The sequence below is a fragment of the bacterium genome (genome assembly GCA_013360195.1).
GTDB lineage: Bacteria > Electryoneota > RPQS01 > RPQS01 > RPQS01 > JABWCQ01.
Genome location: JABWCQ010000020.1, coordinates 1 through 44,906, shown reverse-complemented (window position 1 = coordinate 44,906; position 44,906 = coordinate 1). Strand labels below are relative to the sequence as shown.

General features: G+C 53.5%; 27 protein-coding genes, 1 tRNA gene and 1 other RNA gene. 12 read left to right on the top strand and 17 right to left on the bottom strand.

Going from position 1 to position 44,906, the window contains the following annotated elements; translation table 11 throughout:
- Window positions 1-98: 98 nt before the first annotated feature.
- From HUU59_12335 to HUU59_12275, 13 genes are all read right to left on the bottom strand, one after another.
- Window positions 99-1,532 carry a sigma-54-dependent Fis family transcriptional regulator gene (locus HUU59_12335; GenBank protein NUO20224.1) on the bottom strand — a complete coding sequence of 478 codons (1,434 nt, stop codon included), beginning with the start codon at window positions 1,530-1,532 and terminating at the stop codon, window positions 99-101.
- Window positions 1,533-1,861: 329 nt separating this feature from the next.
- Window positions 1,862-2,437 (bottom strand): YceI family protein, encoded by a 576-nt coding sequence (locus HUU59_12330; GenBank protein ID NUO20223.1) that lies wholly within the window; start codon window positions 2,435-2,437, stop codon window positions 1,862-1,864.
- A gap of 71 nt (window positions 2,438-2,508) precedes the next feature.
- The gene (locus HUU59_12325; GenBank protein NUO20222.1) at window positions 2,509-2,970 is read right to left on the bottom strand and encodes a MarR family transcriptional regulator; all 462 of its coding nucleotides are present in this window, start codon (window positions 2,968-2,970) and stop codon (window positions 2,509-2,511) included.
- A 190-nt stretch (window positions 2,971-3,160) separates the two neighbouring features.
- Window positions 3,161-4,237, bottom strand: a complete 1,077-nt coding sequence (locus HUU59_12320) for an alpha-hydroxy-acid oxidizing protein (protein ID NUO20221.1) — start codon at window positions 4,235-4,237, stop codon at window positions 3,161-3,163.
- Window positions 4,238-4,249: 12 nt separating this feature from the next.
- The gene (locus HUU59_12315) at window positions 4,250-5,608 is read right to left on the bottom strand and encodes an alpha-amylase (GenBank protein NUO20220.1); all 1,359 of its coding nucleotides are present in this window, start codon (window positions 5,606-5,608) and stop codon (window positions 4,250-4,252) included.
- A gap of 108 nt (window positions 5,609-5,716) precedes the next feature.
- Window positions 5,717-8,749: a hypothetical protein gene (locus HUU59_12310; GenBank protein NUO20219.1), complete on the bottom strand. Its 3,033-nt coding sequence runs from the start codon at window positions 8,747-8,749 to the stop codon at window positions 5,717-5,719.
- A gap of 117 nt (window positions 8,750-8,866) precedes the next feature.
- Window positions 8,867-10,468: a sodium/solute symporter gene (locus HUU59_12305; GenBank protein NUO20218.1), complete on the bottom strand. Its 1,602-nt coding sequence runs from the start codon at window positions 10,466-10,468 to the stop codon at window positions 8,867-8,869.
- Window positions 10,469-10,758: 290 nt separating this feature from the next.
- Entirely contained in the window at window positions 10,759-13,218 is a 2,460-nt protein-coding gene (locus HUU59_12300) for a DUF5110 domain-containing protein (GenBank protein NUO20217.1), read from the bottom strand.
- A 186-nt stretch (window positions 13,219-13,404) separates the two neighbouring features.
- Complete coding sequence (locus HUU59_12295) at window positions 13,405-15,276, bottom strand: hypothetical protein (protein NUO20216.1); 1,872 nt, start codon at window positions 15,274-15,276, stop codon at window positions 13,405-13,407.
- Between the two features lie 172 nt (window positions 15,277-15,448).
- The gene (locus HUU59_12290) at window positions 15,449-16,336 is read right to left on the bottom strand and encodes a PD40 domain-containing protein (protein NUO20215.1); all 888 of its coding nucleotides are present in this window, start codon (window positions 16,334-16,336) and stop codon (window positions 15,449-15,451) included.
- Between the two features lie 14 nt (window positions 16,337-16,350).
- Window positions 16,351-17,661 carry a S41 family peptidase gene (locus tag HUU59_12285; GenBank protein NUO20214.1) on the bottom strand — a complete coding sequence of 437 codons (1,311 nt, stop codon included), beginning with the start codon at window positions 17,659-17,661 and terminating at the stop codon, window positions 16,351-16,353.
- A gap of 153 nt (window positions 17,662-17,814) precedes the next feature.
- The gene (locus tag HUU59_12280) at window positions 17,815-20,748 is read right to left on the bottom strand and encodes a choice-of-anchor D domain-containing protein (GenBank protein NUO20213.1); all 2,934 of its coding nucleotides are present in this window, start codon (window positions 20,746-20,748) and stop codon (window positions 17,815-17,817) included.
- Between the two features lie 145 nt (window positions 20,749-20,893).
- Window positions 20,894-26,590: a hypothetical protein gene (locus HUU59_12275; GenBank protein ID NUO20212.1), complete on the bottom strand. Its 5,697-nt coding sequence runs from the start codon at window positions 26,588-26,590 to the stop codon at window positions 20,894-20,896.
- 371 nt (window positions 26,591-26,961) lie between these two features.
- Between HUU59_12275 and HUU59_12270 the strand changes: the two genes are divergently transcribed.
- Complete coding sequence (locus HUU59_12270; GenBank protein NUO20211.1) at window positions 26,962-30,408, top strand: S8 family serine peptidase; 3,447 nt, start codon at window positions 26,962-26,964, stop codon at window positions 30,406-30,408.
- Window positions 30,409-30,462: 54 nt separating this feature from the next.
- On the opposite strand, the gene HUU59_12265 is transcribed toward HUU59_12270, so the two are convergent.
- A tRNA-Gln gene (locus HUU59_12265) sits at window positions 30,463-30,537 on the bottom strand.
- A gap of 180 nt (window positions 30,538-30,717) precedes the next feature.
- Between HUU59_12265 and HUU59_12260 the strand changes: the two genes are divergently transcribed.
- From HUU59_12260 to HUU59_12220, 9 genes are all read left to right on the top strand, one after another.
- A complete protein-coding gene (locus HUU59_12260; protein NUO20210.1) occupies window positions 30,718-32,907 on the top strand; it encodes a hypothetical protein in 2,190 nt (729 codons plus the stop codon).
- 90 nt (window positions 32,908-32,997) lie between these two features.
- Window positions 32,998-34,788 carry an aminodeoxychorismate synthase component I gene (gene pabB, locus HUU59_12255; protein NUO20209.1) on the top strand — a complete coding sequence of 597 codons (1,791 nt, stop codon included), beginning with the start codon at window positions 32,998-33,000 and terminating at the stop codon, window positions 34,786-34,788.
- Window positions 34,785-36,158 carry a sodium:solute symporter family protein gene (locus HUU59_12250; protein ID NUO20208.1) on the top strand — a complete coding sequence of 458 codons (1,374 nt, stop codon included), beginning with the start codon at window positions 34,785-34,787 and terminating at the stop codon, window positions 36,156-36,158. Before pabB ends, HUU59_12250 begins: the two co-directional genes overlap by 4 nt.
- Before the next feature lie 43 nt (window positions 36,159-36,201).
- Window positions 36,202-37,947 carry a VCBS repeat-containing protein gene (locus HUU59_12245; protein NUO20207.1) on the top strand — a complete coding sequence of 582 codons (1,746 nt, stop codon included), beginning with the start codon at window positions 36,202-36,204 and terminating at the stop codon, window positions 37,945-37,947.
- Window positions 37,948-37,956: 9 nt separating this feature from the next.
- On the top strand, window positions 37,957-38,268 hold the full coding sequence (locus HUU59_12240; protein NUO20206.1) for a Dabb family protein: 312 nt from the start codon (window positions 37,957-37,959) through the stop codon (window positions 38,266-38,268).
- A gap of 86 nt (window positions 38,269-38,354) precedes the next feature.
- The gene (locus HUU59_12235; protein NUO20205.1) at window positions 38,355-38,735 is read left to right on the top strand and encodes a nuclear transport factor 2 family protein; all 381 of its coding nucleotides are present in this window, start codon (window positions 38,355-38,357) and stop codon (window positions 38,733-38,735) included.
- A 58-nt stretch (window positions 38,736-38,793) separates the two neighbouring features.
- The gene (locus HUU59_12230) at window positions 38,794-39,459 is read left to right on the top strand and encodes an NAD(P)H-binding protein (GenBank protein NUO20204.1); all 666 of its coding nucleotides are present in this window, start codon (window positions 38,794-38,796) and stop codon (window positions 39,457-39,459) included.
- A 60-nt stretch (window positions 39,460-39,519) separates the two neighbouring features.
- Window positions 39,520-39,879, top strand: a transfer-messenger RNA (tmRNA) gene (gene ssrA / locus HUU59_12225).
- Between the two features lie 103 nt (window positions 39,880-39,982).
- Window positions 39,983-41,053 (top strand): tyrosine-type recombinase/integrase, encoded by a 1,071-nt coding sequence (locus tag HUU59_12220; GenBank protein NUO20203.1) that lies wholly within the window; start codon window positions 39,983-39,985, stop codon window positions 41,051-41,053.
- Here HUU59_12220 and HUU59_12215 read toward each other — a convergent pair.
- From HUU59_12215 to HUU59_12205, 3 genes are all read right to left on the bottom strand, one after another.
- The gene (locus tag HUU59_12215; GenBank protein ID NUO20202.1) at window positions 41,001-41,240 is read right to left on the bottom strand and encodes a helix-turn-helix domain-containing protein; all 240 of its coding nucleotides are present in this window, start codon (window positions 41,238-41,240) and stop codon (window positions 41,001-41,003) included. The two genes, HUU59_12220 and HUU59_12215, sit on opposite strands and share 53 nt — an antisense overlap.
- Window positions 41,241-41,264: 24 nt before the next feature.
- Window positions 41,265-42,272, bottom strand: a complete 1,008-nt coding sequence (locus tag HUU59_12210) for a hypothetical protein (GenBank protein NUO20201.1) — start codon at window positions 42,270-42,272, stop codon at window positions 41,265-41,267.
- Between the two features lie 776 nt (window positions 42,273-43,048).
- Window positions 43,049-43,387, bottom strand: a complete 339-nt coding sequence (locus tag HUU59_12205) for a hypothetical protein (protein ID NUO20200.1) — start codon at window positions 43,385-43,387, stop codon at window positions 43,049-43,051.
- Between the two features lie 877 nt (window positions 43,388-44,264).
- On the opposite strand from HUU59_12205, the gene HUU59_12200 reads away from it, so the two are divergent.
- Window positions 44,265-44,477 carry a hypothetical protein gene (locus HUU59_12200; GenBank protein ID NUO20199.1) on the top strand — a complete coding sequence of 71 codons (213 nt, stop codon included), beginning with the start codon at window positions 44,265-44,267 and terminating at the stop codon, window positions 44,475-44,477.
- A gap of 122 nt (window positions 44,478-44,599) precedes the next feature.
- Window positions 44,600-44,906, top strand: a 307-nt coding sequence (locus HUU59_12195) for a type I-E CRISPR-associated protein Cse1/CasA (GenBank protein ID NUO20198.1), incomplete at its 3' end; no start/stop codon positions are given.

Here is a 44,906-nt window from a genome sequence, read left to right as displayed (position 1 = left end):
CTTCAATGCGGACACGCAAATATAAAACTGCGGCCAACGTTCACACGCCGACCGCAGCTCAATTTGCAACGGGAACTGCCTGACCAGCACCAAGCCCGCTAACCTTCTATCTCTTCCCGAATTCCATATTTCTTTAACCTGTACCGGAGGGTCTCCCGAGTCATCCTCAAGAATCTGGCGGCGGCCGACGCGTTGTTGTGACAGTGTCGCATCGCGATGCGAATCAACTGCTTCTCAACCTCCTCCATGTTGACACCGCTCTGCGGAACGTCAATCTGAAATCCGTCACCGGCATTCGACATCATCGAATCTATATCCGCTTCCGGCATCGAAGCTTTGCTCGGAGATGGCGTCTCCTGCATCGGCAATATCGCCAAATCCGCCGCCTGAATATACGGACCCGAACCTATCAGCACGGCACGCTCAACCGCATTTCGCAACTCGCGAATGTTCCCCGGCCAATTATAGCTGACCAACAACCGCTCAGCGTCCGGAGCAATCCCCTTAATGGATTTGCCAAACTCCCGGTTGAACCGCTCGACAAAATGCTGCGCGATATTCACCGTATCATGACCGCGTTCGCGCAGCGGCGGCAAATGAATCGAAAAAACCGCCAAACGATAATACAAGTCGCGGCGGAATTTCCCCTGTTCAATCTGCTCCATCAGGTTCGCGTTCGTCGCCGCAATCAAGCGGAACTTCATCTGCAATGGCTGTGTGCCCCCGACCCTGCGGAACGTGCGCTCTTCGATGACTTTTAACAGCTTTACCTGCAGATTGAGCGGCATCTCACCGATTTCATCTAAAAAGAAGGTTCCGCCGCTCGCCACTTCAAACAAGCCGCGCTTGCGCTGCTTCGCATCGGTGAAGGCACCCTTTTCGTAACCGAACAGCTCAGCTTCCAACAACTGTTCCGGCATCGCCGCGCAGTTAACCTCGACAAACGGCTTGTCCGCATTCGGGGAAGCCAAATGAATCGCGTGAGCAACGAGCTCCTTGCCCGTCCCCGATTCACCCGTCAGCAGGACCGTTGCAAAGGGCACCGCCGCGACCTTCCGGCCTGTATCCACAACCTGCTGCATCTGCTTGCAATTGCCGACCAGCCGCTCAAAACCGTACACCGCCTTCCGTTCGTCGGACACCCGCTCTATTTCCCGTTCCTTCGCCACGTTGGACAGAGCACGGTCCACCAGCAGCATCAGCTTCTCAAGATTGAGCGGCTTGCCAAGATAGTCAAAGGCCCCGTGCTTCAAAGCTTCGACCGCTTTTTCCGGCGTCGCCTGTCCGCTGATGATCAGCACCGGATGCTGTGGCGAAATTTCATGAATCTGTTGACACAGCTCAACACCGTCAACTCCGCCGGGAAGGCCAACATCGAGAATAGACAAGTCGGGCGCCATGGTGCGCATCTTTTCCAGACCCACCGTCGCGTCCCCGGCCTCGATCACTTCATAGTCTTTGATTTCCGCAACTTGCCTGATGATTTCGCGAATGTCGCGATCGTCATCTACAACCAATAAAGTAGCCTGCATAGCCCCACCGGGTTTGTTGTGTTGAACCAAGTAACAGCAATTCAAACAGCAACAATAGGGCCATTTCAACCAGCGAAAACGATTCCTGACCCCGGTATCTAATGCGGGTGCGCGATATCTCGATGAGGCACAGAACCTTGCCGTTGCAGCATTTGTGTTTGGCTTTAACAAAACTTAAACCTTCATACAGAACAGTGCCATCAGTTTCATTTGGCATGAACTCCTGACTTCCGCGCAGGAAGGCAAACAAACGACAACGGCGGCCAAAGGCCGCCGTTGTCTATCGTCAGTTAACTCGCCTGCGAAAAGCGATTCCGCAACTTGTACGGTCAGCTGGCCGGGCGAGTCAGCTCAAGTTCGAGCTGAATTTTCACATTGTCCGCAACCACAACTCCACCGGCATCCAGAGTCTTGTTCCAGCTCACACCGAAGTCATGACGATTGATGGTCGCTGAAGCTGTTCCTCCGACCGCCTTCACTCCCCAAGGTGTGGTAATCTCGGTGTTAAAGCCCTCAATATTGAAGGTCACTTCCTTGGTTACACCGCGAATCGTCAGGTCGCCCGTCAGAGTGGCGACGCCCGGCGCGGTCTGCTTGGCACTTTTGGAGACAAAGGTCATGGTCGGAAACTTTTCCACATCGAAGAAATCCGCGCTCTTCAGGTGGCCATCGCGCTTCTCGTCATCCGTGGTCACGGAGGCGACTTGAACGGTGAAGTTTGCCTTCAGAGTAGAAAGGTCCGCCGGGTCGAAGCTGGCAGTTCCGTCAAACTCAGTGAATTCGCCGTGGACAGTAGCCACCATCATATGCCTAACTGAGAAGTTGACCGAAGAGTGCGGCTTATCGAGGCTCCAATCGGCGGCGAAAAGTTGCGATCCGGAAATAATTACGGCCAAAGCCAGCATGCGAATTGTGTTCATTGAGAACTCTCCCTTTTTCATCGGTTTTTTGTATCTATCGTCTATGCATCAGATTTTTAACTGGCCGCTTCCTGCGCATGGTAGCCCACCTGCTTGAGGTATTCGGCCATTTTGTCAATCTCGAACGGGGACAGGACAACGAGAGCATCCGTTATCACCGGCACAATCTCGGGAAAGACTTTCTGAATGAACGCATCGCCGGCCTTTGTCAGGCGCACCCAGACGAAGCGGCGGTCTTCCTTGCTGCGCTCCCGTTCGATTAGCCCGCGCTTTTCAAGATTGTCGACAACGAGTGTGATGTTGCCGGAGCTCTTGAGCAGCTTTTGACCCAGTTCGTTTTGATGCAGTTCACCCAAATGCATCAGGGCTTCCAAGACTCCGAATTGGCTCCCGGTTAGATTGTGAGGTGAAAGAGCCTTGGTGACGCGGCTGGTGACCGAGTCGGCTGCCCGCATGAGCTTGATGTACGCATCCAGCGCACGTATTTCTGACGCATTTCCCTTGTGCTTAGTTCCCATATTTCCACCGATGTTAATTCGCTTAGTACTAAAATAATAAATTTTATCTAATTTGCAATATTAATACAAATATTTAAAAAAATAAAGGATAGACAAATCTATCCTTTTGATGCAAATTCTGGTGTGCCAGTTAGATTCAAATTCTCTTGAGAGGAATGCCTCTTGGTCGAAAAATTAGCTTAATGCTGAGTTATTGTGTGACAATGTCGCGGGAAATTTCCCGTAGAGACTTGCAACCGCACAGCGCCATCGCAATTTTCAGTTCAGTGTTCAATAAATTCAAGCACTTGGCTACTCCCTCCTGTCCTCCCACCGCCAATCCCCATATATAAGGACGGCCAATCATCACGGCAACTCCGCCCAGGGCAATTGCTTTTATAATGTCGGTTCCGCGCCGGATGCCGCCGTCAAAGAGAACGGGCAGACGGCGATCGACTTGCCGCACAATCCGCTCGAGAACGTCAATGGTCGCGGGGGCAGTGTCGAGATTCCGGCCGCCATGATTGCTGACAACAATCGCCTGCGCACCGGTGTGTACGGCATGCTCCGCATCGGCAGGATTCAGAATTCCCTTCAGCACAACAGGGAGCCGGGTGGATTTGCAAATCCATTCGATGTCGTTCCACGAGAGTTTCGGGTCACAGAGCGGATAGTAAATGCCGTCGAGGTCGGTGCCGTGCCCTGTGATTTGCAGCTCGGGCGGCAGACCTTCGAGCATGGCGCGAGTCAATCCTTCAGGAAGATGAAACCCTGCGCGGGTTTCGCGCACGCGGTTGCCGAGGACCGGAGTGTCCACGGTGACGACCAACGCCCGAACGCCTGCGGCTTCAACCCGCTCAATCAAGCTCTTCGTGTACCCGCGGTCGCGCTGCACATAGAGCTGGTACCAAAGTCTTGTGTCGGGGCAATCGCGGGCAATGACCTCAATTGAGGTGTTGGTCATGGTGCTGACGCAATACACCGTGTCGGATACCATTGCACCGCGCGCGGTTTCGCGTTCCCCGACGGGATGAAAGAGCTTATGGTAGGCAACGGGAGCGAGCAGCACCGGATGCGGCAGTGTGTCGCCGAACAACGGAACACGAATGTCGATGGCCGAGACGTCACGCAACACGGAGGGCATCAGCTTAAGTTTGTCAAAGGCGGATTCGTTCCATCCCAGAGTAATTTCATCGCCCGCCGCGCTGGCAAGATATTCCCATGCCATATGTGAAAGTTTTTGCCGGGCGAGTTGTTCGAAGTCGGAGATTTTCAGGATGTCATTCATGGTAAGCCGGACTTATTGCAGTTCGAAGACGCGAGCGACGCCGCTGGGAAGTGTGAAGCTTTCCGTGCCGTTCAACGTGACGGACTCGCCGGACAGAACATCCACATATGTGCCGGACAGTGACGCATCGTTCAGAGTGAAGTTAATCCCGGTTTGCGAGGTGTTTATCAGCACAAGCACGCGGTCTGTGCCGAACTCGCGCTTGTAACAGAAAGCGGATTGGTCGCCCGAAAAGGGAACCGGCACAAGGTCGCCGCCGAGAGTGCCGTTACGCAAGGCCTGATTGCGGTGTTTCAGCGCGATGAGCGCGCGATAGAAGTCGTCCCACTCGTTGTCCACCCAGTCAATGGAATCTTTTTCGAAAAAGAGCAATCTGCGATTGAATCCGGCTTCCTGACCATTGTATATCAGGGGCATTCCGGGAGCAGTCATGACCATCACCGCAAAGGGTTTGGCAGCATCGCGAAAGCGCTCGAACTCGGTGCCGTTCCAACTGTTCTCGTCGTGATTGCTGGTGAAATACATCGCGTAGGAATCGGCGGGATAGTTTTCCTTGTGACGATTGAAATAGGCAATCAACTCGTCGACGGTGCGCGTGCCGTTGGCGACGTCAATGGATTTGTGGAAGAGTTCCCAGCCGTAGCCCATATGAAAGGCGCTGTGATATTCGGCGGATTCGTGCTCCATCAGGAGGAAGACGGATTTCATGGGGAGAAGTTCGCGCGCGGCAGCTTCCCAAAAACTCAACGGGACCATGCCCGCGACGTCGCAGCGATAGCCGTCGATATCCGTTTCTTCAATCCAGAATTTCAACGACTCAATCATCCAGTCACGCAAGCCGTCGTGCGTGTAGTCGAGTTGAATGACGTCCGTCCAATCGGAAACGGGCGGCATGAAGTTGCCGGTGCTGTCGTGCGCATACCATTCGGGATGAGATTGTGTGAGCGGATTATCCCACGCCGTGTGATTGGCGACCCAATCAATGATGACTTTGAAGCCCATGTTGTGACATTGCTGCACGAGAGTTTTCCATTCGTCCATGGTGCCGAACTCGGGATTGACCTCACGATAGTCTTTGACGGAGTAGTAACTGCCGAGGGAACCTTTACGGTTTTCGACACCGATGGGATGAATCGGCATGAACCACAAGATGTTCACGCCCAGTTCGCGCAGACGCGGTAAGTGAGTTGCGAAGGCTGCGAAGGTTCCTTCGCGTGTGAATTGACGGACGTTGACTTCATAGATGACGCTGTTGCGCGACCAGTCGGGCGGCGTCATGTCGGGCGGAGCGACAAAGTTTTCATCGGACGACGCCTTGCAGGCGAAGAGCGTCATTAAGACGAAGAGCGAGATGGCGATGAGTTTGAGCATGGCGGGTTCAGGCATAAGAGAAATTGGAAAGAGGAAATTTGAAAGAGGAAAGAGGGAGCTCCCTTAGTCCTCCCAAAATTGCGGACAGATTTTGGGGGGAGACCGGAATCAGAACTGAATATCTATGTAATAGATGGCTTGCGAAAATGTTGGCGTGTCGGTGAAAGATGTGTTGGTTGTGGTGCCGATGAGGGTTGGAGTATCACCGATTGAGTTGGCGCGCCAGATGCGATAGCTTTGAGCCAGCGCGCTGCCCTGCCAGCGCAACGTCAGCGATGCTCCGTCGGGGACGATGGTTAAGTTGCGCGGCTTCAGATGCAGAACCTGATATTCGTTTGCTTCGATGCTGCCGTTGGATATTACGGCTGAGGGAATTTGCGCTTGCAGAGTGCCGGCGTTTGCAGTTTGATAACGTGCGAGGCAGACATAGAGCGAATCGGGCAGCGAACCGAACTCATCGACGATGTTGAGCGAACCTTCACAGATTCCAGACGAGGCGATGGAGGATGAACCGTTGACATCGAACCAGCCGCGCCAACCGTTGTCGGATTCGTTGCCGATGAAGGCACTCCAACTTGCAACAAGGCCCGCTTTGCTCCATGGTGCGGCTTGCAAAGCGCCGGGAGTTTGTGAAACAAAGATGAAGCGGTCGTTGCTCGTGCCCTGTGCGTTTTCGGTGGCGACGTAGAGATTTGTGCCGTCGTAATCGGCCCAGAGATGCATGTCACCATTCACGCCAAGCTCGATTGCGCCGGCATCCAGGACACCGTTCATTACAAAACCGGGAGTGCCCGCAGGAGTGACGGAGATGTGCCAATCGGCACCGCCATTGTTGTCCCAGTTGCCGGAGCCATCGGTGAAAACGAAATTCACACTCGTGGCATTTGAAGGGATTGAATAAGTATAGCGCCACATCAGGGAGTCGTTGTCAAAGGTCATCACCGGATCGGGATTCAGAACATTTTGCCAACCGGAATGACCGATGTGAATCTTGACGGGATTTGTGTTTTGCGGAAGCGGGCTTTGTGTCAGATCAAAATAAATCGTGACGGTTTGGCCGCCGAGTGGATTTTGCGGTGTCCAACTCACGCGATTGCCGCCACCGCCTCCACCCTGTCCTGTTCCGACATAGGTGTGATGAATGTCGGAGTTTTGAATGTTGCCTTCGCTGTCCCAACATTTTACATAGTAATCGAGCAGGACGCCGCCGCTGTCGGTGACTTCAGCGTCGGTGAGATGATAAATAAATTGCTCGGAGATGACTGTTGGCAATTCATCAAAGGAGACGTCGCCGTAGTTGTAGGGATTTCCGGCGGGAAACGTGCGGCGGGTCATGGCACGAACGCGCCAGGCAGAAACTTCGCTTCCACCGGCAAAGGTTTCATTTTGGAATGATGATAGCGGATTTGCACCATCATTGTCAAGGCGATAATAGAGTGAACAAGCGGCAATGCCGCTTATGTCGTGAGCGAAGGTCCAGACTCGGAAATCGCGCGGATTTTGAACCTGAGTGTAGCCGTGCAGCGGGCCGAAGCCGATGCTGCCGGGGTTGTGGGGCCATTGCTGCAATTGCCAGATTGTCGGCGGAGTGTTGTCTTGTGATGAACCGATAACTTGAGCAGCGTAGTTTACTGCTTCGTTACAGGCGACGACGGGTTTCTGTTCAAGATCGAGTGACGTACCGTAATACATGTAGCCCGAATTTAATGAGCCGAGCAGGAAGTGCCACGCGAGGTCGAGCATGGTCGGTGCATTAACACGCGGATTTTGAATGGCCGGAATGTGAGACGGGCCACTGACTTGCTCGGCGGTCAAGACATAATTTGTGGCGGCGGTGATGACGGCCCAGTTGTGCGCGTCAATAGCCCAGCCGTTGTCAATGTCAATTTGTCCGGACGAGGTGTGCGGAGGCCACATCCAATTGGGAAAGTCGGGGTCACCGAAATCACCGTCAGCGTTTATCCACGCGCCGTCTTCGACGTGCACGATGTCATTTGCGGCGGGAGCGTGGTCGGCGAGATATTCGGGAACGGTAGTTGGTTCGTATCCGCGCGCGACGGCTTGACTCGTGAATTGCGGCACGCTTTCCATGTAGTAGGAGTAGCCGCCGCCGAAAGCATTGTCGCCGTCGTGTCCCAATGTTATCAGCATCGGTTTGGCGGGATCGTTGTTCGGCGCGATGATGTCGATGTCGTTGGGATTGTAGAGCTGATAGCCATCTTGCCAACTCATGGACATCGCAACAGGAACAGCGATGATGGTATCGGCGATGCCGGTTTGCGGGTCTATGTAGATTGCGCGATGCGGCTGAAAGGCGAAGGGGACTGCATCGGTCGGAGAGCAGCCGCGCGAGATAGTTTGCGTGCGCCAGATGTTTTGCGCGGGGTTTACCTGGTCAGAGAGATTCGGCGGATTGCAGTTTTCGCCGCCGGTGCCGAGTGTCAGCGGAAAATTCGAGCAGGCGCGGGAGAGATGTGTTGACGAAATGAACGTCCACTGCAATCCGCACTCGCGCAGAACGGGAATGATGCGTTCGGAAAATGCAATTTCAGGCGGAAAGAAGCCGGTGGTTTGCGCGGGAGTGTTTCCCCAAATCGAACCATATACGCTTTGATAGATTTGAATGTCTTTTTTCAGCACTTCGCGGTCAATCAACGGCGCGAAGCTGTGGTGATAGGAGATAATCGTCAATTCCATGCGCGGGCGTCCGCCGGACGTTGTCCAATTGCGCGCGGTTTGGAAGTGCGAGTTCCATGACGATGAATAGCCGCCGTAGTTGGCCGCACCAAGCGAGGCAACGTTACGAATCAGGCCGCCGGAGAAGGTGACTTGCGCACCGGCATCCACGCCGCTCATTGTCGCGATGGAATTTTTGGGTCGGTCTTGATAGGCGGCAACTCTATCGGCGAGTGTGAAGATGGAGTGCACATCGTTTTCAGGATGCGGAGCGCCGCTATTGCGCTGCCAGATGCTTTCGAGTGCCGTTTCATAGCCCGCACCATAAGGTGATTGATCAGGCCAGTAGATGGGCTGCTCCATGTGCCACAGATAGGTGGTGTGAACGGGAGCAGCCAGCAGCGTGGACGCTGGACCCATTGCGCTGGCGCAGAAGCACAAAAGGATCGTGAATAGTTTATTCATCGTATTTCGAGTTTTTCAGTATGCGCTTGAAATGGGAGCCTACTCAAAAAGGTCCCTACGGGATGACAATGGAGAAGCCCCCCTTAATCCCCCCAGAGGACTGGGGGAAATCAGAGGTTAGAAGAAGAGTCCCCAGAGGACGAGGACGATTGCTATCAACAGAATGGACAGTTGAATGTTGCGTTTATGCGCGGCGGGATCGCCGATTTCCCGTGAACTGCGCGGCGTATGTTTGAAGGTCAGACCGTTTAGCGATGCGGCACTCGGTGCGGGTGTTGACAGGCTTACGGCGACCAGGACTAAAGAACAAATGATAAACAGGAATGTGGCAAAATGCAGGAAGTTCATTTCGACCATCGTTGCAAGCAATCCGCTATCGAGCGGAGATTGCTTGTGCATGATTTCACCGATCAGCCGAGTCGCGCCAAGGACGAGACCGGTGAGCAGTGCTGCAATGGAGCCTGAGCCATTTCCGCGAGACCAGAGCAGTCCGAAAAGGAAAACTGCCGCGATGGGTGGACTGATGTAGGCCTGCACACTCTGCATGTACACATAGAGCTGCGACGAAATCAGATTGATGAAGGGAACCCAAAGAATTCCCAAGAGCACGACCACAGCGGTGGCGATTCTGCCCACACGGACGAGTGTTTTGTCGTCTATGTCGGGCTTCAGTTTTTTGTATACGTCGTAGGTGAAGAGCGTGGATGAACTATTGAAGCATGACGCGAGAGAGGACATCAGCGCAGCGAGCAAACTGGCGACTACCACGCCTTTTAATCCTTCAGGAAGCAGCCGCGAGACGAGCGTGGGGTACGCGCTGTTGCCGCTTGCTTCGGGATAGAGGACATAGGCGATCATGCCGGGAACGACGAGAATGAAGACTGGAAGTATTTTCAAATAGCCTGCGAAGATTGCTCCGCTGCGGGCTTGCTCGATGCCGCGCGCGCTCAGGACGCGCTGCACAATGTATTGATCCGTACACCAATACCAGATACCGAGAATGGGTGCGCCAAAGATAATGCCTGTCCACGGAAACTCAGGATGATCCATGGCTTTGAACATACTCCAGAATTCGGGAGGAGTTTTGGCGACAAGTTCTCCCCAGCCGCCGACTTCACCCAATCCGATAATTGTGAGTGTCAACGCACCGAGAATGAGAATAATCGCTTGAATCAGTTCCGTGTAGATGACTGCGGTCAATCCGCCGATGACGGTGTAAATGCCTGTAGTGACGACCAACGCGATTGCCGACGTGTAAACATCCCAACCGAGCAATTCGTGCAGCAGCAATGCTCCGGCGAAGAGCGTGACGGAGACTTTGGTCAACACGTAGGCGACAATGCTCACGCCCGTCAAATACCAGCGGCTCTTCGCATCGTAACGCCGCTCGAGAAATTCGGGCATGGTGTAAACTTGCGATCTCAGATAGAACGGCGCAAAGACCCAACCTAGCAGAAGCACAATTAAACATGCAAGCCACTCGAAGTGACCGACGGCGAGGCCGCCTGCCGCGCCGGAGCCTGCAAGTCCGACGAAGTGCTCACTGGAGATGTTCGTGGCGAAGAGTGAGGCTCCGATGGCAAACCAGCCCACGTCCCGTCCCGCGAGGAAGTAACCTGCCGCATCGTTCTTGCGGCGACGCGCGACGTAGAAGCCGACGGCAAACACCGCCGCGAAATAGGCGGCGATGATGATGAGGTCAAGGGCGGAGAGGTTCATGGGAGGAAAATTTGAAATAGGAAATAGAAAATAGGAAAGCAGAAGCAGAACACATGCGATGCTGGCGGATTGAATCTGCTTGGGTAGATTATATTAAGCCGCGACAGCCTTCAGGGTGACAATGCGGTTTACATTGCCGTGCTTGCTTGGGAACGGGGCACCCGCAGCGGGTGCCGCCGCGAGAATCCTTCGATGCTAACGGTGTGAATCTGCTCGGGTAGATCCTTCAGCGCGGCGGCCTTCCCTTGCAAGGGCATGCAGGATGACAAAGCGCAGCAGATCACAGCGCTCTATTTCATGTAATAAAGTTGCTGGCTTTGGCTCATGAATTCGAGCTTATTGAATTGGTGCGCGGATGGAAGCGATATCTCGAAGAGCTTCCGGTCCGGATCGTATAACAGGCGCGCGTCCGTTAATTCTATCGGTTTATCGTTGAGCATGATATCAGTCGGTGTCTTGACAACATCCCACCAGCGAATCGTTAATTTGCTATCCGGCGCACTGTAGTTTGCGGTATGTTTGTATCGAAAAAGCTGATGGAAGCCCTCCGCATTTCCGGCGTTGTAGTCGGTGCGGTTGAAAGCGCTGTCCTGATACGCGACGCTTGTGCCGTCATCTTCGTAGTGCTGAAACTGGGAGTGCGAGCGACGACCATAGGTGTAGATGTCGAGTGTCAATTCCTTCATCGGAGACTGATCAGAGTAATCTTGTGCTTCGCGACGAGCGATCACCGCTCCATCCCGCAAGAACATGGGGAGCCAATCCAAATGCGCATCCACGATGATCTCCTGGTTGCCGTCGTACACTCTTTTTGTGTTCCAGTCGAGCCAGCGGCCTTCGGGGAGATAGACTTTTTTGGTGTATTGGCCAACGCGGGTGACGGGGGCGACGAGAATGTTTTCGCCGAGCATGAATTGCTGTTGATAGGCCCAGTCGTAACATTTGGGATCGTTTTGGAATTCGTAGAACATCGGGCGCCAGATGGGTTCGCCTGTTACGCTTGCTTGCTGGAAGAGAGTGTAAAGCGTTGGCAATAACTCGTAGCGGAACTTGATGAACTTGCGGGCGATGGCTTCGTTGTTCTCGCCGAAAGACCATGGTTCTTTGTCGTTGGAGCCGAAGTGCGAATGAGTTCGGCAGAATGGCGAGACGGCACCGACTTGCATCCAGCGGACAAAGAGTTCGGGAGACGGTGTGCCCATGAAGCCTCCGATGTCCATGCCGATATTGGGTTGACCGGATAGGCCCATTGAGAGCATCAGGCGAATGCCGAGTTCGAGATGGTCTTCACTTGCAACGTTGTCACCTGTCCACGCGGCGGCGTAGCGCTGCATACCGGCGAATCCCGCGCGCGTGAGAATGAACGGGCGTTCGTTGGGAAATTCCTTCAGCAAACCTTCGTACGTTGCCTGGGCCATGTGCAACGCGTAGAGGTTATGCATTTTCTTGTGCGACGAGTTCAGTCCGTTGTCGTTAAAGATTGTCTCCAACGGAAATGCTTGTCCCCAACAGGCGGGTTCGTTCATGTCGTTCCAGAATCCGCGCACACCCCGTTTGCGGAATTGCGCGACGTGTTTGCCCCACCACGCGCGGGTTTTGGGATTGGAGTAATCAGGGAAATAGCTTTGACCTGGCCAGACTTCACCGATGTGAACGGAGTGGTCGGGGAATTTAACAAAGTGACCGCCTGCTAATCCTTCGGAGGCCATGAAATATTCCCAGTCGGCTTTAACGCCGGGGTCTATGATGGGAATGACTTTGAAGCCGTCTTTGCCTAAATCACTGAAGAGTTTTTCGGGATCGGGAAAGCGCGTGCTGTCGAAGGTGAAGACGCGATAGCCGTCCATGTGATGAATATCGAGGTAGATGACATCACAAGGAATATCTTTGTCGCGAAAGGTCTGGGCGAGTGTGCGGACTTCGGATTCGGGATAGTAGCTCCAGCGGCACTGTTGATAGCCGAGTGACCAGAGCGGCGGGAGAATCATTTTACCCGTGAGGTCGGTGAAGCGTGTGACGACTTCTTTGATCGTGGGGCCGAAGATGACAAAGTAATCCATCGGGCCATCTTCGGCGGCGAAAGATGAATAGCGCTGTTGACCGGCGCCGAAATTGAAACGAGTTTTGTAGGAGTTGTTGAAGAAGACGCCGTAGGCGATGCCGTCGCGCAGGCCGATGTAGAAGGGGACGGATTGATAGAGCGGGTCGCTGGAATCCTGATAGCCGGGAGTATCGCTGTTCCATAAGACCAATTCGCGGCCGCGGCGGTCGAGGCCTCCGCCCTTCAGGCCAAGGCCGAAGAACTTTTCTCCGGGAGCAAGCTTCTTCCACGTGCGGACTTCGTTACCGTCGAAGCCGTAGGCCATGGCGGGGTCGTCGGCTAAATATGTGACACCGGCACTTGGTATGTACCACGACAGATGCAACGAATCGCGGTCCAGGCGCACGGTGTATTTGCCGGTCGAAAGTTCGATGTAGTCGCTTTCCTCAGTGCGGTTCAGGAGCACGCCTGAGTCCGGAGCGAGCACGAGTGCCTCGCCAAGCAAAGACTCGGGATCGTCGGGGCGGACCACAGTGATGCGAACGATTTCGGGAGTAAAGAATTTGAGTTCGAGCGTGACGCCGTCAGTACAGGTGACTAACGCGCCGCGTTCGGTGGACTCAATGGAGGCCACAGGCGAGGCGAACTTGTAGTTGGCCTGCGCAATTGTGGTGGTTATGAGGAGGGCGAGGAGTAGCCTGCTAAGCATTTCCCTGTGTTTGGGGGCAAGACCTTAGTCCGGTTCGAGGATAATGTACGGATATTCTCGCGGGGGGTCAAGTCATCAGGTGGGTTAGGCTACTTTGATTGGTCATGGAGAGCTATTTTTAAGTATATGAAAATATGAGTTTACGCGATCCCCGGTTCATCTAGTATGAGTGAATGATGCAGAACACTACTTGTGAACCCAAATTTGTTGACTGCCAATTGTTTTGTGCGGGACGAAATTCTGATCGACATATTGGAAGATCATAGGCACCCGCTCTTTGACCGAAACTCCGCCAATGTCTTTCCACACGGCGTCGTTTTGATACAAGACGTATTCAATGGGTTTGGTTTCGAACTGCGAAATAGTCAGTTCCTGAAATTTTCTCGATGACGCAAGCCAGATCTCTGAAAACACAACGGGGCATGGTTGATCGAGTAAGTAGTACCACGACCCTTCGTTGGTCAAACTGACAAACAGATTCTCGGCGTTGACAACCGTTTTCAAATAGCTCAATGTCTCACGGTATTCGTCCGTCAGAAGATCATCGTCAGAATATCCGACCGGGTAGGCTCTGGTAAAGCCCCCCCCGAACATCAACGCCGTCACATAGATCGCCGTGCCAACAAAGGCGGCGATTGCAGTCAGCCCAATTTCGAAGGGACGTGTCAGTCGATAGTTTTTGAGCCGAGGCAAATGGTATTTAACGACGACGTACAGCAAGAATATGGTTGACCACGATGCGCCTGTGGCAATGTGCGCTCGATCTGAGTGATTCAACGCATAGAGAAATGCCGTCAGCGCAAGCAATGCGAACATGATGTCTGAAAATCTGTCGCGGATGAACTCCTTCAAGTTGTCCCAGAATCCGCGATTCGATCCGGTTTCAGCCTGCAGCAGCTGATAAAAAATCCATGCGGCAACGGAGGCTTGTATCAACAGCGCATACATCCTGTAGAGTGTCGCCCGCAAATTATCCGTGGTTATCAAGTATTGCAGGCCCTCAACATAGCCCCGGTACGCGAGAATGTCCCGAAATACGTAGGACAGAAACGGGCTGTAGTGCCAATTGATGAGCCACCCTACTGTGAGAATGCCTGCCGAGGCACCCGCAAATGAGGACAGAAGAAAGGTGAACCGCTGCAGCCGATTTTGCAGCAAGAGTGCCAATATAACGGGAAACGCGATGGCATAAATCGCTGTTGAAATAATGCCTTTGTCGAGGGCTACCGCATACGCAAACGGCGGCAGAAATGCCAGCAAAAAGGAAACGACACCCAAACTGCGGGTTGATTTGGTTCGCGGCAGCAGGAAGAACAGAGCCGCGAGTAACGCGTAGACGGCGTCGCGCTCTGCGAATCGTGACGGGAGTACATAGCCTGCAACTGTGAAGCAAAGCAGCAGCGAAGCACAAAGCGCCGCCGCAAGATAGTTCGTGTTGAATATTACAAGGAACAGGAAAGCGATTGTGCAGTACGCGAAAACATGGAGCAGAGAGTCCATAATAATCAGTGACGACTCGGATCTGCCAAACAACGCGAAAGCCGCCGTGGATTTTGTGACGTCCACGAGTATGCCTCTCGTCGGATAGAAGTCAATGTACGGTTCAAGACCATGTTCCGCGGCAACCACGGTCGCCGCGACCAATCCGTGGTGATAGTGGTCCATCGTCGGACCAGTTCCGCCGGGGCTGCTTTCCAGATAGTGATAATGAGCGGCCAGAGCAAGGACAAGACACGCAAGCACAGCATACAGACGATTCTTCGACGCAAGACCTGGCGCATGACTTGATTGAGGAGTGTGTGCTCCTTGTGCCAGAAATCCTTCCCGAATCAGCTTAACCGCCGCCGCAAGCGTCATGCAGGAAAGTATCGCGATTAAGAAGACAATATAACGTAAGGTATTCGTGCGCTGGCTGAAGTGTGCTTTTGCCAACGGTCCAAATGTCCCGGTCGGGTTGTCGTAGGGAACAGAGACAAGATTCCAAAGAGCGAAGCCGGTAAGCGCACCTGCCAAGACCACCAGGACGACTGTTGCGGAACGTGAAATATTACTATTCATGGAATATTAAAGACTCTATCTGCGTTGCAGAAGGTCCCTCACGTGAATTGTCACAATGTACACAATTCAACTGCGGCTTTCAACAGTTCCATTCCCGATTCGGTCACAGGCAAAACCCCCTGCCAAGTACAGACTAAGCAGGGGGTCAAAAAGTGAAGGAGAATCGTCCGGTTTATTTCAGTTGCAGCAGAAAGACTCCGATAGTGCGGCCAATCTGGCGGTTAAAGACAACTGTTGAACCGTCGGGTGAAATTTGAGCCCGGGCATCGCGTTCATTCGAGAGCGGATAGGTCAAGCGTGTGCGGTTCGCGCCGTTGCTGTCCATCAGGTAAAGTGAAAATGTGCCGCTTTCATCGCAGGAGTAGATAATTTGTTTGCCATCGTGTGACCACGCAGGCCAACCCTCTGCGGAGGGAGTGTTCGTCACGTTTGTCCATTGTGTGAATCCGGCATCGCACACGTACACCTCGTCGTTCGCCTCGCCGCGAAGCATTACAATTTGCGACATGTCGGGCGAAAAACGGGCACAGGTTTCCACTTCATCGGAGTAGGTCAAACGCTCTTCGCCCGTGCCGTCCGCGTTAATGCGATAGACTTCGAAACTCATGTGGTCGTCACGGTTGGAATTGAAGAGTAACGACTTGCCGTCCGGCGAAAAATAGGGATGTATATCGCGCGCGACATGTTGTGTGAGCCGCTTCAGTCCCGTTCCGTCCACTGAAATCGTGTAAATTTCCTCGTTGCCGTCGCGGTCGGAGACAAAGGCGATTTGCGAGTTGTCGGGTGACCAATCCACGAAGTTGTTGTTGAAATCGTCCGCCATGACGGGTCTGTCCCCCGTCCCGTCGCGGTTCATGATGTGAATCTGCCACTTGCCCGTGCGGTTGGTTTGATAAAGAATTTGTTCACCATCCTTCGACCAGCGGGGATAGGCATTCTCCTTACCCGGTTCCCAGAGGATTTTCTCGGGCACGGCGGGATCCGATTCCATTGATGCAGCAACTGCTGTGATCGCGGAAACAGACCACGCAAACAGCATGACCGCAGTCTTAAACTTCATATGATACTCCTCACTCAATTTGTCCGATCTGATCTGTCGGTGCTTCCGTCTTCGTACAGTCCGATAATCGCTTCGGCCGGAGTTGATTCGCTGCCGGCAAATTCGATTCGGAAGTAGGACAATCCCTCAACTGCAAAGCGACGCGCCGTCAGCGGAGTCAGTTTGCGCAATTGGCCGTTATCACGCTGGTAAAAGAGAACGCCGTCGCGAAGGGTCACGCTTCGAGGCCCGTAGCCGCCCGCAAAGAACGAAAGTTCCGTCTCCGACAGTTGAACGGGATTCACGTGCGCGTTCAATTCGTCAATTAGCCATGACAACTGTTGCAGCCGCCGTTCGTCTGTCTCTGATTGGTGTAAACGGCGGGCAGCTTCAAGCATGGCAAGTTCCAAGGCAACGGAATCCTCGCACGGAATGTCCGGCAACACCCCAACTCCTTCCCAATTCGATCCTGTAATGGGATTGACGGCGCGTGTGAAGGGAATGGAAATCGTGACACCAAGGTCCGGCAGACCGTACGTGTGATTATCGTGCGCTCCGCCCCCGGTCGTGTCACCGATTATCGTTGCTCTGCGCAAGGCCTGAAGATTGTACGCGAACTCCTCGGCGGCGGAAAACGATTGACTACTCTGCAAAATATATACTGGTTGCGAGAGCATGCGGACACCATTCAGATTCGCATATGTCCAATATTGTTCGTGTTTGCCGTTGCGAGGACAAATAAAGCTGTTCAGGTGAACCCTGCCGTTCAGAAAATAGCTGGACATGAGCTGAATCATCTGCGGACTGCCGCCGCCATTCTCGCGCAGGTCAATGATTACGGCTTCGGAGTTGGCAAGAAAAGACATCGCTCCTTCGGCAACGCGTGCCGCCTCTTCGAGTCCCGAAAACTGATTCAGTTTCAGGTAGCCAATATTGCAGCGCAACCGCTCAACCTTTTCAAAACCGAAGTTATTGTAGCGGCCACGCTCCCTGTTCAACGAATCCCGCTGCGCACCGGTCGCCCTGTAAATCATGAGGGCGTGTTCCGGCTCAGCCCAGACTCCAAGGTGACGGTCCTTTGTCACTGACCGTAAGTCTGCCGTAACGGCGTGCGTGAAGTCCGGCAGCCACTTCAGGGTGTCGTAAGCTCCCCTTGCATACCGGTCCGTAATTAATTCCACCGCAGCCTCTGCCAAGTCACCAAACAGATACTCTTTGGCGATCATTTGAGCCAACGTGTCCACGATTGCGCGTTTCCGTTCAGGCGTAGCCGGAGGAATCTCTGACTGGGCCAGCGCCAGTGAACTGCTGACAAGAACGGTAAATGCGATGAAAATCCGATTCAATTTGTGCCTCGCTTGATAGTACAGCCGGACCCCATGAAGAGAGACATGAGAACCAGACGAATAGTTGCGGCAATTGGCGCCTATCCCCAAAAAAACGCCCCGCACAGTTCGTATGCGGGGCTGAACACACCTTGGATGAGATCGGGAATACTGCTACTTCAACAGCACGACCTTGTGTGTGGCCGTGAAGTCCGCGGCTTCAAGGCGGTAGAAGTAGAGACCGGACGGCAGTCCGTCCGCGGTGAACTGCACTCTGTGGCTTCCGCGCAGCATTGGCGCATTGACCAGCTCGGCGACTTCCTGACCGAGCGTGTTGAAGACTTTGAGCACGGTATGAGCATCCATGGCCAACGTGAATTCGATGGTCGTGCCGGCGTTGAAAGGATTCGGATAGGCGGCATTCAACGCGAACTCACTGGCCACGGGAGTTGGAGCCGCGTCGTCAATGATAACCCTTCCTGCGGACACGCAGTCCACCCAGCCGGCACGGTTGCCCATCAGAATTTCGACGACATTGCTGTTGTCAATATCGGGCAAGATTCCGACGCAATCGACAGCGTCAAAGTCCCCCGCTCCGACGGTGGAGAATATCTGCTCGCCGTCCCAGCCGCTCAGCGCTACCATGCGATCGCTTAATGTGCCGCATACCAGGTCCGCAATACCGTCGTCGTTCAAATCGGGCGCGGCCTCAAGACACAGCACATTTTCCGGATCATTGGGGTCAGCGATCTCATTCCAAATTTCGAAGCCCTGCGCTCCATCCAAACAAACCACGTGACCTGATGTCGTACCGTAAACCACTTCACGAACACCATCGCCTGTCATGTCGGGGAGAACCGTCAATTCATAGACGAACGTTCCGGCAGTAGAACGGAGCCAGAGCTGCTGTCCTGTCTCACCATCAATGGCGTAGATACCTAAGTAGGCAGAGGCCGCCGCGACATCGTCAGAGGTGTTGACGCCCGGATTAGCGTTGCCCATCCATTCGATGTCAAATACAGGAGAGTTGGCACCAATTGACGTCTGGAAAATCTGCTGTCCGGTCGCTCCGTTCATGCAAATCACCCAGCTTGTAGTTCCACCAAGAACTTCGGGAATGAAGTCACCCGTGAAATCCTGAACAGTGGTAAAAGCATAGAAAGAGGCGTATGCAGGTCCTTCCCACAACAATTCACCGGAAGCTCCGCTGAGTGCGAACACACGCCGCGGTCCGCCGCCACCGCCGTCGCTTCCGCCTGACGCCAATACGTCCGCGATGAAGTCTCCGTCAATATCCACAAAGCCTTCGACGTCATTCACCCAGCCGCCACCTGCCCACCAGCGTGTGTCAAACAGCCAGAGCTCTTCACCGGTTAACCCGGAAAGGGCAATGACCGAGAGACTGCCGCCTGCTGTACCGATTATCACGTCGTCCACTCCGTCGCCTGTAATATCCGTTATGCCGGACAATGCGCGGTCGTAATAGACCATTCCTGCATGATTCTGATCGGCGCGTGAGTTGTACGTCCAGAGCGTGTCCGCACTGTTTGCCGACGCACCATTGATACAGGCTGTCAGTCCCGTCCCGCCGCACGCAATTACTTCGGGAATTCCGTCACCGTTAACATCACCGATGGCTGTCACCGCATTGATGCCGACATCAAAGCTCTCCAGCGGGTCACGATAGGTCCAGATACTCTCGCCGGCATCGAAGTCAGCGATGACTCCTTCGCCATTCAAAACCACATTGAATTCAAGCTGGTCGGGGTCTGTTGAACCAATCGTCAAGGTGCCGTTGTGAAATCCTGATTCATGCGGAGCAAACCAAACGCGCACGAGCAGCGATTCCTGAGGAGCCAGCACGGCGGGCAATCCCGGCGCGTCCGCTGAATAGGACAGGCCGCTCGTGATTTCGGCCGCTTCAATGGTCAGATTGCCGTGACCTGTATTCGTGATTTCAACAATCCTTGACGAGCTTAACGTCGGACTTGGATACCAGACTTGTCCAAAATCCAGCGTTGTCGGTGACACAGAAATGTTGCCTTCATCCGCATGCGCAATGCCGCTCAATGTGACTCCAACCACCGGTTCGTCGGAATCGTTGGAATGTATCCACAGCGTGTCCGTGTATGTTCGCGGCTCCGGTGGATCAAACCGTATCGTCAGCGACTGAGCCTGTTCCGCAGGAATGCTCAGAGGAAAATTCGCAGCCACGACCGACATACCGATACCGACCGAGAAAGTGACTGAATCCAATCTGAGCGACACATTTCCAATATTGGTGACAACCATGTTCCAATCCACCGGAAATCCCACGACCTGTTCACCGAAATCGTGGAAGGTGGAGTCGAGTGCAATGTCCGGCGAAATCGCGTTGCTGACGTCATATTGAAGAACACGGTTTTGATTCGAGTTCTGATCTATCGCAATCACCCACAGAAAACCGTCTACCCAAGCCAGCCCGCGAATCCGGCGGTCGGGCAGCGTAGCGTGTTCCGGCAACGTAAATTGCCAGTTCAATTCACCGGTCTCGGCATCGAAGCGATAGACGACGTCACCGTCCGCGTTCACAGATGTCGTCCACAAATATCCCTCACTATAGGCAACGCCGCGCACTTGATCACCGAAAGCATTCAAGCTGTCGAGCCGGGCGCCTGTTTCGGACGAAATCTTCAGCATTTTGTTGGACGGAAAGTATCTGCTCACCCAGAAATCATTTCCGTCTGCCGCCATTCCACCGGCATAGCCTGCGGCCGGGTCGGGAATGGAATCCAATACCACTCCAGTTGCCGCATCAAGCTGATAGATTTGCTGACGGCTGAGATTCCCGGAAATTGTCCACAGTGTTCCGTTGGCATACACGAGACCGTCGGAGCCGTTGACCGGCGATGTGATTGTATCCAATGCCGCGCCGTTGACCGGACTGAATCGCACCAACCGGTTTGAGTTGTCGCCCGACCAGAAGGCTTCGCCGTCATAGGTCAACGACTGGGATGTGGACGAAGGCGCGGGGATACTCCCCACAAGTACTTGCGCAAGGGTTTCACCGCCAAACAAAGCGGCAAACCCCGCAATGACAAAAGCTGCTTTCAACGTATTTCCTGACATGGGTCCTCCTTACCCGAACACTCCCCGAATTCCCGAAGAGTCGCGGTATTGTTGCAAATTGGATGAGCAGTCCTAACCGAAATAAAGACACAACGGGGACACCGCCCGTGGGCGTCCCCGTTGTAATGTAAGTTATCCTGAGGATTTATTCAACCGGTTCGGTTGAGGCCACCACCACATAGAATCGAATATTGCTTGCCGCCAGCGCACCGATGTCCACAAAGGTTGTGTCGGCCGTGCTGCCCAGCGAGTTTGCCGGAATGATCTCGAAATCGGACACGTTCGACGCATAGATTTCATAGCTTTGAGCATTCGTGGTGCCGGTCCAAGTCAATATCGCGTTCCCGTTATCGTAGTCGATGGTGATAATCAGGTCAACCACCGGCTGCGCTTCGGCAAACGGTTCGTACTCGTCGGCGCCGATATCCGGATTTGTCGCAGAGCGCGGATCGCCGTCAATGTCCTCGGTGAGCAGGGCAATGGGCTGTGCCAATCCATCCACGGTCGAAGACAGCGTATCTATGTGCAAGTCGGTGTTGCTGACGAAACCGGGATCGAGGCCGATGCCGTTCGCGTCACGTCCCGAAGCCTGCCAGGTTGCGAAGTCGGCAAAAATATTCGCGCCATCGCGGCCTGTGCTGTAGAATGCGCCCGTGCCGTAGAGGCAATTGTAGTTGGATTCCACAAGCGTACCGGATGACCTCCAAATCGCATAGCAGGTGTTGGTGTCCTGTTCGACTTTGACAATGTTGTTCAACGCCGTCACACTGCCCGCACCTAAATAGATACCGGCAATTTCATCACCGTTTGCAACGTTGTTCATCAGGATGCTGTTGTTCACGGCAAAGGTGTTGCCCGTGCTGCTGCGAATACCGAAGATTCCCGGTCCGCTCGTCTGGAAATCATAGACGAAATTATTGAACACGTACGAATAACCTGTCGTGCCGGGACCGGAATAGACCCCCGCAACGTCCGGGAAGTTGCCCGTGTTGGTGTGGCGGAAGTTATGAATCCGATTGGCATGCACGAACACGCTGTCATCCGCGGTCAAGGCGGCCACGTAGACTCCGTAGCAGGAGGTGGATGAATAGCCATGCGGCTCGATGTCGTTATGGTGGACATTCGCCAGATGCGCGTCATCAAGATAGACACCGTAGCTGGCCGCGAGAATCGTGCAATTCATCACTTCGAGACCAAGCACCGTGCCTGTTCCGCCTTCGCAGCGAACACCGTAAAACGCGCCGCGAATCGTGACTCCGTCCACCAAGCAGTTGTCGTTGCCGTCAAAGTTCACCTTGACACCGCGTGTGGAGGAGTTTGAACTGTCTCGCGCCGTAATCGAGAGGTCACGCAGGGTTATGTACTGTGCGCCGTTGTCCAACTCGACGGCGACGTTAGTGGCGTTGGTGGCGACGATGTCAATGCCCTCAAAGGTGATGAAGTCCGCGCCGTCAAAGTACACGACACGCGGAGCAACTCCGTCCTGAAGAATGACGACATCGAGTTCAGGTGATTGATGCGCACGGAAAATGACACGGTCCACGAAATTCGCGCCGCTTATTGCAGTCAGCACGATGCTTTCGTTATATGTTCCGTCATACGCTTCGATAATCACTTCACCGTCAATGCCGCGCTGCTGCAGTGCGGTCACAGCTTCGTTAAAGGTTGCAAAGTCGTTATTGCCGCCGCCGAGGTCATAAATACCCGACATCGGAGGTCCGACCACGGTCACCGCAGAGGTTGCGCTGTCATTGTCCGCATAGGCATCCGTTGCAAGGAACGCCTGGACTTCCAACTGACCGATTTCGAAATCGGATGTCGGCGGAGTCCACGGCAGTGAAATCGTGTCACGCACACCTGAAGCCAGCGAGACGAGGAGCTCTGATTGCTGAACGCCGTTGTAGAACAACCGCACCGGAACGTCCGTTTCCGCATTCGTGCCGAAGTTTTCGATATCGGCTTGAATGGAAGTCGGCACGCCGCCGATGTAGCTGGCCTGCAGGTTGACAATCGCATACACACCGTAGTCATGCGCGAGGGACGAGAATTCATATTCGTCGGCGCCGATATCGGGCGGTGAGTTGCGGGTTTCGTCGTCAATATCGGTGGTTACGATGGCAACCGTCTGTCCCGCGCCGTCTACGAGGTCAAAGGTCGGTGCAATGTGCAGATTCGTCGCGTCCACGAAACCCGCAAGGCCGGACACGGAGTTGGCGTCAAAACCGGTCGCCGCATTCCAAGCCGCGAGCGTCGCATGGCTGCTGCCGCTGAAACCGACGTTGTAGCCCGTTCCGGAACCGTATACGCAGTTGTAGTTACTGCTGAGCGAGCCGCCGGCAAGGTAGATTGACCAGCACTCTTCGGTCGGTACGTCAAGCTGCAGGATGTTGTTCACCAGAGAGGCCGCCGTCGAAGCACCGGTCATGTAGAATCCGTAAATGTTGCCCGTCGTGGCAACGTTGTTGATTCGGACGCTATTGTTGTAGAACTCCGAGTTGCCGGTCGTCGAGCGCATTCCATACACCGTGCCGCCCGTCACGTTCCAATCGTAGATGAAATTGTTGTAGGAAATGTGGGTCGTGCCTGCAGATGTGCTGACATTGACACCGTTCGAAGTTGTGCTCGAGCGGAAGTTGTGTATCTGATTGTTGTAGGAGTACGTCGTGTTGCCCGTATTGTGGGTCGTCACGTACACGCCGTAAATTTCCGTCGCTGCGCTGGCCCAGCCGGGTTGAATATCACAATGGTGAACGCTGCTGCCGTTCTGGCGCTCGAGATATGCACCGTACTTGCCTTCGAGAATCGAACAGCCGCGCACCTCATTGGACTGGTCGCTTGTGGTCGAGGAGCCGCTTAAGCGCACACCGTAGTAGGCGCCGGAGATTACGGCATTTTCAATCACGTTGTTGTCGTTGCCACCGCCGACGACGTACACACCGTAGTTGGATGTGCCCGACACGCTTGCGCCGGTAATCGCACAATCCTTGATTGTGTTATAATCCGCGTCGCCAGTGATTTCCACAGCCCGGCCCGTGCCGGTGCAGGTGATATCGATGTTCTCAAATGTCACGTAGTCCGCACCGTTCAATTGGACGGTCGGGCTGGCGGCGACAATTTCCGGCGGAGTCAAGGCCGGGTCAAGACCGACAAATGTGATGGTGTTTGTCGCGGATGCGCCGGGTATCGCGGGAACGGACACGGATTGATTGTAGGTGTTTGCATACACATTGAATGTGACCGCGCCGCTTACACCGCGTAACGCCAAATCCGCAACAGCGGCCGCGACAGTTGCATAGTCGTTGTCGCCGCCGCCGACGTCATAACCACCCGACATCGGCAAACCGACCACCTGTACCGCCGCAAGGGCACTGTCATTGGCCGAGTCTACGTCGCCTGGCAGGAAGCTCTGGACTTCAAGATTTCCGCTGCTTGGAGCGGCCGGAGTCGTCCAGGAGAATACGACAGTGTCAACTTCTTCGGGAGCAAGACTCACAAGCAGTTCCTGCACTTGCGTGTTGGCATAGAACAAACGAATAGGTATGTTTACCTGAGCCGCGCTGCCGCGGTTCTGTACGCGGGCGTTAATCGGTGTCACCGTATTTTCAGGATAGAGCGGGGTGATGCCAATCAATTCGAGCACAGCATAGTCGTTCGGCGGCGCCATAGCCTGATATTCGTCGGCACCGATGTCCGGTGTCGCCGTGCGCGTATCACCGTCAATGTCATCCGTGATGCCTGCAATCGGCGCTCCGGCGTTACTCACGAGTGTGAAGGCGGGTTGAATATGCAAATCCGCTCCACTCACGAAGCCCGGATTGCCTTCAACACCGAAGTTCTCATAATCCGTGCCAGCCTGCAATGCGGCGAGATTGTTATATTCCACCGTTCCGACGTCGAAGACCTGATAGTTTGTACCGCCGTCGTTGTAGTAGGCATTGTTTTCCAGAATGGTGGGATTGTACCCTGCCGACAAACCGTAGTAAACATCGGTTGCCGCGGTGGCTTCGGCGAAATAGAAGATGTTATTCTGAATGTTTGCCGTTTGAGCACTCGCCGCTTTATAGTAGCCGCGCACTGCGCCGGTGCCGTTCAGGTCGGCGATGTACATACTGTTGAAGTAGTAGTTCACCGTACCGTTCGAGGCATACACCCCCTGCAATCCTCCGGTACCCGACGTAAAGGCGTCGTAGAGGAAGTTGTTGTGGAAGTTAATCGTCGTGTTTGCACCCATGTTCGCCCGCAGGAAGCCAATCGTTCCCGTGCCGACGACGTTGTGAATCTTGTTGCGATAGATGTGAATCGTAGTGCCTGCGGCGGATGATGCGGTTTCAATGGCGTAGTTCGAAGAACCGCTGTCGTTGGCCTGAAAATCGCAATCGCGGACAATTAAACCGTCGCAGTCATCCGTGTACAACGCAATTTCGCAATTTACGGTCGTGCAGTTCTCAATAATGATGCCCGAGCTGGCTGGAGCCGCACCGGATGTCAGATAGATACACTCGATACCCTTGCGGCAATCGAGACCTGAGAACAAGTTGTTGCTGTTGCCGTTGCCGAACAGACGAATCACATGCGAAACCGTGCTCGCCAGATGCGATTCCAACACGCAGTCACGGAATATGTTCTCCGCGGAACCGCCCTGAAGCTGCAGACAGTTGTCCGTTTCCACGCTTGCCCAAATATCGATGCCGTCCCACGTAATAAAGCTCGCGCCGTTCAAGAGCACAACCGGAATTGAGGAGGTCGTGGCCGACGAGTCGAGGATTCGCGCCGTGCCGGACGCATCATTAAAGGTCACGCGATTGGTCGCGTTTGCGCCGGGAATCGCGCCGATGAATTCAATGCGCTCTTCATAATCCGAACCGTAGACATCAAAGGTCACAGGACCGGCAACACCGTTGCCGTACAGCGCCGCGACCGCTTCCGTGAAGCTTGCGTAATCCGGTGTCGCACCGCCAATGTCATAGGTGCCGGATAGCGGCGCACCTACGACGGTAAAGGACCAAACTGGTCCGTCCGTTTCGCCGTAGACATTGCGGGTCACAACTTTCCAATAGTAGGTCTGATCATTTGCAAGGTCTGCAGGCGGATTATAGGAAGAGGTGTTCACATTGTTAATCTTCCTTGCCGCGGCGATTTCGTTGACCACGGAGTCCGATGTCCATGCCAAATAGAGATCCACCGTCTCCGTGCCAATGCCATTTACCCAGAGCAGGTCCGTGTTGGCAGCCACGCCGACCGCTTCGTTGGCGGGGCTCGGTGAGCCTGCTTCGTTCGGCGGAGCAAGCAGTTCCGGTCCAGTCACGTCATCGAGAAAAACCTGATTGCCGCCATCGCCTTCATCGCGGTGCACGAAGGCCACGTAGATATCCTGACCGACATAGGGAGCAAGACTCACGATGTAGTTAATGTACTCGTTGATAAACGCACCGCCTGAGCCGCACTTGTATTGCGCAAGCACAGTCGTGAAGCTGGACGGCAGCGAATCCGTCGCGCTTAAGCGAACATAAATTGAATCGTTGTCCACGACAAACGAAAATTGGGTCCGCAGCCAATAGGAAAGTTCATCCGTCACATCGTTCACGTGCAGTTTCGGTGAAATCAACCACCGCTCCGCCACACCGATGACATCCTCGTCCGTCACCTGCGCCTTTGCCGTGCCGGAATGCGTATTTGATGTCGTGCGGCTCCATAGAGTTACGCCGTCGCCGGTTTCAAAACTCTGCCAACCGACCGGCGGAAACGTTGTTCCGTCGAAACTCTCATTTAGATCGACTGCAAGTGCCGACGATGCCATGCAAAGTAGAAACGCCCAAGTCAACAACCCTTTGATACGATCCATTGTGTGCCTCCTTAACCTACTGTCCTCAGGATAGAGCCGTGGTGACCCTCCCTGCACAAAATCAGATTCTGTCACGTCCTAGTTCTCAGTTCCAACGGCAAATTCATTCCGTTTTCAACACTATAATATATACCTCATAGTAGCTTCAAGCAACACTTATTTTTACTCCTGTTATATCGTCATCACGTGTTCCAATCCAAAGAGCCAAGGATAACACTTTGTTTTTTCGGGATGTCGTTAAAAAGAGTTCAAAGTCTGAAATTGCAATGTTTTTCACGCACAGTTGATTTCCATTTCATGCCTCCGTAACTTATTCCTGTCAGACATTGCTGACCCAAATTCCCCCAATATCAATACAACAGCCGCGAACGATGAATTCCCCGCATTGCCCACTTCGATTGCTCGTTTCCGCGCTTTGCCTCTGCGCGCTGCTTCTCCCTGCGTCCGCTGTGGAGCAAGCCGGCATCTCCGACGCGATAAGTGATGAGATTGTCGCTCAATTGACGCACCTAATGCCCGACGACGAGCTGACCGTCATCGCCTATCTTATTGACCAAGCTGATATTGCCACGCTTGATTTTGAACTTAGCAAAATGCGCGCAACCAGGCAGCACCGTCACCAAGTGATTGTGGATGAACTGCGCCGCGTGGCGCATGACTCACAACTCCCGCTTCTGCTAATGCTGGACGAACTGAAACTTGCGGGCGATGTTTCCGGCTTCACTCCTTACTGGATTGTGAATGCGATTGTGTTTCGCGGAAATCGCACCGCTCTTCAACAAATTGCATCGCACCCAGATGTGCAATGGATGGAGTTGAACTTCAGTCCTTCTCTTATCGAGCCAGTTGATTATGACCGTGGACGTTCGTTGCCGTTGGATGAAAACCATGGAGTTCCAACAGGTGTTCGCGCTATCGGGGCACGCCGGGTGTGGTACGAGCTCGGTTACACCGGCGCGGGAAGACTGGTTGCAAATATTGACACCGGTGTAGACGGCGCACATCCGGCTCTGGCGGGAAGATGGCGCGGCACGAGCGAACCCGCAGATGAATGCTGGCTGGATGTCGTGCGCAATTCCACTTTCCCCGAAGATGACAGCCCGTCCGGAGGACACGGCACGCACGTCATGGGCACCATTTGCGGCAATTCAACCGTTACCAATGATTCCATCGGCGTTGCGCCGGGGGCGCAGTGGATAGCCTGCAACGCGATTGACCAGGGCAGCAGTGATGCTTTTGACAATGATATTCTCACCGCATTCCAGTGGTTTGCCGACCCCGACAGCAACAGCGCGACGCTTGATGATGTTCCCGACGTTGTTCACAATTCATGGGGAGTGGACGGCCGCTTCTCGGGCTACTCCGACTGCTATCAGCTATGGAACCAAGCCATTGTGAACTGCGAAGCGGCCGGTGTGGTTGTCACGTTTTCCGCCGGAAATGAAGGTCCGTCGAGTCGTACATTGCGCAGCCCGGCGACGGTGCAGATTGACTCCGTCACCGTGTTCTCCGTCGGAGCGGTTGATGCCAATGCTGACACCATCCCGCCATACAACATCGCTTCGTTCTCCAGCAGAGGTCCGACCGACTGCCCGCCGTTCTCGCTCATCAAGCCCGAAGTCTGTGCGCCCGGAGTGGATGTTTACTCTTCATTCCCCGATGGGAACTATACCCGCTTAAGCGGCACCTCGATGGCGGGACCGCATGTGGCTGGAATAGTCGCGCTGATGCGGGAGGCCAATCCCAATGCGGAAGTGCGTGAAATCAAGTCCATTCTCATGCGCACTGCGATTGACTACGGTGACGCGGGTGAAGACAACACCTTCGGATTCGGATTCGTGGATGCCTATCAAGCCGTTGTGGAGATTTCCGCCAACCGCAGCATCGTGACCGGTGTTGTCACAGATGAAAACTCCGGAAGCCCGCTCGGACATGCGACCGTCAGCGCCGGCAGCCGAGTACGTCAAACGAACGCCAGCGGCGAATACACACTATCTCTTCCCGGTGATACGACGTGGCAGCTCATTTACAGAGCGTATGGTTATATGCCGGAATCTCTAAATGTGGAATTGGGAATCGCCGAAACACTTCGCGTTGATGCCGCTCTGACTTCTCTGCCGCAAGGAACCGTGCGCGGTGTGGTGCGCGCCGGCGCAAACATTCCGGTTTCCGAAGCAACGGTGGAGTTCCCCGGAACTCCCTTGCCGCAACTCATTACGGATGCAAACGGTGAATTCGAATTAGCTGTGCCGGGCGATTCGTCTTACGTGTTGGAAGTTTCCTACGGCGGTGTTACCGCCGATACTTCCTTCACCATTGCCACGGGACAGACTATCGAACTCGAACTGTTTTTGCTGTCGCTTCTCTCCGAACCGCAAGGACCTGATAACTACGGTTATCGTGCCTACGACCATCTTGACATCGGAATACCGCCGCTCTTTGATTGGCTCGAAATCGCGCCCTCACGCGGGGGCAGCGGCACACTCTATGCCGTGGAGGACCGGGACTCTTCTGTATATGTCCGCACTCCCTTCCCGTTCCGCTATTACGGTCTCGAGTATGACTCGATTACCATCAACGAAAACGGCTGGATTGCCGCAGGGATTTCGCACGACCACTCCTTCTTCAATTTCCAGATTCCGAGTGCGTCCGGTCCGCCTGCCATGATGGCACTCTTCTGGGACAATCTGCATTGGGACCCGGAACAATCGGAGTTCTGTGTCTATCATGACACGCTGAATTGCCGGCTCGTTATTGAGTTTCTGAACTTCAAGTTTGCTTCTGCGACGGACTTAAGCATTACGTGCCAGCTCCAAATCTTTGACCCTGCGGCGTGGCCGACTCCCACCGGTGATGCGGAACTCCTGATGCTCTACGAGCAAATTGAGCTTCCCAATTCTTCCACCGTCGGTATCGAAAATCACACGGAATCCGCTGGTGTGCAGTGTCTTTTCAACGGTGCGAACGGGAATCGCACGTGGGGAATCCGGGCAGGATCAGCCCTACTCTTTACGACTCGCACTCTCCCCTTTGCAACCGGAAGTTTGAGCGGCACTGTCACCGCTCATCCGCTCCCCGATGATTGGAGTCATGCGGTGGTTCGGGCGGGCTGTGAGTATATTGCGGTGATGAGTGGAGCGTTTAACTCGGAGAATGTCCTGTCCGGATTGCGGGATGCAGTCTTCCTGCTCCCCGGCTATGAACGTGCCGTCGCACAAATTCAAATTGGTGAAGATTCACTGTCTCATTGGAACATCGAAGTCTGGAGGCTGGACCCGCCGCGAAATCTCACCGGACAGGCAGTCAATGACACGCTAATACTTACATGGGAGCCGCCGCAATCTGAATCGCTCGACGAGTTCGAACGCTACCTGATTTTCCGCGATGGCGCGCTGCTTGCCGCCGCGACCACTGAGACATATCGTGACCCCATTGTCGGCACACAAGTCCGGAACTATTATCTAATCGCCGAGTACGGCGGCGGAGTCAGTGACACCAGCAATCACTTCATCTTCGATCCGACGTCAGCCGTTGAACTACCTGCGGGCATGCCGCGTGAGTTCTCCCTCTCGCCGGCCTATCCGAATCCGTTTAACCCCGCAACGTCATTCACCCTGACCTTGCCGCATGCGTCGCACGTCTCTGTTGTTGCCTTTGACTTGCTGGGTCGAATCACAGCCGAGATTCTTGCCGAATCCCTGCCCGCCGGGTATCACACGGTGCATTGGAATGCGGCACAGTTGCCCAGCGGACTCTATTTCATCCGAGTTACAGCCGGACCGAAGGAAGCGGTGAACAAAGTTCTCCTGTTGAAATAAACCCCTGTTTGCAAAGCAGAAAGCCCCCGAGGGATTCCTCGAGGGCTTTTTTTATGGCTGGGGAACAGGGACTCGAACCCCGATTCACAGATCCAGAGTCTGGTGTCCTGCCAATTAGACGATTCCCCACTACTGAACAGTAGCCTTTACAATGTTATAACGGACTGTTCGGGCGACTAATATAAGACTTAAACCTTCGAGAAGCAAGGGGCGGATGTTCGCCAAAGCTGGCCGTCTTTTTGCGATTTATATTCTGAACGATAACTGTAAATGATTGTAATCCGAAAAGCTATAGGTGGTGAACGCCCAATGGATGCGTCGCAAAATGCCTACGATGTGACCACTCCGCTCCTCCGTCAGGTGCCCCAATCTGCCCTTGATGTCGTGTTTGGGGCAGCAGCGCTTGTTTCTCCCGACCTCAAATTGGCCATTGTCGGGCGTACTTGGGATGAGTTTATGGCCCGCTCCGGCCGAGGGGATCTTTCGCGAAATGCCATGATGGGCAGTTCGATCCTGTTGTTCTTCCGCAACGATGAACAGCGACGGGTCTTCGAGAGCCTCCTCCACTCCATGCACTCTGATGAACTTGGCGTTCACAATCAAGTCGTGGATCTCGGCACCAAAGAGAAGCCGTTTTATGTTCAACTCCATGTACAAGGGTTGTGGCAGGAGGGTGTGTTCGCCGGGTACTTCATTCACTGTCTCGATATCACGCGAGAGCATCAGAATCGACTCGCTCTGATTGAGCAGAACCGTGACCAGTTGTCGGGCCGCGAGCTGGCCGAAAAGGCTCAGCAGCAGGTTAATCAACTGCAGGAAAAACTGCGCGCGGCCACTGAAGAAATCGCACAACGCGAATCGCAGCTCAAGAAGATGGCCGAGAAGATGGTGCGGCTTGAAAAGAGTTCGAAAGAGGCTCTTGAACGGGCGGAAAAGTCCGTGGAACGCTCGTCCCGCCTTCAGCATGAACTCGACAAATTCAAGAAGCAGCAGACCGATAACAACAGCGCTATTGCCGAAGCCGCGGAGCTGCGGTCTCAACTCGAAACATTGCAAGCCGAACTTGCCGCGCGGCGGGATGAAAACAGTAAGCTCACCGGCGCAGTTGCCGCCGCAAATGAAACGGTTGACGATTTAAGGCGGGAACTTGATTCGCTGCACGAGCTGCAGAACGGTCAGGCCGAAGGGGCGAACGCCGCGCAATCTGAAATCTCAGAATTGAAGGCCAAGGTCAAGCAGCTTGCCGAAAGCTGTGAACTCTTTGAAACCGAATCTGCTGAACTTTCCAAGGCTTTGGAGCAAAGCAAACAGGAAACCACACAACTCAAGAATACAGTCGCCCAACTTGAAGAAGCTCTTGAAAGCGCGCGCGGCGAAGCGTCCGAGCTGAAGGCCGCCCTCGAACAGGTCCAAAGCAAACCAGCGGAAGTCGTTAAGGAAGTCGTTACAGAGGTAGTCACTGAAGTTGTCAAGGAAGTCACCGTTGATCCGACGGCCGGGGAATTCCTGAACTACATTTCGCAGCGCGCTTGCTTCGTTGACAAGGACGGCAAAGTGCTCTGCGCGACAGGCTCTTTTTGGGAACAGGTCGGTGCCGTGGCTGAACAGGCGGTCGGACAGTCGTTCACTGAATGGCTGCCCGCGGACGAAGCCAAGTCCTTCAAGAAGTGGCTGAAGTCGCATACCGAAGGGTGGTGTCAGGTGACCTCCCGCGATGGCACGAGTTGGAAAGCCTGTCCGGTGATGGATTCCGACGGCAACTGGATTGGAGCGGAAATTGAAGAGCTTCCGCCCGTTCCGGCTCCGGCCCCTGCGGCACAATCCCAAAACGGCTCGATGATTTCATTCGCACCGCAATTACCCTCGCATATGCGCACGCTCTCGCGCGAACTCGCTGATGAGTTCAGTAACTTGCTCACGGGAGTGTTGGGTCACGCATCTCTCGCCGCAGCAGAGCAGGACGGCACGACGTCGCGGGAGATTCTGGAAATCGAAAAGTCAGCACGCGAAGCGGCACAGCTCGTGCGTAAACTTTCGGCACTGGGGGGACACGGACGACACGTGCATGAATGCGATCTGTTGTCGACGCTGCAGCAGTATGTGAAGAAGATGCAACCCGGATTCTTTGGCGAGCGCCCGCAAGCCGTCCTATGTGAAGAAAGCTGCCGCGTGAACGCGGATGCGAACAGTTTAAGGCTGGTGCTGGACTCTATCTCTGCTCATGCCCGGGAGAATCTGGCGAATGACGGCCATGTGTGCTACACGCTATCCTACACGGAGAGTCAGGCCTTCATTTCCCTCTCATACGATGGTGTCGCGCGCTATCCCGCAGGGTGGTCGGACGGGCAGCCGCCCGCGGTCGGGCAAGCCGGTTGGGATTTGATATTTGCCCGCGAAGTGCTGCGAGGCATGGGCGGCGAACTTGACCTGACTGAAGACAGCGGCCAAGCGATGCTTTTGATAACATTGCCGTTGGCACGGGCGGCCGTGGCGACTTAGGACATCGTAACATTCTTGAATACCGGAAAACCCGCAGTGACGCGGGTTTTTTGTTTGTGTGATTCAGAGGAATTTTGTAATTTCAAAGTTATGTCACAGGCTCCCACAGCAGTTTTCACGATTCCCGCCTCAGAGCCGTTCCGGCACAGGTTCATCGCGTTCTCAGATCCCATTGCGACGTGGTCGGTCAGCCATGCCGCCGACATGCGCAAATCACTTGACCGCGTGCATGAACTTCAGTGCGCAGGCTATTACGTTTGTGCGGCATTCACCTACGAAGCGGCGGCCGCATTCGATCGCGCACTGGTCACTCATCTGCCGGGCAAACTTCCCTTAGCGTGGTTTGCAGCCTTCGGAAGCGAGCATGAGTTTTCTCCGGAGGAACGCGGTTTTACACTCGGAGAGCCGCGATTTACCATTGACAAGGACGGGTATGTCGCGGCTGTGCGAAAGATTCTGGAACACATCCGCTCCGGCGATATTTATCAGGCCAACTTCACCGTTCGCGCGCTGTGCGATTTTTCCGGTGATGCTTTCAGCGCGTTTTGCGCGCTGCAGGATGCAGTGAGAACGCCTTATGCCTGTTACATAAACACCGGTGAAACACAGATTGTGTCCATGTCGCCCGAGCTGTTCATTGAAAGAACAGGCAACGTCATCCATTCGCAGCCGATGAAAGGAACAGCCGCGCGCAGACCGTCCTGGGATGAAGATGAAGCTGCACGACTGGCGCTGAAGACAAGCGAAAAGGACCGCGCCGAGCTGACGATGATTGTGGATTTAATGCGCAACGATTTCGGCCGCATCTGCAGAACAGGGACAGTAGAGATATTCAATCCGTTCACCGTGACCCGATATCCGACAGTGCATCAGATGACGACGCGTGTGCACGGCGAATTGATGGACAAATTAGAGTTGTTTGACATATTCCGCGCGGTATTCCCCGCCGGCAGCATTACCGGTGCGCCGAAAATTCGAGCAACAAAGATTATCTACGAAGCGGAGAAGTCTGCGCGGGGAATTTATTGCGGGAGTCTGGCACTCTTCAAACCGGAAGGCGACTTCTTCGCGAATGTGGCCATCCGTACCCTTGAAATCTCCGGCAACATCGCGACGGTGGGAGTCGGTTCAGGTATCGTTGCCGACAGCGACCCGGAGCGGGAGTGGGATGAAGTGCTGCTGAAGGCGAAATTCACGCGTCTCAGACCGCAGAAGTTTGCACTCTATGAGTCGTTTCGCTATGAGCCGAAGGCGGGGTTCCAAAATCTCTCCGACCACATGAACCGGCTACGGCACTCCTGCAAATACTATGGACGGCCGTTCCCCGAAGACAAAATCCGGGCGAAATTGCATGAGCTGCAAATGACGCTGGCTGACGCACCCAACCGCGTGCGGCTTGACCTCGACGGCGAAGAGATTTCATTCAAACTTATCCCGGAAGAGTTGGGCTGGAGTCCGGAGGGTGTGACGGTAATGATACCGGAACTGCGGCTTGACCCCGATGATCCCAGACTGTATCACAAAACGACATTACGGCCTGAAAAATATACCTTGCGCGCGAAGGCGAAGTCCGTCGGCGCCGAAGAGTGCCTGTTCCTCAATACCCGGAACGAGTTCACAGAGGGAACGATTTCGAGTTTTCTGTTTCAAACGGACGGCAAGTGGATTGCTCCGGCACTCGCGTGCGGACTACTGCCCGGCATCTGGCGTGACCATCAAATTCACAGTGGGCGAGCACGAGAGGGAATCGTGAGTTTTTCAGAGCTTGACAGAGTAGAACGTATTGTCATCGGTAACTCGGTGCGCGGAGAGCAGGACGTGGTTTGCATCATTCTCGAGGACGGAACGGAAGTGTATCGTAAGGAAAAGATTCAATCGTGAGTCCTGTCTTCATCGGAATTCTGGCCTACATCGGAGTGTCGCTGTTCATAGGCCTCCTGGTGTCGCGCAAGGTGCATAGTGAAAGCGACTACCTGATTGCGGGGAGGCAGCTCGGTTACTTGCTGACGACATTCTCGATATTCGCCACATGGTTCGGAGCTGAGACTTGCGTCGGCGCTGCGGCGTCGATTTATGATAAAGGATTGTCCGGCGGCAACGCAGATCCGTTCGGCTACACTCTCTGCCTCTTGCTCATGGCATTGATTTTCGCCGGTCCGATGTGGAAGCGCAAACTGACCACGCTTGCAGATTTGTACAAGCAGCGTTATTCACCCAGTGTGGAGAAACTTGCGGCGTTGATAATCGCTCCCAGTTCGGTAATATGGGCGGCGGCGCAGATTCGAGCATTCGGACATGTACTCTCCGTGTCTTCAGACTTGCAGCTCGAAACAAGTATTTTGATTGCAACAGTTATTGTGCTGGTGTACACCGTGAGCGGCGGCTTGTGGGCGGATGCTTACACGGATGTGATTCAGGGCTTCGCGCTGATTTTCGGTTTAGGCGCGCTGGCAGTCTATTTGTCACTGCAGGAGCAGACGCCGACGATTTCGCAGTTAATGAGCAATATCTGGACAGGCAGCGGCAACGCCGAGCCGGAGAGTTGGATGGCGACTTTGGACGGGTGGGCGGTACCGATTTTCGGTTCGATTGTGGCGCAGGAACTCATTTCCCGTGTCTTGGCGGCAAGGTCGGCAACGGTCGCGAAGCGCTCTGCCTTTGCGGCCACGACGATTTATCTTGTTATCGGAATGATTCCGGTTTACATCGGCTTAATCGGTGTGTCGCTGGTGCCGGGAATCGAAGATTCCGAGCAAGTGATGCCGCAGCTTGCGTTGACGTACTTGCCAACGGTGTTGTATGTTCTCTATGCGGGAGCTTTGGCGAGCGCGATTCTGTCCACCGTGGACAGCGCGCTGCTGGCGGCATCGGCGTTGATTGAGCACAACATCATCTATTCGTTCCGCCCGCAGATGAGCGAGCGCAGTAAACTTCTTACCGCACGCGGCGGTGTGCTGGTGCTCGGAGTCATCGCGTATTATTTGGCGATTTACGGCACGACGACGTATGAAATGGTGGAGATGGCGTCGGGCCTCGGCAGCGCAGGTATTTTCGTCATCACCCTGTTCGCGCTCTATTCCCAGCGCGGCGGCACGACTGCGGCCGTCGCTGCGTTGATTGCAGGGCTTGGTGTTTCCGTGTGGGGAAGCTACATTCAACCATTTGACGGATCGTATGTGTTGGCACTTCTCGGAGCATTTGCCGTGTATTTGATGATTTCGGTGCGCGAACCCGGTCGCGCGACAGTTTAGTAACTTGGTGGGTACCTTCACTTTCCAGCACTCGGAGGAGTCCATGGCCAGAGTCGTATTGCCTTTACTTTTCGTTTTGTTTCTCATCACGGCCGCGAGCGCGCAAATTTTTTCACGCATGACCGAGTCGCCCGTGGTGACAGACGGAGGTTCGTCGGCGAGTGTCTCGTTCATAGACACAGATAATGACGGTGATCTCGATTTGTTCATCACAAACGATGAGGAGACGCAAGGGAACTTCTATTATTTGAACGACGGAACCGGAAATTTCTCCGTCGCTGCCGTTGACACAATTGTAGAGACCGGCGGTCATAACGTCGGCGCGTCGTGGGGAGATTTCGATAACGACGGTGACGCGGATTGTTTTGTCGCTCGGTGGTCGAACCAGAGCAACAAACTCTACATCAATCTCGGAGACGGCACATTCGGCCGCGGGAATGTGCCGCCGGTCACGAACTCCGGCGGATACAGCGAGACGGGAAGTTGGGCCGACTATGACAACAATGGTTGGCTCGACCTTTTTGTGACGAACAGCGCGGGTAACAATCATCACAACTGGCTCTACCGAAGCAATGGCGACGGCAGTTTCAACAGCATGTTAATCGCGCCGATTTCCACGGACGGAGATGATTCGCGGTCGGCGGGCTGGTGCGATTTTAACAGCGACGGCCACTCTGACATCTTTGTCGCCAACGAGAACGCAGACAACGACGCGCTCTACGTCAGCAACGGCGACGGGACGTTCACGCGCTGGACGGGCACCTACCCGGGCGTGGACGGCGCAAATAACTTTACGAGCAGTTGGGGCGACATTGACAATGATGGAGATTTCGATTTGTTTGTCGGCTCTTACGGCTCGCAAAGTCTGCTTTACCGCAATCATGGAGGCGAGTTCCAATGGATTACGGGGTCACCTGTGAGTAGTGACAATCAGCAGGCGGTGGGCAGCGCGTTTGGAGACTATGACAACGATGGGGATTTGGATTTACTGGTGACGAACGGATTTGCGGCGAGCGGAAATATCTATCGTCACAACTATCTTTATGACAACGACGGAGCCGGGAATTTCACGCGCGCATCCGTCGAGCCGATTGAAGCGGACAGCGGATGGGGATTCGGCTGCGCGTTTGGAGATATTGACGGTGATCAGGATTTGGATTTGTGTATTGCACGTTCGCGGAATGCTGACGAAGACAATCTGCTTTATCGGAATACCCAGACGGAGAACAACGGGATTGTGCTGAAACTGCGCGGTACTTCGTCCAATAAGAGTGCGATCGGAGCGGTGGTGAGCTGTTGGGCGAATGGCCGGCAAATCAGGCAAGTTGAAGGGCAAACGGGCTATTGCGGTCAGACTCTAGATTTGCACTTTGGACTTGGACAAGAGACCACGGTGGACTCGATTGTTGTGAAATGGCCAGCGGGCTCGATTGAAGTGTTTCCAAATCTTTCCGCAAGCACAACCTATGTGATAACGCAGGGCGAAGGCGCGGTGAGTGTTGACGAACGTGAAACGCCTATGGTCGAAAATCAATTGTTGCTTAAATCATTTCCCAATCCTTTTAATGCGAGTGTTTCACTTGAAACTGTATTGCCAGCGCGCGGTTTGACCAAGGTTGAGATTTTCAACACGCTTGGGCAAAGTGTCGCGACATTGCATGACGGTATGGCCGGACCGGGAACGCTGGCACTCACGTGGCAGCCCTCAGGACTTGCATCGGGAATGTACTTAGTGACGGCGACGCAAGGGCAACTTTCGGACACGCAGAGTGTTCAGTTTATCAAATAGGCGATGCATATGATACGACATGTCATCATGCTCAAGCTGCATGAGTTTGCCGACGGCTGTGACAAGCAGACGAATGCAAGACGCGTGAAAGAGATGATGGAAGCGATGCGCGGCAACGTCGCTGGATTGCATTCATTTGAGGTAGGTATTAATCAGCTTGACGGCCCACAAGCTTTTGACGTTGTGCTCATCTCCACGCTTGAGAGTTGGGAGGCGCTTGAGGCTTATCGCGTGCATCCGTTGCATCTTGAAGTGGTTGAGTTGCTTAAGAAGGTGCGGAGCGACCGCGTTGTGGTGGATTGGGAGATTGCGGCAACGTAACTTTCTTTCAAGCTTGATGTGAATCAACAAACAGAAAATGAGCAAGCTTTTGCATCCAACGATGACTTTGCAAACCGGAGTATGTCATGAGTGAGACTAAGGTCACTGTGGAGACCCTGAAGGAGATATTGAACGCATTTAACCGTCATGATCTCGATGCTATCATGGAGTTCTTCGCGGAAGACTGTTCCTTTGATTTCCCGCGAGGTCCAGATCCCTGGGGCAAACGGTCGATCGGCAAAGCTGCTGTTCGTGAGGCGTTAGCCGGTCGCTTCAAGGGGATTCCTGATGTTCACTACGGTGACGATGAACATTGGGTGGCCGGAAACCGAGGAGTGTCCGAATGGACACTAACGGGCACCACGGTGGCGGGAGTGGCCGTTGAAGTGCGAGGCTGTGATTTGTGGGAATTTCTGGGCGGCAAGATCGTTCGCAAGAACTCATACTGGAAGATTGTCGAGCGTTAAGCGCCATTCTCTCATGCATACGAAGACGCGCTGAACTAAAGTTTTGTGGAGAAGAGATATGCCTCAAACTCGGGTCCTCGTTATGGGCGCGACCGGCGCAGTTGGCTCGGAGCTTGTGCGACAATGCATCTGCGATGAGCGGATTGAGAGTGTTGTTGCCATCACAAGACGACTGCTCAAGGAATCGCATCAGAAGCTTACCGTCATCGTGCGCGAAGATTTTTTGAGCTATGCTGATTTGATGGAAGAATTGAGTGAGATTGACGTTTGTTACTGCGCGCTGGGAGTTTCGCAGGTGCAGGTTTCTGATCCGAAGCAATACACTCTGATCACATTGGATTATGTTGTGGCGGCGGCGAAAGCTCTCAAGTCTGCAAATCCTGAGGCGAGATTTTGTTTTGTGAGCGGTGCGGGTGCGGATGCAACGGAGAAAAGTTCAACGTTGTGGCGGCGCGTGAAAGGGCAGGCGGAGAATCGTTTGCGTGAAATTTTCGGAAAACAGCTTTGTATTTTTCGTCCGGCTTACATTCATCCAATTCATCCGCGAGAGAAAGCGCAGTGGCAGGATAAGATTTGGAGTTTGTTTTACAGCTTGAAATCGGTTATGCCGCGATTTGTGACGGATACGGTTGAGGTTTCCAAGGCGATGATCAATGTGTCGTTTGCGGAGGAGATGCCGAAGATGGTGCGGAATGCGGAGTTGAGAGAGTGGTCTGAACATTGATAGTTTGACTTTCGTGGGGAACTTGGAAGGCCGCCAACTTGTTTGTATATTGTAATCTTCGGGGACGCCAAGGTTTCGACGGGATGAATGGATGGCGTTGGGAGCAGGCGGAGGATGGGGTGCCCTCCTTAATCAGGATCCCAAATACTAAGTGCCAATGACACTTACGCAATGGCTGCCTAAATAAAATAACGGCACCTGTCGCCCCCGGGAACTGTCCGACGATACCGGCCGCGATATCAAATTATGGTTGGACTGGCCCGTGGACCGCCACGCAAACGGGTGAGATTTAGTGGCTGACTCCCGGTAGTTTTGGGGTTGGTACGCCCCGGGAGTGAGAAACCAATCCAACTCCTAAGCCTGTAGTGCCCGGTGTGGTCCGCTTCTCGGACGCGGGTTCGATTCCCGCCGTCTCCACTAAAAAGCCCCTTGTTAAACTATGATTTTCATAGTCTTGACAAGGGGCGTATTTATTTGTAAATTGTTTTGTCAGTAATACTGTCAGTACAATTCCGAGGTAACCATGGCGAGCATCTACAAAAGAGGGAAAACTTACCAGATTCAGTATCTGGAGAACGGCAAGCTGGTCCAGCGGTCACTTGGGGTCACCACGAAGGACGCTGCCAAGAAACTGGAGGCTGATTTCATCAAGGACAGAGACCAGTTCCTGGCCGGAATCGGGCAACGCCGGGTCTCCAACGATGAAGCTTTCAAGCTGTTCTTCGGGCAGGTGGTTTCCAAGAAATCCCCACCTTGGCAGAAACGGATGACACAGCACTTTCATCACTTTCAGGACTGGCTTAAGAGCTATGGCAAGGCAAGCTTTGCGGAACTCAAGGCAAATGACATTGAAGAATTTCTCGCAGCACGTCGGCCAGTTATCGCCGACAAGACTCTGAATGACGAGCTTGCGACCGTCCGTGTCTTTTTCCAGTGGGCCGAAGACAGAGAATATGTGAAGAAGAACCCCGCCTTGAAAGTGAAGCGCGTGAAGGTCGACCCGAAGCCTATTCGTGTCTTTACAAGTGAGGAAGTTCATCTCATCATGAAGCATGCTACCGACTATCAGCGCCCGTTCTATCAGCTTCTATTGCTGACCGGATTGCGCGACGGCGAGCTACGAAATCTGGAGTGGGCTGATGTTGACCTTGAACGCAGGCAAATTAACGTTCGTATTAAGAGCGACTGGCAACCAAAGACGCGCCGAAATCGTATAGTACCAATGGCACGAGAAGCCCGTGAGTTGTTTCACGAGCTTCCTCGGCGTGGCAAGTATGTCTTCACTACATCAAACGCGAAACGCTGGGCACCTCCACGTCAGCCGTGGGTCGACCTCTTAGACAGAATTTTGAAGAAAGAGGGTGTTGACTTGCGGGGTCAGGTCTCGCTTCACACGTTCAGGCATACCTTTGCGACACACTGCTTGATGAACGATGTCAACATCAAAATGGTCTCTGAGTTCTTGGGGCACACGAGCGTAAAGATGACCGAAAAGTACTTGCATCTTCAACCTGAACACAAAGCAAGAGAAATGACAAAGGTCAGTTTTGCAAACCTTTTGGCGGGCGGCCACGACGAGCTGGCTTCTTATTGAGCCACTCCTGAATCTCATTCGGATCAAATCGGAGCGATCCCCCAACCTTAAGGTGGGGGATTTTCTCTTGTGATGCCCAGCGATAGACAGACTGGACAGCAACCTTTAGGTAACTGGCCACATCCTCGACGGTCATCAGAGTGGGAATGGTCTTGAGAGGTGATGACTGATTCGGGTTTTGATTCATAGTGCTCCTTGTAGCTTGATAGCTTTATCGAGATGGAAAGAAGAGATTTAGTTTGTGGCGCTCTATCAGATATTCTGTTCCTTGATACGACAGAGCAATATGACTTTCACTGAGATTGGTTAAGATTTCGCCAAAATTCGCCATCCAGATTTCCTTTGCATGAGCAACCTGTCCATTCGCAAACTCGATTCTTTGAGAGTTGGCAACTCTGACCTCTGTCGGAGTGGCAACACCGGGAATTTGCACATAGTTGAACGGGGTTTGGCGGGCAGCGGCTTCCCGCTTCTCTCTTTGATTCTCCAGTTTTTTCTTCTCCTCATCGAGCTTTCGGTGCTCATCTTTTTCACGTTCTTGCTCATAGACCAGTTTCAATCTCGCTGCATATGAATCGACCCTGCTCTGCGTCTCTTTGCGCAGGGCGCTCCGCAGCTTGATTTTTCCTAAGCAAAGTGCAAAGGCTTCCTGGTCAATTCTCCAACTCGCATAGTAGACTGCACGCGGGGACAATTGGTGAAACCGAAGCAGACCTTTGTCTTGCAGCTTGTCGCGAGTTCTTCGGACTTGGTCGGGAGTTAGCAACCCAACTCCGTCAGGTTTCTCGACAAGCTTTACAAATCCGGAAGCGCGAAGTCGTATCGTATCGTTTGTAATTCTGCAATAGTTCTTGCTGCCAACCACGCTTTGAATGCTTGACCAGACACAGAATTCCCGCCATGAGTACTCCTCGTATGCGACGCGAACGAGTTTCCAGACATCCGTCATGACAAAAGTGTTTGCAGAGCTTTGTGCTTGTGTTGCGAGTGCTGCCAGTCTCTCGTCAACTAATTCTCTATACTCGTCAGGGGTAATTAAGCTAATACTCTCAATGACATCATCAACGTCTCCATAAGCGAGAATGCAGCAGGCTTTCTGTACCGGGCAACTTAGATGGCTTACACAATGCAGCAGTAGGAGCGGGAACCGGACGGACTTCTGCTCGCATGTTCTGGCGCACCACTGCACGTCATCCGGTATTGTTGAAATTCCCGCCATCGCCTTGCTTGAGTTTGGTTTGTTTCTTTTGTTTTCTGAGTTGAGAGAGTTCCCAGAGTCTTCAGAGTTGCTTTAGTACATTATAGTCAGCACTGTTGGTTGGCAATATCTTGGTGTTGAAGGCGGTGTCCTTATGGATTGGGGTGTTTTGGGCAATCTACCACTATTCATTGAAAACGCCTTGTGGGATGTAGGATTCTGACTGATTCAGTCTTTTGAGCCGGAGCTTGCTTTCAATCAGACTCTCTTTATGGGATGTTTAATTTGGTTACTTCTTGGGTTCTCTCGCGCGCGTCTTGAACCATGGTTTTGTTTATCTCCTATTCCTCCAACCACAAGCTCTCAAGAATAACACACTCTCTTCCTTGTTCAGATTTAGGTTCTTTATTGCTTATCGGGGAAACAGAACCCCCACTCAGCAAGCACGCTGAGTTTCAGACCGTTGGTGTCACTGATCCTGACGCGGTTATTATCTGCTCATCGGGTTTAACGCCACAGCGTCGGCGTATGTGCACCGAAGGGGCCGGGTAGCTCGTCTGCCCCTCTCCAGTTTTCGCGCACGAATTTCACGTGGTCGGGTCATAGCTCGCGGCTACGGTTGTTGCCTACGGCCAGAACTTTGCGCTGTGTCACCCCAACCTTTTCAGGTTAGCTACGGGGGACCTTTTTGGTTTTGGTCTCTTCCCGTCGTCAGGGTCTATATACTTCTCAGTATATCTGCCAGAAACCTTTTGGAACATCCCAGGAGGTTATTGGACAGATCTCTTGCTAACGGACTAATTCCTGTTACCGATAATTGATTTCACTTGCCTTAGAATGGCTTTGCGGGCACGAAAAGTCGCGACTCTTGCTCTCAACTCGGTTTGGCGGTCGGACTGGCTTACGGGATAAAGTCTTGCCCCTATTTCCCGATAAGTAAGTCCTGCGTATCGAAGTCTGACCATCGTTCGCTGTGGTTCTGGAATGCGGTCGATTATATCGAAGACCATCAAGCTGAACGGAGTTCCGACGACCAAGTATTGCTGTGGCGTTTGATCAATGTCTGCCTGCACTCCTCTGTCGTGACAAGCAGGCAGCGAGGAAAGGCTAATTGTTTTGCGTTTTATTTTTCTCATTCGTTTTATTTAGTTTTTGCTGAATTTAGATAATGAAAAAGGCGCATGACCCGGTGTGTCCGGTCAGCGCCTCTCCTATTGATTCGTAATGAGAAAGCTTCACACTCGGCATTGACAATGTCCAAGGAAGCTTGCTATATTACGGGCAAGGAGAGACGCTTGTAGAGAGGCGCAATCCGAATTTGTAAGCCGTTCAGTGTTGGCGCACTGGGCGGCTTTTCGTTCAGCTCAAGGCACTATTTACCTTGCAGCTTCAGAGGTCTTATTAAACTGAAAACCATTAAGTTCGTGCCAACTTTTCTTTAGCAGAGGGTGTGAAAAAATTTTCACATCTTGGATTCAAAGGTCTGCACGATTTCAAGCTGAATGTCAGATGCGTGCTTTTGCTTTAGCATCGGTTGGCTTCAACGCTCATTTCAAATCAACTGCGGCGGTAATATATCGCATAACGTCCCGATAGTCATCCCTCCTGGTGCATGATAATTTTTGCTTTGTGGGAGTCTCTGCACTTTCTCGCCGATGAACTCCTCTCGTCAGAATTAACACGAACCCAATCCAACCGCGCAATTTCCATAGACACCGCGCAGATTCCATTGACTTAGTTGTTTGCCAGACAGAATATATCAGATCCACACCGATTGTCAAGTGAAGATGCTGATTTTCACACCCCCCTAAGACCAAGAAAGGAGAAGGGAACTTGGCTTTTCGACCCTGTTCCTCTCTCCTGTCTGAAGTCAAATGTAGGAATTTTATGGCGCAATATCAAGACTGATAACTTCGTCTGAAGTATGGCATCCTATGAGTCGATTTGATAAATTGTCCTTATTAGTCTTTAGCACCTTTTAGCTGCAACTGTCAGAATCCCCACTTTCCCCCTATGCCCCGACCGAAAAAAGACCCGCCCGTCAAGACCCCCAAGAAAAGTAAAGAGGCATCGTCCTCTTCCAGCGGCGCGAATATTGGCTTTGAAGCCCAGCTATTGAATGCAGCGGACGCGCTGCGGTCTAATATGGACGCTGCCAAATTCTTGATCGAGCGTCGCAACAAGGATGACTACAAAAGCACCATCGCACGAAGGTCTGTCAGATAGGCAAATCTTAAGACAATCCGATGCAAAGCTGTCTGCGCAGGTGGTGGCGTGTGTCGGTCATGTGCCCAAATGCGCAAATTCTTTCACACCTAACTACGCCAAAATTGGAGGACAAAGCTTGCATGAACAATGAGTTCAACCTAATTGACGAAAAATGGATTCCAGTGCTGACATGCACAGGCGAGGTTCCCAGAGTAGGAATCAAAGACGCGCTGTTGAAGGCACACGACATCCGTGACATTGCCGCCAGCAATCCGATGGACAGAATCGCCGTCCTCAGGTTCTTGCTGGCGGTATTGTATTGGTGCAAGGGCAATCCGAGCGAAAAGGACAAACAGGTCGCGGCTTTTCCAGTCGACTGGTTTGCGAAGCTTGAGGAGCATCGCGAGTGTTTCAATCTGCTCGGGGAGGGGAGGAGGTTTTATCAGA

Excerpts from the sequence above, each read along its gene's own strand:
- HUU59_12335 (NUO20224.1), bottom strand. The coding sequence starts at position 1,532 with ATGCAGGCTACTTTATTGGTTGTAGATGACGATCGCGACATTCGCGAA.
- HUU59_12330 (NUO20223.1), bottom strand. The coding sequence starts at position 2,437 with ATGCTGGCTTTGGCCGTAATTATTTCCGGATCGCAACTTTTCGCCGCC.
- HUU59_12325 (NUO20222.1), bottom strand. The coding sequence starts at position 2,970 with ATGGGAACTAAGCACAAGGGAAATGCGTCAGAAATACGTGCGCTGGAT.
- HUU59_12320 (NUO20221.1), bottom strand. The coding sequence starts at position 4,237 with ATGAATGACATCCTGAAAATCTCCGACTTCGAACAACTCGCCCGGCAA.
- HUU59_12315 (NUO20220.1), bottom strand. The coding sequence starts at position 5,608 with ATGCTCAAACTCATCGCCATCTCGCTCTTCGTCTTAATGACGCTCTTC.
- HUU59_12310 (NUO20219.1), bottom strand. The coding sequence starts at position 8,749 with ATGAATAAACTATTCACGATCCTTTTGTGCTTCTGCGCCAGCGCAATG.
- HUU59_12305 (NUO20218.1), bottom strand. The coding sequence starts at position 10,468 with ATGAACCTCTCCGCCCTTGACCTCATCATCATCGCCGCCTATTTCGCG.
- HUU59_12300 (NUO20217.1), bottom strand. The coding sequence starts at position 13,218 with ATGCTTAGCAGGCTACTCCTCGCCCTCCTCATAACCACCACAATTGCG.
- HUU59_12295 (NUO20216.1), bottom strand. The coding sequence starts at position 15,276 with ATGAATAGTAATATTTCACGTTCCGCAACAGTCGTCCTGGTGGTCTTG.
- HUU59_12290 (NUO20215.1), bottom strand. The coding sequence starts at position 16,336 with ATGAAGTTTAAGACTGCGGTCATGCTGTTTGCGTGGTCTGTTTCCGCG.
- HUU59_12280 (NUO20213.1), bottom strand. The coding sequence starts at position 20,748 with ATGTCAGGAAATACGTTGAAAGCAGCTTTTGTCATTGCGGGGTTTGCC.
- HUU59_12275 (NUO20212.1), bottom strand. The coding sequence starts at position 26,590 with ATGGATCGTATCAAAGGGTTGTTGACTTGGGCGTTTCTACTTTGCATG.
- HUU59_12270 (NUO20211.1), top strand. The coding sequence starts at position 26,962 with ATGAATTCCCCGCATTGCCCACTTCGATTGCTCGTTTCCGCGCTTTGC.
- HUU59_12260 (NUO20210.1), top strand. The coding sequence starts at position 30,718 with ATGGATGCGTCGCAAAATGCCTACGATGTGACCACTCCGCTCCTCCGT.
- pabB (NUO20209.1), top strand. The coding sequence starts at position 32,998 with ATGTCACAGGCTCCCACAGCAGTTTTCACGATTCCCGCCTCAGAGCCG.
- HUU59_12245 (NUO20207.1), top strand. The coding sequence starts at position 36,202 with ATGGCCAGAGTCGTATTGCCTTTACTTTTCGTTTTGTTTCTCATCACG.
- HUU59_12240 (NUO20206.1), top strand. The coding sequence starts at position 37,957 with ATGATACGACATGTCATCATGCTCAAGCTGCATGAGTTTGCCGACGGC.
- HUU59_12235 (NUO20205.1), top strand. The coding sequence starts at position 38,355 with ATGAGTGAGACTAAGGTCACTGTGGAGACCCTGAAGGAGATATTGAAC.
- HUU59_12230 (NUO20204.1), top strand. The coding sequence starts at position 38,794 with ATGCCTCAAACTCGGGTCCTCGTTATGGGCGCGACCGGCGCAGTTGGC.
- HUU59_12220 (NUO20203.1), top strand. The coding sequence starts at position 39,983 with ATGGCGAGCATCTACAAAAGAGGGAAAACTTACCAGATTCAGTATCTG.
- HUU59_12215 (NUO20202.1), bottom strand. The coding sequence starts at position 41,240 with ATGAATCAAAACCCGAATCAGTCATCACCTCTCAAGACCATTCCCACT.
- HUU59_12210 (NUO20201.1), bottom strand. The coding sequence starts at position 42,272 with ATGGCGGGAATTTCAACAATACCGGATGACGTGCAGTGGTGCGCCAGA.
- HUU59_12205 (NUO20200.1), bottom strand. The coding sequence starts at position 43,387 with ATGAGAAAAATAAAACGCAAAACAATTAGCCTTTCCTCGCTGCCTGCT.
- HUU59_12200 (NUO20199.1), top strand. The coding sequence starts at position 44,265 with ATGCCCCGACCGAAAAAAGACCCGCCCGTCAAGACCCCCAAGAAAAGT.